The organism is Streptomyces sp. NBC_00076 (assembly GCF_045041235.1).
Taxonomy (GTDB): domain Bacteria; phylum Actinomycetota; class Actinomycetes; order Streptomycetales; family Streptomycetaceae; genus Streptomyces.
In genome coordinates, this window is the sequence record NZ_CP108242.1 from 7761303 (window position 1) to 7818973 (window position 57671).

General features: G+C 71.9%; 5 protein-coding genes (2 of these 5 cut by a window edge). All 5 read left to right on the forward strand.

Going from position 1 to position 57671, the window contains the following annotated elements:
• A protein-coding gene (locus OHA64_RS35185; protein WP_405620114.1) for a type I polyketide synthase crosses the window boundary here: on the forward strand, nt 1–2933 show its 3' portion. Its footprint begins 6622 nt before the window's first position; 2933 of the gene's 9555 nt are visible here — the last part of the coding sequence; its start codon lies beyond the left edge, outside the window; it ends in the stop codon at nt 2931–2933.
• Nucleotides 2934–3027: 94 nt separating this feature from the next.
• On the forward strand, nt 3028–17934 hold the full coding sequence (locus OHA64_RS35190) for a type I polyketide synthase (RefSeq protein ID WP_405620116.1): 14907 nt from the start codon (nt 3028–3030) through the stop codon (nt 17932–17934).
• 78 nt (nt 17935–18012) lie between these two features.
• Entirely contained in the window at nt 18013–32040 is a 14028-nt protein-coding gene (locus tag OHA64_RS35195) for a type I polyketide synthase (protein ID WP_405624245.1), read from the forward strand.
• Nucleotides 32041–32333: 293 nt separating this feature from the next.
• Nucleotides 32334–47984: a type I polyketide synthase gene (locus tag OHA64_RS35200; protein ID WP_405620118.1), complete on the forward strand. Its 15651-nt coding sequence runs from the start codon at nt 32334–32336 to the stop codon at nt 47982–47984.
• Nucleotides 47985–57671, forward strand: partial view of a type I polyketide synthase gene (locus OHA64_RS35205; protein ID WP_405620120.1) — the 5' portion only. The gene runs 594 nt beyond the window's last position; only the first 9687 of its 10281 coding nucleotides appear in the window; the start codon lies at nt 47985–47987; its stop codon lies beyond the right edge, outside the window.

A 57671-nucleotide genomic window follows, 5' to 3' on the forward strand; every position in this document is an offset into this window, starting at 1 on the left:
TGCGGCTGGTGGCGGCCCGGGGCCGGTTGATGCAGGCGTTGCCTGAGGGTGGCGCCATGCTCGCGGTGCAGGCTGCCGAGGAGGATGTAGCGCCTTTGCTGGAAGGTGCGGTGGGTGTGGCGGCGGTGAACGGGCCGTCGCAGGTGGTCCTGTCCGGTGACCGTGCCGCCCTGGAAGCTCTCGCCGAGGCATTCAAGGCTGAGGGTCGTAAGACGCGGTGGCTGCGCGTCTCGCACGCGTTCCACTCCCCGCTGATGGAACCGATGCTCGACGACTTCCGGAAGGTCGCCCAGGGCCTGACGTACGGGACGCCGAGTCTGCCGGTCGTGTCGAACCTGACCGGCCGTATGGCCACGGCGGAGGAGCTTCAGGACCCGGACTACTGGGTGCGGCACGTCCGTGAGGCGGTCCGCTTCCACGACGGCCTGACCACCCTGGCGGGAGAGAACGTCACGACCATCGTCGAGCTGGGCCCGGACGCCGTGCTGACCGCGATGGCCCACGACACCCTCACCACCCCCGAAGCCCAGGCGGGCCTGATCCCCGCCCTGCGCAAGGACCGTCCCGAGGCCGACACCTTCCTCAGGGCTCTGGCGCAGGCGTTCGTGCGAGGTTCGACCGTCGACTGGGCGCCCCTCTTCACGCCCACCGAGACCCGCCGCCGCGTCGATCTGCCCACGTACGCCTTCCAACGGCGCCGCTACTGGCTGGAGACCACGCCCCGGACCCCGGCGGCCCAGGGCGAGGCACCGGTCGACGAAGCCGAGGCAGGATTCTGGGAGATGGTGGAGCGAGCGGACCTCAAGGAGTTCGCCGGCACCTTGGACCTCGGTGAGGAGGCCACCGTCTCCTCGGTGCTGCCCGCCCTGACCGCCTGGCGGCGCCGGGCGCGCGAGTCGTCCATCCTGGACAGCTGGCGCTACCAGGTGTCCTGGCGGTCGTTGACCGACGGGCCTACCGGCAACCCCGAACTCACCGGGACCTGGGCACTGGTGATTCCCGCCGGACAGGCGGCGCATCCGTGGTGTTCGGCCGTGGAGGCGGTGCTCGATGCGCGTGCACACCGGGTCGTGCGGATCGTGGTCGGCGACGAGGCCATGGGTGGTCGTGCCGAACTGACGCGACAGCTGCAAGAGTTGAGCGGCCGGCCTGTGGGCGGCGTACTGTCCCTGCTGGCCCTGGACGAGTCCCCGTACCCCGACCATCCCGCGCTGAGCCGTGGGATCGTGGCGACGCTCGGCCTCGTACAGGCCTTCCTCGACGCGGAGATCGGCGGACGGCTCTGGGCCGCGACCAGCGGTGCCGTGTCAGTCGGGACCGTCGATGCGCTGCGCAGTGTGGCGCAGACGCAGGTGTGGGGCTTCGGGCGGGCCGCCGGGCTGGAGCACCCCGAAATCTGGGGTGGCCTGATCGACCTTCCGGAGGCCGTCGACGAGCGGACGTGTGGACGGCTGGCCGACGTGCTCGCGCTCGGCGGAGGCCCCGGCTTCACGGAGGACCAGCTCGCGCTGCGCCCGGCGGGTGTGTTCGCCCGGCGCCTCGTCCGGGCGGACGGCGATCGGCCCTCCACCCCCTGGCGCCCCCACGGCACTGTCCTCGTCACCGGCGGCACCGGCGCGCTCGGCTCCCACGTCGCACGCCGGCTCGCCGAGAATGGCGCCGAGCACCTCGTCCTGACCAGCCGCCGTGGCCCGCAGGCCCCGGGAGCCGCCGAGCTGGAGGCGGAGCTCGCCGCACTCGGCGCCAAGGTCACCGTCGTGGCCTGCGACATCGCAGACCGGTCGGCGGTGGCCGCGCTGCTGGACGCCGTACCGGCCGAGCAGCCGCTGACCGCGGTCGTTCACGCGGCGGGCGTCGGACAGGATCGCCCGCTCCGCGCGACGAGCCCGGCTGACTTCGCCGAGGTCGTCGCGGGCAAGACGGCCGGGGCGGTGCACCTCGACGAACTGCTCGCGGACACACCGCTGGACGCCTTCGTGCTCTTCTCGTCGATCGCCGGAGTGTGGGGCAGCGGGGCGCAGGCGGCGTACGCCGCCGCCAACGCCTTCCTCGACGGCCTCGCCGAGCGGCGCCGGGCCCGCGGGCTGGCGGTGACCTCCGTCGCCTGGGGCCCGTGGGCCGGATCCGGCATGGCCAGCGACGAGGAGGCCGCCGAGCACCTGCGCAGGCGAGGCCTCGAGGTCATGTCGCCGGGCCGGGCGCTCGCGGCCCTGCAGCGGGCGCTCGACCGGCGCGACGCGCTGGTCACCGTCGCCGACGTGGACTGGGAACGCTTCGCGCGCTCCTTCACCGCCCTGCGCCCGAGCCCCCTCCTCGACGACCTGCCCGAGGTACGGCGGGCCGCCGAGGCGTCGGCCGACGGCCGGGGGGCCACCGCCGACGGGGACCCGCACCAGACCGCGGCCGCCCTGCGCGAAAGGCTGGCCGCGGCCAAGCCCGTCGAACGCGAGCGGACCCTGCTCAAGCTGGTGCGGACGGAGGTCGCCGCCGTTCTCGGACACGCGGACACCAGCGAGGTCCAGGCGAACCGCGCGTTCAAGGAGCTGGGTTTCGACTCGCTGACCGCCGTCGAACTCCGTACGCGACTGAACGCGGCAACCGGCCTGAACCTGCCCAGCACCCTGGTCTTCGACCATCCCACCGCCACCGAACTCGCCCACCGGCTTCTCGCCGAACTCCTTCCGGACACCGCGGACGACGACGGTGACGGCACCTACGAGGTCGCGGAGGCCGACGTACGCAGGACGCTGGCGGCCATCCCGCTCGCCCGTCTGCGCCAGGCCGGTCTCATGGACGCCCTCCTGCGGCTGGCGGACGCCGACCCGGGCCGCCACCAGCATGTGACACCGGCCGAGGAAGACGACGCGGCCTCCATCGACGACATGGACGTGGCGAACCTGGTCCAGATGGCCTTGGACAACAGCGAGTCCTGACTCTCCCCCGTTCCCGAACGCCACGACATCACAACCCCGCACACCCCGAACTCCCTGAGTTTCCTGACGCAGCACGGAATGTGGAGCCGAAGAAATGACGAGGCCCTCGGACACGGTCGTCGAAGCGCTGCGCGCGTCTCTGAAGGAGACCGAGCGACTGCGACGGCAGAACCAGCAGCTCACGGCGGCTTCCAAGGAGCCGGTCGCGATCGTCGGCATGAGCTGCCGTTACCCCGGCGGTGTCCGCGGCCCCGAGGACCTGTGGCGCCTCGTCGCCGAGGGACGCGACGCCATCGGCGACCTCCCCGAGGACCGCGGCTGGGACGTCGACGGCCTCTACGATCCCGACCCGGAGCGCTCCGGCACCTTCTACGCCCGCCAGGGCGGTTTCCTGCACGACGCGGGCGAGTTCGACGCCGCCTTCTTCGGTATCTCCCCGCGTGAGGCGCTCGCCATGGACCCGCAGCAGCGGCTGCTGCTGGAGACGTCCTGGGAGGCCGTCGAACGAGCCGGCATCGACGCCACGGCACTGCGCGGCTCCCGCACCGGGGTGTTCGTCGGATCCGGCTACCAGGGCTACGGCGAAGGAGTCCGCCAGGCACCCGAGGGCGTCGAGGGACACCTGCTCACCGGCAACACCACCAGCGTCATGTCCGGCCGCCTCTCGTACGTCCTGGGCCTGCACGGCCCGGCCGTGACGGTGGACACGGCGTGCTCGTCCTCCCTGGTCGCCCTGCATCTGGCCGCGCAGGCGCTGCGGCAGGGCGAGTGCGACCTGGCCCTGGCCGGCGGCGTCACGGTCATGTCCTCCCCGGAGACGTTCGTGGAGTTCAGTCGTCAGCGGGGGCTGGCGGTGGACGGGCGGTGCAAGGCGTTCGCCGCGGCTGCGGACGGCACCGGGTGGGGTGAGGGTGTCGGGCTGCTGCTTTTGGAGCGGTTGTCCGACGCGCGGCGGAACGGGCATCGGGTGCTGGCGGTGGTGCGGGGTTCGGCCGTCAATCAGGACGGGGCGAGCAATGGTCTGACGGCTCCCAACGGGCCGTCGCAGCGCCGGGTGATCCGGGCGGCCTTGGCGAACGCGGGGCTGGCGTCGGGTGATGTGGACGTGGTGGAGGCGCACGGGACTGGTACGACGCTGGGTGACCCGATCGAGGCGCAGGCGTTGCTGGCGACCTACGGGAAGGAGCGGGCTGAGGGGCGTCCGCTGTGGCTGGGGTCGTTGAAGTCGAACATCGGGCACACGCAGGCCGCCGCCGGTGTCGCCGGTGTCATCAAGATGGTGATGGCGATGCGGCAGGGTGTGCTGCCGCGGACCCTGCACGTGGACGAGCCGACGCCGGAAGTCGACTGGTCGGCCGGGGCTGTCGAACTGCTGACCGAGGCCCGCGAGTGGCCGGAGGATGACCGGCCACGCCGGGCCGGCGTGTCGTCGTTCGGCATGAGCGGGACCAACGCCCATGTGGTCCTGGAGCAGGCGCCGGCCGAGGAGCCGGAGGAGGCTGAGGCACCGGCGGGGCCGGTGGTGTCCGGTGTGGTGCCGTTCGTGGTGTCCGGCAAGTCGGTTCAGGCGCTGCGCGGGCAGGCGGCGCGGCTGCGGGAGCATGTACGGTCCGATGCCGGACTTCCTGACATCGCCTGGTCGTTGGGGGCCGGGCGGTCGCGGTTCTCGCACCGGGGCGTGGTGCTCGCCACGGACCACGCCGAGCTGCTGGCGGGGCTGGAGCGGCTGGCCGAGGGTGAGGCGATCGCCGGCTCCGTGGTGCTGGGGCGGGCCGTCGAGGATGCGGTGCGGCCGGTGTTCGTGTTTCCGGGTCAGGGGTCGCAGTGGGCGGGGATGGCGGTCGAACTCCTCGGCTCCAGTCCGGTGTTCGCGGAGCGGATGCGTGAGTGTGCGGGGGCGTTGTCGGGGTTCGTCGAGTGGGATCTGTTCGAGGAGCTGGGGGGTGAGAACTTCGATCGGGTGGATGTGGTCCAGCCGGTGTTGTTCGCGGTGATGGTGTCGCTGGCCGAGGTGTGGCGGGCGGCGGGTGTTGAGCCTGCGGCTGTGGTGGGTCACAGTCAGGGTGAGATCGCCGCGGCGTGTGTGGCGGGCGCGCTCTCCCTGGAGGACGCGGCCCGCGTGGTCGCGCTGCGCAGTCAGGCGATTCGTGCGTTGTCCGGGCGGGGTGGCATGGTGTCGGTGCCGTTGCCGGTCGGGGAGGTTGGGGAGCTGATCGGCGGCTGGGAGGGCCGTATTGATGTCGCCGCGGTGAACGGTCCGGCGCAGGTGGTGGTCTGCGGTGAGCCGGAGGCCCTGCGGGAGCTGGTCGCCCACTGCGAGCGGAATGACATCCGGGCCCGCACCATCCCGGTCGACTACGCCTCCCACTCGGTACAGGTGGAGGCCATCGAGGAGCGGCTGGCCGAGGCTCTGGCGCCGGTGGCACCGGAGACCCCCGACGTCCCGGTGTTCTCCACGTTGACCGGGGCGTGGCTGGACGAGCCGATGGACGCGGGTTACTGGTACCGCAATCTCCGCCACACGGTGCTGTTCGAGGAGGCGACGCGGGGTCTGCTGGCCGAGGGGCACACGCTGTTCCTGGAGATGAGCCCGCACCCGGTGCTGACGGTTCCGGTGCAGGCGACCATCGACGACACCGGCCACCCGGCCGCCACCGCGCTGGGCTCCCTGCGCCGCGACGAGGGCGGCGCCGACCGCCTCATGGCCTCGCTCGCCGAAGCGCACGTGCACGGCGCCGAATTGCACTGGAAGGCCTTCCTCCCCGGCGCGAAGACGATCGACCTGCCCACCTACGCCTTCCAGCACGACCACTACTGGCTCCAGGCAGGCCCCGTGGCAGGCGACGTCACGGCCGCCGGTCTCGACGACGCGGGTCACCCGTTGCTCGGTGCGGCCGTGCCGCTGGCCGAAGGGGACGGGTACCTGCTCACGGGACGCCTGTCGTTGCGCACGCACCCGTGGCTGGCCGACCACGCCGTGGCGGGGCTCGTGCTGCTGCCCGCGACCGCCTTCGTGGAGCTGGCCGTGCGGGCCGGGGACCAGGTCGGCTGTGCGCTGGTCGAGGAACTCACCATGGAGACGCCGCTGCTCGTCCCGGACACGGGCGGCGTCCAGCTGCAGCTGACCGTCGGGCCCGCCGACGAGACGGGCCGCCGTCCCCTCGCCTTCCACTCCCGGCCCGACACCGGCCCGGAGCCGGCGGTGGGCGGCGGCGGCCATGTGTCGTGGACCAGGCACGCCACCGGCGTCCTCGCGACGACGGGCGTCCCCGCGGAGTTCGACCTGACGCAGTGGCCGCCCTCGCGTGCTCAGGCGGTGGACGCCGGTGAACTCGAGGGATTGTACGAGGAGTTCGCGGCGGCGGACGTACGGTACGGACCGGCCTTCCGCGGACTGCGCGGCGCCTGGCGGCGCGGTGACGAGGTGTTCGCCGAGGTCGCCGTACCCGAGACACAGCGCGACGAGGCCGGGTTGTTCGGGCTGCACCCGGTACTGCTCGACGCCGCCCTCCAGACCGCTCACTTCGGGCAGGACGACACCGGTACGCAGACCGCACCGGTGCTGCCCTTCGCGTGGAACGACGTGGCGCTGTACGCCACGGGCGCGAGGACGCTGCGGGTACGGCTGTCCCGGCACCGGAGCGGAGGCGGCGACGCGGTGTCCGTACAGCTCGCCGACGACACCGGCATGCCCGTGGCGCGGATCGGTTCGCTCGTGTCCCGCCCGGTCGACGCCCGCCGCGGCCTCGCCGCACAGCGCCCGAGCATCGACCACCTCTTCCGCGTCGACTGGTCCCGGGCCACGACCCCTGCCGCCGCCGACGCCACCCCGTCCCGGCCGACGGGACCGTGGGCCGTCATCAGCCAGGACCCGTCGCACGGCGACGAGATGTGCCACCGGCTGCGCGCGGACGGCATCGACGCCGTGTCCCGCACGAGCCTGGCCGACCTGGCCCGGGCGGTGGAGGCGGGCGAGACGGCACCGCCGCAGTACGTGGTGGCCGTGATCACGGCGGACGAGTCGGCGGCCGGTGTGCCCGCCGCCGTGCACGCGGTGACCCAGGACGCGCTGGAGCTCACCCAGCAGTGGCTGGCCGAGGAGCGGTTCGCCGACGCGCGACTCGTCGTCCTGACGCGCGGAGCCGTGGCCCTGCCGGGCGGCGAGCCGCTCGTGGGCCTGGCGCAGACCGCCGTACCGGGGCTGCTGCGCTCCGCACAGTCCGAGGAACCGGACCGCTTCCTGCTCGCCGACGTGGACGACAGCCCCGAGTCGCTGCGGGCGCTGCCGTCCGCGTGCGCGCTGGGGGAGCCGGAGTTCGCGATCCGTTCCGGGGCGGTGCACGTACCCCGGCTGGTCCGGGAGACGGTGCCGTCCGCGGACACCGACACGACCGCCGCCACGGCGCTCCCCGCCCGGCTGGACACGGACGGTACCGTCCTGCTCACCGGCGCGCCCGGTGGCCTCGGCGGCGTCGTCGCCAGGCATCTGGTCACCGCGCACGGTATACGGCGGCTGCTGTTCCTCGGCCGCCGCGGCCCCGACGCCCCGGGCGCCTCCGAACTCGCCGACGCGGTCACCGCCTCCGGCGCGCACATCGACTTCACCGCCTGCGACACCGCCGACCGCGAGGCGCTGGAGGCGGCACTGGCCCGGATACCGGACGAGCATCCGCTCACCGCCGTCCTGCACACCGCGGGCGTCTTCGACGACGGCATCACCACCTCGCTCACCGCCGCCCAACTGAACCGCGTCCTGCGACCCAAGGTCGACGCCGCGGTCCACCTCCACGAGCTGACCGCCGACCGGGACCTGGCCGCCTTCGTCCTGTTCTCCTCCGTCGCCGGCGTCCTGGGCGGAGCGGGCCAGGGCAACTACGCGGCCGGCAACACCTTCCTCGACGCCTACGCACAGCACCTGCGCGCCCGGGGCATCCCCGCCACCTCCCTCGCTTGGGGCCTTTGGGCCGAGCGCGGAGGCATGGCCGGGCAGATCACCACCGGCGACCTGGAGCGCATGACCCGCTCCGGCATCGCCCCGCTCTCGACCGAGCAGGGCCTGCGCCTCCTCGACACCGCGCTCGGCCACAGCGCCGCCGCGCTGGTGCCCGTACGCTTCGACATCGCCGCGCTGCGCACCGCCCACGGGCAGCACCTGCAACCCCTGCTCGGCGGCCTCGTCCACGGCCACGCGCAGGTCAGGCGCGCGGTGGCGCACTCCGCGGGCCAGGACGACGGCCCGGCCTTCGTGCGGCGGCTGAACTCGCTCCCGGACAGCGAACGCGACCAGGCGGTCCTGGACCTCGTCCAGAGCCACTCCGCCGCCGTGCTCGGCCACGCCTCCGGCGACGCCATCGTGGCCGACCACGCCTTCCGCGACCTAGGCTTCGACTCGCTCACCGCCGTCGACCTGCGCAACCGCCTCAACGAGGCGACCGGCCTGCGGCTCCCGGCCACCCTCGTCTTCGACTACGCGAACCCGCTCGCCCTCGCCCGGCACCTGAAGACCGAGCTGAGCACCTCGGACGCGGCGGACTCGACGTCATCCCTGACGGCGCCCGGCCGCGCCACGGCCGCCGACGACGACCCGATCGCCATCGTCGCGATGAGCTGCCGTTTCCCCGGCGGCATCGACGACCCCGAAGCCCTGTGGCACCTGGTCAGCGAGGCCGGCGACGCCATCTCCGAACTCCCCGCCGCCCGCGGCTGGGCCACTGACGCCCTTTACGACCCCGACCCCGACCACCAGGGCAGCACCTACTCCCGCGGCGGCGGTTTCCTGCAGGACGCGGGTGAGTTCGACGCGGCCTTCTTCGGCATCTCCCCGCGCGAGGCCCTGGCCATGGACCCGCAGCAGCGGCTTCTGCTCGAGACGTCCTGGGAAGCCTTCGAACACGCCGGCATTCCCCCGGCGGCCCTGCGGGGCAGCGCGGTCGGAGTCTTCGTCGGCGCCTCGTCACAGGGGTACGGCGAGAGCGTCCGCGAGATCCCCGAGGGCCTCGAGGGCCACCTCATGACCGGCAACTCCACCAGCGTGGTCTCCGGCCGTATCTCGTACACGTTCGGCCTGGAGGGTCCGGCGGTGACGGTCGACACGGCCTGCTCGTCCTCCCTGGTCGCTCTGCATCTGGCCGCGCAGGCGCTGCGGCAGGGCGAGTGCGACATGGCCCTCGCCGGCGGCGCCACCGTCATGGCCACCCCGGACACCCTCGTCGCCTTCAGCCGCCAACGCGGCCTCGCGGAGGACGGCCGTTGCAAGCCGTTCGCCGACAGCGCCGACGGGTTCGGGGCCGGTGAGGGTGTGGGGATGCTGGTCCTGGAACGCCTGTCCGACGCGCGGCGGAACGGGCATCGGGTGCTGGCGGTGGTGCGGGGTTCGGCCGTCAATCAGGACGGGGCGAGTAATGGTCTGACGGCTCCCAATGGGCCGTCGCAGCAGCGGGTGATCCGGGCTGCGCTGGCGAACGCGGGGCTGGCGTCGGGTGATGTGGACGTGGTGGAGGCGCACGGGACCGGTACGACGCTGGGTGACCCGATCGAGGCGCAGGCGCTCATCGCGACCTATGGGCGGGGTCGGTCGGAGGAGCGGCCGTTGTGGCTGGGGTCGGTGAAGTCGAACATCGGGCACGCGCAGGCCGCCGCCGGTGTCGCCGGTGTCATCAAGATGGTCCTCGCCATGCGTCACGGCGTACTTCCGCCCACGCTGCACGTGGATGCGCCGAGTTCGCACGTGGACTGGTCGTCGGGGGTTGTGCGGCTGCTGACCGAGACCCGGGAGTGGTCGGAGGGTGACGGGCCACGCCGGGCCGGTGTGTCGTCGTTCGGCATGAGCGGGACCAACGCCCATGTGCTGCTGGAGCAGGCACCCGAGGCGGAACCGGTACGGGAGATCGAGCCCGAGGTGCCGGCGGAGCCGGTGGTGTCGGGTGTGGTGCCGTTGGTGCTGTCGGCCAAGTCCGAGGACGCGCTGCGGGGGCAGGCGGCGCGGCTGCGGGAGCACATGACGTCCGGTTCCGAACTCGCGGACATCGCCTGGTCGCTGACGGCCGCGCGGTCGCGGTTCGAGTATCGGGGTGTGGTGCTGGGCCGGGACCGGGAGGAGCTGCTGGCGGGGCTGGAGCGGTTGGCCGGGACGGACGCCCCCTCTCCGGGTGTGGTCACAGGCTGGGCTGTCCAGGGCACTGTGCGGCCGGTGTTCGTGTTTCCGGGTCAGGGGTCGCAGTGGGCGGGGATGGCGGTCGAACTCCTCGGCTCCAGTCCGGTGTTCGCGGAGCGGATGCGTGAGTGTGCGGGGGCGTTGTCGGGGTTCGTCGAGTGGGATCTGTTCGAGGAGCTGGGGGGTGAGAACTTCGATCGGGTGGATGTGGTCCAGCCGGTGTTGTTCGCGGTGATGGTGTCGCTGGCCGAGGTGTGGCGGGCGGCGGGTGTTGAGCCTGCGGCTGTGGTGGGTCACAGTCAGGGTGAGATCGCCGCGGCGTGTGTGGCGGGTGCGCTCTGCCTGGAGGACGCGGCCCGCGTGGTCGCGCTGCGCAGTCAGGCCATCCGTAAGCTGTCCGGGCGGGGTGGCATGGTGTCGGTGCCGTTGCCGGTCGGGGAGGTTGGGGAGTTGATCGGCGGCTGGGAGGGCCGTATTGATGTCGCCGCGGTGAACGGTCCGGCGCAGGTGGTGGTCTGCGGTGAGCCGGAGGCTCTGCGGGAGCTGGTCGCTCACTGCGAGCGGAATGACGTCCGGGCCCGGACCATCCCGGTGGACTACGCCTCCCACTCGGTACAGGTGGAGGCCATCGAGGACCAGCTCGATCAGTCCCTGGCCCCCGTCGCACCGCGAACCCCCGACGTCCCGGTGTTCTCCACGTTGACCGGGGCGTGGCTGGACGAGCCGATGGACGCGGGTTACTGGTACCGCAATCTCCGCCACACGGTGCTGTTCGAGGAGGCGACGCGGGGTCTGCTGGCCGAGGGGCACACGCTGTTCCTGGAGATGAGCCCGCACCCGGTGCTGACGGTTCCGGTGCAGGCGACCATCGACGACACCGGCCACTCTGCCGTCACGTTGGGATCCTTGCGCCGCGACGAGGGCGGCGCCGACCGCCTCATGGCCTCGCTCGCAGAGGCGCACGTGCACGGTCTGGAGCTGGACTGGAGGGCCCTTCTTCCCGGGGCCAAGTTGGTCGAGCTGCCCACGTATGCGTTCCAGCGTGAGCACTACTGGCTGACGGAGCCGGACTCGGAGTCCGGTGATGGTGCCGGTCTGGCGGTGGATGAGGTGGAGGCTCGTTTCTGGGAGGCGGTGGAGCGGGAGGATCTGGAGGCGCTGGCTTCGACGCTGGTCGACGTCGACGAGGAGTCGTTGGGTGCTGTGCTGCCGGGGTTGTCGTCGTGGCGGCGGCAGCGGCGTGAGCGGTCGGTGGTGGACGGCTGGCGTTATCGGGTGGTGTGGAAGCCGCTGAGCGGTGGGCTGCCTGTGGCTGCTTTGTCGGGTCGCTGGCTGGTGGTTGTTCCGGAGGAGGCGGCCGGCCATCCGTGGGTGGCGGGGGTCACCGATGCCATCGCCCGGGCCGGTGCCGAGGTGGATGAACTGCGGCTGGCAGCAGGGGAGATGACGCGGGAGGGACTGGCCGAGCGACTGTCGGGCGTTGCGGACGTCGCCGGCATCGTCTCCCTGCTGGCGTTCACCGAGGAGCCGCACCCCCTGCGCAGCGCGGTCCCCGCCGGCCTGGCGGGCACGCTCGCGTTGGTGCAGGCGCTCGGTGACGCGGAAGTCGGCGCCCCGCTGTGGGCGGTGTCGTGTGGTGCGGTGTCCACGGGGCGTAGTGACCGGTTGCGTGAGCCGGTGCAGGCGCAGGTGTGGGGGCTGGGCCGGGTGGTGGCGTTGGAGCATCCTCAGCTGTGGGGTGGGCTGATCGATCTGCCGGAGACGGTCGATGAGCGTGCGGGTGCTCGTCTGGCTGGGGTTTTGGCGGGTGTGGGTGATGAGGATCAGCTCGCGGTGCGTGGTTCCGGTGTTTTCGTGCGGCGGTTTGTGCCGGCTGTGCTGGAGGGGGAGGTGGCCTCGCGGTGGTCGGCCCGTGGTACGGCGCTGGTCACGGGTGGTACCGGGGCTGTCGGTGGGCATGTGGCGCGGTGGCTGGCGGGTAGTGGTGTCGAGCATCTGGTGCTGACCAGCCGGCGGGGCCTCGATGCTCCTGGTGCGGTGGAACTGAAGGCGGAGCTGGAGGAGTTGGGGGCTCGGGTCACGGTCGCGGCTTGTGATGTGGCCGACCGGGACGCGCTCGCCGCACTGCTGGAGCGGCTGACCACGGACGGGCATGTCCTGCGCTCCGTCTTCCACGCCGCCGGGATCGGGCAGGAGCAGCCGCTGACGGAGATGTCCGTCGCCGATATCGGCGAGGTGTACGGGGCGAAGACCGCCGGGGCCGTTCATCTGGACGAGCTGCTCGACGGTGCCGAGCTGGACGCGTTCGTGCTGTTCTCCTCCAACGCCGGCGTGTGGGGCAGTGGTGGACAGGGTGCCTACGGCGCCGCCAACGCCTTCCTCGACGGCCTGGCCGAGCGGCGGCGGGCGCGCGGTCTGGTCGCGACGTCCGTGGCCTGGGGGCTGTGGGCCGGCGGCGGCATGGCCGGTGAGGACGGGCAGGAGCAGTTGCGGCGCCGGGGTGTGCGGCCGATGGCGCCGGAGCTGGCCGTGCTGGCGCTGGAGCAGGCGGTGGCGTGCGGTGAGGTGTTCCTGGCGGTGGCGGATGTGGACTGGGAGCGGTTCGCTCCGGCGTTCACGTCGGTGCGGCCCAGCCCGTTCTTCGGGGAACTCCCCGAAGTTCGCAAGGCCTTGGCGGCCGGGGAGAGCGTGGGGGAGGACGACGGTTCGCTCTCTGAGCTGCGGCGCCGGCTGCTGGGGGTGACCGGGTCCGAGCGTGAGGCGATGCTGCTGGACTTGGTGCGTGCTCATGCGGCGGCCGTGCTCGGCTACGACGGACCTGAAGCTGTGGATGCGAGGCGTGCTTTCCGGGAGCTGGGCTTCGACTCGCTGACGGCGGTGGAGGTCCGCAACCGTCTGGCCACGGCGACGGGCTTGAAGCTGCCGACGACGCTGGTCTTCGACTATCCGACCTCGGTCGCGCTGGCGGGGTATCTGCGTGCCGAACTGGTGGGGGAGCGGGACACGTCGGCGGCCGGCGGTGCCGTGCCGGTGGTGGCGGGGAGCGTGGACGACGACCCGATCGCCATCGTGTCGATGAGCTGCCGCTACCCCGGCGGAGTACGTAACCCCGAGGACCTGTGGCGCCTCGTGTTCGACGGCTCGGACGCGATCTCCGTCTTCCCCACGGACCGTGGATGGGACATCGCCGACACGGCGAAGTTCAGGGCAGAGGGCGGATTCGTGTACGACGCGGGCGAGTTCGACGCTGCCTTCTTCGGTATCTCGCCGCGAGAGGCGCTTTCGATCGACCCGCAGCAGCGGCTGCTGCTGGAATCCGCCTGGGAACTCTTCGAGCGGGCCGGCATCGCGCCCTCGTCCGTCCGTGGCCACCAGACCGGGGTCTTCATCGGGTCCGGCTATCAGGGCTACGGAGAAGGCGTCCAGGATGCGCCGGAGGGCGTTGACGGCTACCTGCTCACGGGTAGCTCCGGAGCAGTCGTGTCAGGTCGACTGTCGTATGCGTTCGGGCTTGAAGGCCCGGCGGTGACCGTGGACACGGCGTGCTCGTCGTCGCTGGTCGCCCTGCATCTGGCCGCGCAGGCGCTGCGCCAGGGCGAGTGCGACCTGGCCCTCGCCGGTGGCGTGACGGTGATGTCCACGCCCACCGCTTTCGACGAGTTCAGCAAGCAGCAAGGTCTGGCGGCGGACGGCCGTTGCAAGCCGTTCGCGGAGGCTGCGGACGGCACGGGGTGGGGTGAGGGTGTCGGTCTGCTGCTTTTGGAGCGGCTCTCGGATGCGCGGAAGAAGGGCCACACGGTCCTGGCGGTGGTGCGGGGTTCGGCCGTCAATCAGGACGGGGCGAGCAATGGTCTGACGGCTCCCAATGGGCCGTCGCAGCAGCGGGTGATCCGGGCTGCGCTGGCGAACGCGGGGCTGGCGTCGGGTGATGTGGACGTGGTGGAGGCGCACGGCACCGGGACCACGTTGGGTGACCCGATCGAGGCGCAGGCGCTCATCGCGACCTATGGGCGGGAGCGGTCGGAGGATCGGCCGTTGTGGCTGGGGTCGGTGAAGTCGAACATCGGGCATACGCAGGCTGCCGCGGGTGTGGCCGGTGTGATCAAGATGGTGATGGCGATGCGGCAGGGTGTGTTGCCGCGGACGCTGCATGTGGATGCGCCGAGTTCACATGTGGACTGGTCGGGGGGCGCTGTCGAGCTGCTGGCCGAGGCCCGCGCGTGGCCGGAGAGTGGTCAGCCGCGTCGGGCTGGTGTCTCCTCCTTCGGCGTGAGCGGCACCAACGCGCACGTCATCGTCGAGCAGGGACCCGCTGCGAAGGAGCCTGTCCCTGCCTCCGCGCCGACGGGTGTGGTGTCGTGGCCGGTCTCGGCCAAGACGCCGGGCGCACTGGGCGCGCAAGCCGATCAGCTACGTCGGCACATGATCTCCCAGAGTGACCTGGACGTTGCCGATGTGGGCTGGTCGCTGTTGTCCGGTCGGTCGGCACTGGAGCACCGGGCGGTGATCCTCGGCAGGGGCCGTGACGACTTCCTCCAGGGCCTGGAGGCGCTGGCTTCCGGTGGTCCGGGGGTGGTGTCCGGGTCGGTGGTCGAGGGTCGGCTCGGGGTGTTGTTCACCGGGCAGGGCAGTCAGCGGCCGGGCATGGGCCGGGAGCTGTACCAGACGTTTCCGGTCTTCGCGGACGCTCTCGACGAGGTCTGCGCCCATTTCGATTCGTTGCTGGAGCGGCCGTTGGCCGAGGTGTTGTTCGGCTCTGAGGCTGAGGCGTTGGAGCAGACCGGGTACGCGCAGCCGGCGTTGTTCGCGGTCGAGGTGGCGCTGTTTCGGCTTGCGGAGTCGTTCGGGTTGCGGCCGGAGGTGCTCGGTGGGCACTCGGTCGGTGAGCTGGTGGCGGCTTATGTGGCGGGGTTGTGGTCGCTTCAGGATGCGGTGCGGCTGGTGGCGGCCCGGGGCCGGTTGATGCAGGCGTTGCCTGAGGGTGGCGCCATGCTCGCGGTGCAGGCTGCCGAGGAGGATGTAGCGCCTTTGCTGGAAGGTGCGGTGGGTGTGGCGGCGGTGAACGGGCCGTCGCAGGTGGTCCTGTCCGGTGACCGCACCGCCCTGGAAGCTCTCGCGGAAACCTTCAAGGCTGAGGGCCGTAAGACGCGGTGGCTGCGGGTCTCGCACGCGTTCCACTCGCCGTTGATGGAGCCGATGCTGGATGACTTCCGGCAGGTGGCCGAGGGGCTCGCCTACGAGGCGCCGAGTCTGCCGGTCGTGTCGAACCTGACGGGTCGTATGGCCACGGCGGAGGAGCTTCAGGACCCGGACTACTGGGTGCGGCACGTCCGCGAGGCGGTCCGCTTCCACGACGGTCTGACTACCCTCGCGGCCGACGGTGTCACGACCGTCGTCGAGCTGGGTCCGGACGCGGTGCTGACTGCGATGGCTCACGACACCCTCACCGCCCCCGAAGCCCAGGCGGGTCTGATCGCCTCGCTGCGCAAGGACCGTCCGGAGGCCGACACCTTCCTGGTCGCCCTGGCCCAGGCCCACGTCCGAGGCGCGACCGTCGACTGGACCCCGCTCCTCGCCCCCACCGAGGCCCGCCGCCGCATCGATCTGCCCACCTACCCCTTCCAACGCGACCACTACTGGCTGGAGACCGCACCCTCCTCGACGACGCTCCACAACGGCATGCCGGTCGACGAGGTCGAGGCGCGGTTCTGGGAGGCGGTCGAGCAGGGTGATCTGGAGGCGCTTGCGGAGGAGTTGGACGCGGACGAGAGCGACGCGGCGCTGACCGAGCTGGTGCCGGTGCTGTCCTCATGGCGTCGGCGCCGGCTTCACACGGCCACCCTGGACAGTTGGCGTTACCGCGTCTCCTGGAAGCCGTTGGGGCACACCGCGCCTTCCGCGCGCCTCGACGGGACGTGGCTGATCCTGACCACCGAGCGGGGAGTGGACGAGGAGTGGATCACGGCCCTGGACCGCGTGCTGAGCCAGAGCGGCGCGGAGGTACGGGTGGTCCCGGTCGACGCCGGCGGGATTGACCGCGAGGACCTGGCCGAACGGCTGCGCAAGGAAACCACCGGCCGTGAACTGGCCGGCGTGCTCTCCCTGCTGGCCCTCGACGAGGAACCCCACGCCGTCCAGGGGTCGGTCAGCAGCGGCCTGGCCGGGACGCTGACCCTCGTACAGGCCCTGAACGCGACCGGCACGACGGTCCCGCTCTGGATCACCACCAGGGCCGCTGTGTCCGTCGGTGCCTCAGACCCGGCGCAGCACCACTCGCAGGGGCAGGTGTGGGGCATGGGCCGTGTCGTGGCCCTCGAGTGCCCGCAGCTGTGGGGCGGTCTCGTCGATCTTCCCGCGGTGATCGACGACGGCAGGGCGCTGGACGGCCTCGTCCAGGTCCTGGCTTCCTCCTCGGGTGAGGATCAGGTCGCGGTGCGGGGCGCGGGCGTCTTCGCACGGCGTCTGGTGCGTGCGCCGCTCGGTGCCGTGTCCGGTGATGAGGCGTGGTCGCCGCGGGGCAGTGTGCTGGTGACGGGTGGTACGGGTGCCCTGGGAGCGCATGTCGCGCGGTGGCTTGCGCGTGAGGGTGCCGAGCACGTCGTACTGACGAGTCGTCGTGGTCCGGATGCTCCTGGTGCTGCGGAACTTGTGGCGGAGTTGGAGGAGTTGGGGGCGCGGGTCACCGTGGCGGCCTGTGATGTGGCCGATCGGGAGGCGCTGGCTGAAGTCCTGGCGGTGATTGCTGAGGACGCTCCGCTGACGGGTGTGTTCCACACGGCCGGTGTTCTCGACGACGGTGTGCTGGACGGCATGAGTGCCGAGCGGTTCGCCACCGTCTTCCGGGCCAAGGTGCGGGCGGCGCTGAACCTGCACGAGCTGACGAAGGACGACGAGAACCTGTCGGCGTTCGTGCTGTTCTCGTCGTTCGCCGGTGTCGCCGGTGGTGCCGGGCAGGGCGGGTACGCGGCGGCCAACGCGTATCTGGACGGGTTGGCCGAGCGGCGGCGGGCGCAGGGGCTGCCCGCGCTGTCGGTGGCCTGGGGTGCCTGGGCCGGTGGTGGGATGGCCGCCGAGGGAGTGGCGGCGGAACGGCTGCGGCAAGGGGCGATGCCGCCGATGGACCCGGAGTCGGCCATCCAGGCCCTGACGGGCGTCCTGGGCGGTGAGCGGGCGACGACCGTGATCGCCGACATCGACTGGGAGCAGTATCTGGCGGGCGGCGGGGCAGTCGCGCCCAACCCGCTCTTCGCGGACCTGCCCGAGGCCAGGGCGCTGGCGTCGGCCCGCAGCGGGCAGGGCGAGGACGCGAACGCAGCCGGGCCGGACCTGGCGCGACAACTCGCCGCTCTCACCGGGCCGGAGCAGGACAGGCTGCTGACCGATCTGGTCCGTGCGCAGGCCGCGACCGTCCTCGGGTATCGCGGTGCGGAGCAGGTGGACCCCGCCCGGGCCTTCCGGGAGCTGGGCTTCGACTCCTTGACCGCCGTGGAGTTGAGGAACAGCCTGGGCGCGGCCACAGGTCTGCCCCTGCCGACGACCCTCGTCTTCGACTACCCGACCTCGGTCGCCCTGGCCGGCCATCTGCGGGACGCACTCCTCCCGGACGCCGCCGACCCGGCAACCTCGCTGCTGGCCCAGCTGGACGCCCTCGAGACGGGGCTCACCGAAGCCACACCCTCGGAATCCGACCTGACCACGATCGCCGAACGGCTGCGCGTGCTCCTGGCCCAGTGCACCACGGACCAGCAGCCCGGCGAGGACGGGACGGAACGGGTTGCCGACGAACTGGAAACGGCGACGGACGACGAAGTGTTCGAGTTCATCAGCAAGGAGTTCGGCATCTCATGACCTCCTGAGAAATCACGGCATTCCGTGATGTCCCGTCGTGCTGCATTCCGACTTGTTTTCTAGGAGCTGGGCCAGATGGTGAACGACGACAAAATGCGTCGCCTTCTCAAGCAGGTGACCGCGGATCTGCACACGACGCGTCGGCGGGTGCTCGAACTGGAGTCCCGGAAGGCGGAGCCCATTGCGATCGTCGCGATGAGCTGCCGGTTCCCGGGCGGCGCGATGACCCCCGAGGATCTGTGGCGCATCGTGGCCGACGGCGTGGACACGGTCTCCGCCTTTCCCACGAACCGGGGCTGGGACGTGGCCGGGCTCTACCACCCCGACCCCGACCACGTCGGTACGACATACGCCCGGGAAGGCGGGTTCTTCTACCAGGCCGGCGAATTCGATCCCGGATTCTTCGGTATTTCCCCCCGCGAAGCCCGTGCCATGGACCCGCAGCAGCGGCTGCTGCTGGAGACCGCCTGGGAAGCCATCGAGCGGGCCGGCATCGACCCCCTCGGCCTGCGGGGCAGCCGCACCGGCGTGTTCACCGGAACCAACGGGCAGGACTACACGGCTGTTGTCGCCGAGGCGGCCGACGCCACCGAGGGCTACTCCGGCACCGGCAACACGGCGGCCGTCGTCTCGGGCCGGCTGTCGTACACCCTCGGCCTCGAAGGCCCGGCGGTGACCGTGGACACGGCGTGCTCGTCGTCGCTGGTCGCCCTGCATCTGGCGGCGCAGGCGCTGCGCCAGGGCGAGTGCAACCTGGCCCTGGCCGGCGGCGTCTCGCTGATGTCGACGCCCACCGCCTTCGTCGAGTTCAGCCGTCAGCGCGGACTCGCGGCGGACGGCCGCTGCAAGCCGTTCGCTGAAGCCGCCGATGGCACGGGGTGGGGTGAGGGTGTCGGCCTGTTGCTCCTGGAGCGGCTCTCCGACGCCCGGCGCCATGGGCATCCGGTGCTGGCGGTTGTCCGCGGCTCGGCCGTGAACCAGGACGGCGCCAGCAACGGCCTCACAGCGCCCAACGGCCCCTCCCAGCAGCGGGTGATCCGGGCTGCGCTGGCGAACGCGGGGCTGGCGTCGGGTGATGTGGACGTGGTGGAGGCGCACGGGACTGGTACGACGTTGGGTGACCCGATCGAGGCGCAGGCGTTGCTGGCCACGTACGGGCAGGGGCGGTCGGAGGATCGGCCGTTGTGGCTGGGGTCGGTGAAGTCGAACATCGGGCATACGCAGGCTGCCGCGGGTGTGGCCGGTGTGATCAAGATGGTGATGGCGATGCGGCAGGGTGTGTTGCCGCGGACGCTGCATGTGGATGCGCCGAGTTCGCATGTGGACTGGTCGGCGGGTGCGGTTGAGCTGCTGACGGAGGCTCGGGAGTGGTCTGAGCGGGCGGACGTGCCGCGTCGGGCGGGTGTGTCGTCGTTCGGTGTGAGCGGGACGAACGCGCATGTGATCGTCGAGCAGGCGCCGGTCGAGGAGGAGTCTGCCACCGCGGCACCTGCGCCGTTCGGTGTGGTGCCGTGGGTGGTGTCCGCGCGTGATGCGCAGGCGTTGTCGGCTCAGGTGGAGCGGCTGCGGGACTACGTCGGCTCGCGCGGCGACCTGGATGCCGGCGATGTGGGCTGGTCGTTGCTGTCGGGCCGGGCGGTGCTGGAGCACCGGGCGGTGATGCTGGGGAAGAGCAGTGAGGACCTGCTGGGCGGTCCGGTGATCTCCGGGTCGGTGGTCGAGGGCCGGCTCGGGGTGTTGTTCACCGGGCAGGGCAGTCAGCGGCCGGGCATGGGGCGGGAGCTGTACGACGCCTTCCCGGTGTTCGCGGATGCGCTGGATGAGGTCTGCGCCCACTTCGATTCGTTGCTGGAGCGGCCGTTGGCCGAGGTGTTGTTCGGCGAGGACGCCGATGCACTGGAGCAGACCGGGTACGCGCAGCCGGCGTTGTTCGCGGTCGAGGTGGCGCTGTTTCGGCTTGCGGAGTCGTTCGGGTTGCGGCCGGAGGTGCTCGGTGGGCACTCGGTCGGTGAGCTGGTGGCGGCTTATGTGGCGGGGCTGTGGTCGCTTCAGGATGCGGTGCGGCTGGTGGCGGCCCGGGGCCGGTTGATGCAGGCGTTGCCTGAGGGTGGCGCCATGCTCGCGGTGCAGGCTGCCGAGGAGGACGTAACGTCTTTGCTGGAAGGTGCGGTGGGTGTGGCGGCGGTGAACGGGCCGTCGCAGGTGGTCCTGTCCGGTGACCGCACCGCCCTGGAGGCTCTCGCGGAAACCTTCAAGGCTGAGGGCCGTAAGACGCGGTGGCTGCGCGTCTCGCACGCGTTCCACTCCCCGCTGATGGAACCGATGCTCGAGGAGTTCCGGCAGGTCGCCCAGGGCCTGACGTACGGGACGCCGAGTCTGCCGATCGTGTCGAATCTGACGGGTCGTATGGCCACGGCGGACGAACTGCGCGACCCGGGGTACTGGGTGCGGCACGTCCGCGAGGCGGTCCGCTTCCACGACGGCATCGGGGCTTTGACCGAGTACGGCGTCACGACCGTCGTCGAGCTGGGCCCGGACGCGGTCCTGACCGCGATGGCCCACGACACCCTCACCACCCCCGAAGCCCAGGCGGGTCTGATCGCCTCGCTGCGCAAGGACCGCCCGGAACCGGACGCTTTCCTGGCCGCCCTCGCCCAGGCCCACGTCCGAGGCGCGACCGTCGACTGGACCCCGCTCCTCGCCCCCACCGAGACCCGCCGCCGCGTCGACCTGCCCACGTACGCCTTTCAACGGCGCAGCTACTGGCTGGAGACAACGGCCCAGACTCCGGCCCTGGACGCCGCGCCGGCCGACGGTGTCGAGGCCGGTTTCTGGGAAATGGTGGAGCGAGCGGACCTCGCGGAGTTCGTCGCCACCTTGGACATCGGTGAGGAAGCCACCGTCTCCTCGGTGCTGCCCGCCCTGACCGGCTGGCGACGCCGGACGCGCGAGTCGTCCATCCTGGACAGCTGGCGCTACCAGGTCTCCTGGCAGCCACTGGCCGACGGACCCACCGGAAGTCCGGAACTCACCGGCACCTGGGCACTGGTCGTTCCGGCCGAGCGCGCCGACGACCCTTGGTACTCGGCCGCCGAGCAGGCCCTCACCGCACACGGCGCCCGGACCCTGCTGGTCCCCGTACCGGAGGACGCCACCACCGACCGTCTCGCCTTCGCCGAACTCCTGCGCGCACACGCGTCCGAACTGGACGGCGGCGTACTGTCCTTCCTCGCGGCGTGTGACGACGACACGGAGGCCCTGCCCGCCACCCGCACGGTCACCCTTCTGCAGGCGCTGAACGACGCGGGCGTCACCGGCAAGGTCTGGGTGGCGACGCGTGGGGCCGTCGCTGTGGCATCGTCGGAGAGGCCCGGCACGCCCGCGCAGGCGGCTGTGTGGGGTCTGGGCCGGGTGGCGGCTCTGGAGCAGCCCCGGTCGTGGGGTGGCCTGGTCGACATCCCCGAGGCACCGGACAGCAGGGCGGCGGCCCGGCTGGTCCAGGTGTTGACCTCGTCCTCGGGTGAGGATCAGGTGGCGGTGCGTGGGTCGGGGGTGTTCGTGCGGCGTCTGGTGCGTGCGCCGCTCGGTGCCGTGTCGGGTGATGAGGTGTGGTCGCCGCGGGGCAGTGTGCTGGTGACGGGTGGTACGGGTGCTCTGGGAGCGCATGTCGCGCGGTGGCTGGTGCGTGAGGGTGCCGAGCACGTCGTACTGACGAGCCGTCGGGGTCCGGAGGCGCCCGGTGCTGGGGAACTCACCGCGGAGTTGGAGGAGTTGGGTGCCCGCGTCACTGTGGCGGCCTGTGATGTGGCCGATCGGGAGGCACTGGCCGAACTTTTGGCGGCGATCCCCGCGGACGTCCCGCTCACCGGTGTCTTCCACACGGCCGGCATCCTCGACGACGGAGTGCTTGATGGCGTCACGCCCGACTCCCTCCTGGGCGTTTTCCGTGCGAAGGCGCGGTCTGCGCGGCTTCTGGACGAGTTGACGAGGGATGACGAGAACCTGTCGGCGTTCGTGCTGTTCTCGTCGTTCGCGGGTGTGGCCGGTGGTGCCGGGCAGGGTGCGTACGCGGCGGCCAACGCGTATCTGGACGGGTTGGCCGAGGCGCGGCGGGCACGTGGCCTGCCGGCGCTGTCAGTCGCGTGGGGGCCGTGGGCGGGCAGTGGCATGGCGGCCGAGGGAGCGGCGGCCGAGCGGCTACGGCGCGGCGTGATGCCGCCTATGGACCCGGAACCGGCGATCACCGCACTCCACCAGGCGCTCACCCACGATCAGACGGCCACGGTCGTCAACGACATCGACTGGGAGCAGTACCTTCCTGGTTTCACCGCCGTACGGCCGAGTCGGCTTTTCACGGAGATCCCCGAGGCGGGGGCGCTCGTCACGCATGCCGCAACGGCCGCAGCCGACGGCACGAACCCGCTCGTGGACCGGATCGGCCGACTCGCCCCGCAGGAGCGTGAAGCGGCGCTTCTGGACGTCGTACGCGAACACGCGGCCGCCGTCCTCGGCTACCCGAACCCCGACGACATCCAGGCGGGCCGCGCCTTCCGCGAGCTGGGTTTCGACTCCCTTACCGCCGTCGAACTGCGCAACGTCCTCGGCGCCGCCACGGGCCTGCAACTGCCCACCACCCTCGTCTTCGACTACCCCACCGCGTCCCAGCTTGCCGCGCACCTGCACACCGAACTCTTCGCCGACGACTTCGCAGCGCACCTCCCCGTTCCGGCGGCAGGTACCCGGCCGGGGGCGGCAGAGGACGACGAGCCCCTCGCTGTCATCGGCATGAGCTGCCGTTTCCCCGGCGGCGTCACGACGCCGGAGGAACTGTGGAACCTGGTGGCCGGCGGCACCGACGCGATCGCCGCGTTCCCCGCCGACCGCGGCTGGGACCTCGACGCGCTCTACGACTCCGACGCCGCCCACACCGGCACCTCCTACGTCCAGGAAGGCGGATTCCTGTACGACGCGGGCCGGTTCGACGCGAAGTTCTTCGGCATCAACCCGCGTGAGGCTCTGGCCATGGACCCGCAGCAGCGGCTGCTGCTGGAGACGTCCTGGGAGGCCTTCGAACGCGCCGGCATCGACCCGGCGGGCCTGGGCGGCAGCCAGATAGGCGTGTTCGCCGGCACCAACGGCCAGGACTACACCGCCGCCGTCGACCGCGTCCCCGACGAGGTGGAGGGCTATCTGGGCATCGGCAACGCCGCCAGCGTCGCCTCGGGCCGCATCTCGTACACCTTCGGCCTGGAGGGTCCGGCGGTGACGGTCGACACGGCCTGCTCGTCCTCCCTGGTCGCCCTGCACCTGGCCGCGCAGGCGCTGCGCCAGGGCGAGTGCACCATGGCGCTCGCCGGCGGCGTGTCCGTGATGTCCACCCCCGCCACCTTCGTGGAGTTCAGCCGGCAGCGGGGGCTGGCGGCGGACGGCCGCTGCAAGGCGTTCGCGGAGGCCGCGGACGGCACCGGCTGGGGTGAGGGCGTGGGCATGCTCTTGCTGGAGAGGCTGTCCGACGCGCGGCGGAACGGGCATCGGGTGCTGGCGGTGGTGCGGGGTTCGGCCGTCAATCAGGACGGGGCGAGCAACGGGCTGACGGCGCCCAACGGCCCGTCCCAGCAGCGGGTGATCCGGGCAGCCCTGGCCAACGCCGGACTGACGCCGGGTGACGTGGACGCGGTGGAGGCGCACGGTACGGGGACCACCCTGGGTGACCCGATCGAGGCGCAGGCCCTCATGGCGACCTACGGGAAGGACCGGCCGGCGGACCGGCCCCTGTGGCTGGGGTCGGTGAAGTCGAACATCGGGCATACGCAGGCCGCCGCCGGTGTCGCCGGTGTCATCAAGATGGTCATGGCGATGCGGCACGGCACACTGCCCCAGACCCTGCACGTGGACGCGCCCACGCCCCAGGTCGACTGGTCGGCGGGTGCCGTCGAGTTGCTGACCGAGCCGCGTGAGTGGTCGGAGTACGAGAGGCCCCGCCGTGCGGGCATCTCAGCTTTCGGCGTCAGCGGTACGAATGCCCACATCATCGTGGAGCAGGCACCCGAGGCCGAGCCTGTGCGAGAGGCCGGTGTGGAGGCGGCGCCGACGGGTGTGGCGCCGTCGGGTGTGGTGCCGTTGGTGCTGTCGGCGAAGTCCGAGGACGCGCTGCGGGGGCAGGCGGCGCGGCTGCGGGACCGCCTGCGGGCCGGCTCTGATGCTGAACCGGCGGATGTGGCTTGGTCGTTGGCGGCCGCGCGGTCGCGGTTCGAGTATCGGGGTGTGGTGCTGGGCCGGGACCGGGAGGAACTGGTCACCGGGCTGGAGAGGCTGGCGGAGGCGCCCGATGCGGTTGCCTCGGGGCTGGTGATGGGCCAGGCGCTGGGGTCTGTGCGGCCGGTGTTCGTGTTTCCGGGTCAGGGGTCGCAGTGGGCGGGGATGGCGGTCGAGCTCCTCGGCTCCAGTTCGGTGTTCGCGGAGCGGATGCGTGAGTGTGCGGGGGCGTTGTCGGGGTTCGTCGAGTGGGATCTGTTCGAGGAGCTGGGTGGTGAGAACTTCGATCGGGTGGATGTGGTCCAGCCGGTGTTGTTCGCGGTGATGGTGTCGCTGGCCGAGGTGTGGCGGGCGGCGGGTGTTGAGCCTGCGGCTGTGGTGGGTCACAGTCAGGGTGAGATCGCCGCGGCGTGTGTGGCGGGCGCGCTCTGCCTGGAGGACGCGGCCAGGGTCGTGGCTCTGCGCAGTCAGGCGATTCGTGCGTTGTCCGGGCGGGGTGGCATGGTGTCGGTGCCGTTGCCGGTCGGGGAGGTTGGGGAGCTGATCGGCGGCTGGGAGGGCCGTATCGATGTCGCCGCGGTGAACGGTCCGGCGCAGGTGGTGGTCTGCGGTGAGCCGGAGGCCTTGCGGGAGCTGGTCGCCCACTGCGAGCGGAATGACATCCGGGCGCGGACCATCCCGGTCGACTACGCCTCCCACTCGGTACAGGTGGAGGCCATCGGCGAGCAGTTGGCCGAGGCTCTGGCGCCGGTGGCACCGGAAACCCCCGACACCCCGGTGTTCTCCACGCTGACCGGGGCGTGGCTGGACGAGCCGATGGACGCCGGTTACTGGTACCGCAACCTCCGCCACACGGTGCTGTTCGAGGAGGCGACGCGGGGTCTGCTGGCCGAGGGGCACACGCTGTTCCTGGAGATGAGCCCGCACCCGGTGCTGACGGTTCCGGTGCAGGCGACCATCGACGACACCGGCCACTCTGCCGTCACGTTGGGATCTTTGCGCCGCGACGAGGGCGGCGCCGACCGCCTCATGGCCTCGCTCGCAGAGGCGCACGTGCACGGTCTGGAGCTGGACTGGAGGGCCCTTCTTCCCGGGGCCAAGTTGGTCGAGCTGCCCACGTATGCGTTCCAGCGTGAGCACTACTGGCTGACGGAGCCGGACTCGGAGTCCGGTGATGGTGCCGGTCTGGCGGTGGATGAGGTGGAGGCTCGTTTCTGGGAGGCGGTGGAGCGGGAGGATCTGGAGGCGCTGGCTTCGACGCTGGTCGACGTCGACGAGGAGTCGTTGGGTGCTGTGCTGCCGGGGTTGTCGTCGTGGCGGCGGCAGCGGCGTGAGCGGTCGGTGGTGGACGGCTGGCGTTATCGGGTGGTGTGGAAGCCGCTGAGCGGTGGGCTGCCTGTGGCTGCTTTGTCGGGTCGCTGGCTGGTGGTTGTTCCGGAGGAGGAGGCCGGCCATCCGTGGGTGGCGGGGGTCACCGATGCCATCGCCCGGGCCGGTGCCGAGGTGGATGAACTGCGGCTGGCAGCAGGGGAGATGACGCGGGAGGGCCTGGCCGAGCGACTGTCGGGCGTTACGGACGCCGCCGGCATCGTCTCCCTGCTGGCGTTCACCGAGGAGCCGCACCCCCTGCGCAGCGCGGTCCCCGCCGGCCTGGCGGGCACGCTCGCGCTGGTGCAGGCGCTCGGTGACGCGGAAGTCGGCGCCCCGCTGTGGGCGGTGTCGTGCGGCGCTGTGTCCACCGGGCGCAGCGACCGGCCGGTCAGCCCGACGCAGGCCCAGACCTGGGGACTGGGCCGGGTCGTGGCCCTGGAGCACCCCGACCGCTGGGGCGGCCTCATCGACCTCCCCGCGACGCCCGACGCCCGCGCACAGGCCCGCCTGACCGGAACCCTCGCAGCGATACCCACCGGGGACGGCGGCTTCGAGGACCAAGTCGCGGTGCGGGGCTCGGCGGTCTTCGTAAGGCGGCTCGCGCACGCCGTCCCGTCGGAGCCGCGCGGAGACCGGGACGCGACGTGGACGGCGCGCGGGACCGCGCTCATCACGGGCGGTACGGGAGCGATCGGCGGGCACGTGGCACGGTGGCTGGCCCGCAACGGAGCCGAGCACCTCGTCCTGACCAGCCGTCGCGGCCTCGACGCCCCAGGTGCCGCCGAACTTCGAGCGGAACTGGAGGAGCTGGGTACCCAGGTCACGGTCGCCACCTGCGACGTGGCCGACCGGGACGCGTTCGCCTCACTGCTGGAGCGGCTGACCGAGGACGGGCACACCCTCCGTTCCGTCTTCCACACGGCGGGCGCCAGCCCCACCGTCGCGCTCGCCGACTCCTCCTCCGCCGACCTCGCCGAGGCCCTCGATGCCAAGGCCCTCGGTGCCGCGCACCTCGACGAACTGCTGGACGGGGCCGAACTGGACGCGTTCGTGCTGTTCTCGTCCATCGCCGCGGTCTGGGGCAGTGGCGGGCAGGCCGGCTACGCGGCGGCCAACGCCTTCCTGGACGGCCTCGCCGAACGGCGCCGGGCCCGCGGCCTGGCCGCGACCTCGGTGGCGTGGGGTGCCTGGGCCGGCAGCGGCATGGCGGCCTCAGCGAAGGCCGAGGAGCACCTGCGCCGCCGCGGTGTGGCGGCGATGGCACCGGAGCGCGCGGTAGCGGCGCTCGACCAGGCGATGGCGTACGACGAGACGTCGCTGACGGTCACCGACATGGACTGGGAGCGCTTCGCGCCCGCCTTCCAGAGCGTGCGGCCGAGCGCGCTGCTCAGCGACCTGCCGGAGTTGCTGCGCCGCGAACCCGAGCAGGTCGTGACCGGTCCCGACGACGAAGGCGCGTCGGCGTGGGCGCGGCGGCTGACCGGATTGCCGCCGGTCGAGCAGGAGCGACTGGTCCTGGAGCTGGTACGGACCCTGGCCGCCGCGGTGCTGGGCTACCCGGGCGCCGAGTCGATCGAACCCACCCGCGCTTTCCGCGAGCTGGGCTTCGACTCCCTCACGGCCGTGGAGGTCCGCAACCGGCTCACCGCGGCCACGGAGATGCCCCTGCCCTCGGCGGTCGTGTTCGACCACCCCTCGCCCGAGGCTCTCGCCCGCCACCTGCTGACGGAACTGTCCGGCACGACCGAACCGGCGACGGCGGCCCCGGCGATCCCGACGCCTGCCGGAGCATCGGCACCCGCCGACGATCCCATCGCGATCGTGTCGCTGAGCTGCCGCTTCCCCGGCGGTGCGCACACCCCCGAGGACCTCTGGCAGATGCTCCTCGACGGCACCGACGCCGTCTCCGTCTTCCCGACCGACCGCGGCTGGGAGACCGACGGAAACCTGCAGTACAAGCCGGAAGGCGCCTTCCTCTACGACGCCGCCGAGTTCGATGCCGGGCTGTTCGGCATCTCCCCGCGCGAGGCACTGGCGATGGACCCGCAGCAGCGCCTGCTGCTGGAATCCGCCTGGGAACTCTTCGAACGGGCCGGCATCGCCCCGAAGTCCCTGCGTAACAGCTCGACCGGCGTCTTCGTCGGGTCCGGATTCCAGGGGTACGCGACAGGACTCACCAGCGTCCCCGAAGGGGTCGAGGGCCACCTCCTGACCGGCACCTCCGGAAGCGTCATCTCCGGCCGCCTGTCGTATGCGTTCGGGCTGGAGGGGCCGGCGGTGACGGTGGACACGGCGTGCTCGTCGTCGCTGGTCGCCCTGCACCTGGCGGCGCAGGCCCTGCGGCAGGGCGAGTGCGACATGGCCCTCGCCGGCGGCGCGACCGTGATGGCGACCGCGGGCGCCTTCGACGAGTTCAGCCGCCAGGGCGGCTTGGCGGCGGACGGCCGTTGCAAGCCGTTCGCGGAGGCTGCGGACGGCACGGGGTGGGGTGAGGGTGTCGGTCTGCTGCTTTTGGAGCGGCTCTCGGATGCGCGGAAGAAGGGCCACACGGTCCTTGCGGTGGTGCGGGGTTCGGCCGTCAATCAGGACGGGGCGAGCAATGGGCTGACGGCTCCCAATGGGCCGTCGCAGCAGCGGGTGATCCGGGCTGCGCTGGCGAGTGCCGGGCTGGCGCCCGGTGACGTGGATGCCGTGGAGGCTCATGGCACCGGGACCACGTTGGGTGACCCGATCGAGGCGCAGGCGCTCATCGCGACCTATGGGCGGGGTCGGTCGGAGGATCGGCCGTTGTGGCTGGGGTCGGTGAAGTCGAACATCGGGCATACGCAGGCTGCCGCGGGTGTGGCCGGTGTGATCAAGATGGTGATGGCGATGCGGCAGGGTGTGTTGCCGCGGACGCTGCATGTGGATGCGCCGAGTTCGCATGTGGACTGGTCGGCGGGTGCTGTCGAGCTGCTGGCCGAGGCCCGCGCGTGGCCGGAGAGTGGTCAGCCGCGTCGGGCGGGTGTCTCGTCCTTCGGCGTGAGCGGGACGAACGCGCACGTCATCGTCGAGCAGGCGCCGGTTGAGGAAGAGGCGCCCGTGCAGGCTGTCTCGGCCCCGCTGCCGACGGGCGTGGTGCCGTGGCTGGTGTCCGCGCGGAGCGCGGAGGCACTGCGGGCGCAGACTGAACGCCTGCGTGCGTATGCGGGCTCCCGCGGCGACCTGGATGCCGGCGATGTGGGCTGGTCGTTGCTGTCGGGCCGGGCGGTGCTGGAGCACCGGGCGGTGATGCTGGGGAAGAGCAGTGAGGACCTGCTGGGCGGTCCGGTGATCTCCGGGTCGGTGGTCGAGGGTCGGCTCGGGGTGTTGTTCACCGGGCAGGGCAGTCAGCGGCCGGGCATGGGGCGGGAGCTGTACCAGACGTTTCCCGTCTTCGCGGACGCTCTCGACGAGGTCTGCGCCCATTTCGATTCGTTGCTGGAGCGGCCGTTGGCCGAGGTGTTGTTCGGCTCTGAGGCTGAGGCGTTGGAGCAGACGGCTTACGCGCAGCCGGCGTTGTTCGCGGTCGAGGTGGCGCTGTTTCGGCTTGCGGAGTCGTTCGGGTTGCGGCCGGAGGTGCTCGGTGGGCACTCGGTCGGTGAGCTGGTGGCGGCTTATGTGGCGGGGCTGTGGTCGCTTCAGGATGCGGTGCGGCTGGTGGCGGCCCGGGGCCGGTTGATGCAGGCGTTGCCTGAGGGTGGCGCCATGCTCGCGGTGCAGGCCGCCGAGGAGGACGTAACGCCTTTGCTGGAAGGTGCGGTGGGTGTGGCGGCGGTGAACGGGCCGTCGCAGGTGGTCCTGTCCGGTGACCGTGCCGCCCTGGAAGCTCTCGCGGAAACCTTCAAGGCTGAGGGCCGTAAGACGCGGTGGCTGCGCGTCTCGCACGCGTTCCACTCCCCCCTGATGGAACCGATGCTCGACGACTTCCGGCAGGTCGCCGAGGGGCTCGCCTACGAGGCGCCGAGTCTGCCGGTCGTGTCGAACCTGACCGGCCGCATGGCCACGGCGGAGGAGCTTCAGGACCCGGACTACTGGGTCCGCCACGTCCGTGAGGCGGTCCGCTTCCACGACGGCCTGACCACATTGGTGGGAGAGAACGTCACGACCGTCGTCGAGCTGGGCCCGGACGCGGTGCTGACTGCGATGGCTCACGACACCCTCACCACCCCCGAAGCCCAGGCGGGTCTGATCGCCTCGCTGCGCAAGGACCGCCCGGAACCGGACGCTTTCCTGGCCGCCCTGGCCCAGGCCCACGTCCGAGGCGCGACCGTCGACTGGACCCCGCTCCTCGCCCCCACCGAGGCCCGCCGCCGCATCGATCTGCCCACCTACCCCTTCCAACGCGACCACTACTGGCTGACCGCGACCCTCGATGCGCAGGCACACGCCGGAGCCGCATCGGTGGACGAGAGGGACACGGTGGAACGATGGTCGTACCGCGAGTCGTGGAAGCCGTTGGCCGACTCGATGCCGGGTGGGCCGGCCGGCACCTGGCTGGTGGTCGTCCCGGCCGGGGACGCGGAGGCACCGTGGTCCCGGGCGGTCTCCCAGCTGATGGCCGAACGCGGTGCGCAGCTGGTGACCCTGGAAGTACCCGAGGACGGCGCAGACCGGCGCAAGCTCACCGAGCTGCTCCACTCGGCGAAGTCCTCGAACTCCTCGGAGCGCGCGCTGGAGGCCGAGTTCGACGGTGTCCTTTCGCTGATGGCGACAGCCGAACGGCCCGTACCCGCCCCCGGCGACGACACCGTGCCGGGCGAGGTCGTCGCCACCATGACCCTGGTTCAGGCACTCGGTGACGCCGGGATCGGGGCGCCGCTGTGGGTGGCGACGCGTGGGGCTGTCGCTGTGGCATCGTCGGAGAGGCCCGGCACGCCCGCGCAGGCGGCTGTGTGGGGTCTGGGCCGGGTGGCGGCTCTGGAGCAGCCCCGGTCGTGGGGTGGCCTGGTCGACCTCCCCGAGGCACCGGACAGCAGGGCGACGGCCCGGCTGGTCCAGGTGTTGACCTCGTCCTCGGGTGAGGATCAGGTGGCGGTGCGTGGGTCGGGGGTGTTCGTGCGGCGTCTGGTGCGTGCGCCGCTCGGTGCCGTGTCCGGTGATGAGGTGTGGTCGCCGCGGGGCAGTGTGCTGGTGACGGGTGGTACGGGTGCCCTGGGAGCGCATGTCGCGCGGTGGCTGGTGCGTGAGGGTGCCGAGCACGTCGTACTGACGAGCCGTCGGGGTCCGGAGGCGCCCGGTGCTGGGGAACTCACCGCGGAGTTGGAGGAGTTGGGTGCCCGCGTCACTGTGGCGGCCTGTGATGTGGCCGATCGGGAGGCACTGGCCGAACTTTTGGCGGCGATCCCCGCGGACGTCCCGCTCACCGGTGTCTTCCACACGGCCGGCATCCTCGACGACGGAGTGCTTGATGGCGTCACGCCCGACTCCCTCCTGGGCGTTTTCCGTGCGAAGGCGCGGTCTGCGCGGCTTCTGGACGAGTTGACGAGGGATGACGAGAACCTGTCGGCGTTCGTGCTGTTCTCGTCGTTCGCGGGTGTGGCCGGTGGTGCCGGGCAGGGTGCGTACGCGGCGGCCAACGCGTATCTGGACGGGTTGGCCGAGGCGCGGCGGGCACGTGGCCTGCCGGCGCTGTCAGTCGCGTGGGGGCCGTGGGCGGGCAGTGGCATGGCGGCCGAGGGAGCGGCGGCCGAGCGGCTACGGCGCGGCGTGATGCCGCCTATGGACCCGGAACCGGCGATCGAGGCCCTGGCGCGTCTCCTCGGGCACGGCGAGGCGGCGACGAACGTGATCGCCGACGTCGACTGGGAGGAGTACGTTCCCGGTGTCACCGCCGTACGGCAGAACCACCTGTACGCCGAACTCCCGGAAATACGAAGGCTGTCGGCGGACAGCGGCCGGAGCGCAGCCGCGACGCCCGATCTCGCGGCGCGACTCGCCGGGCTGGCGCCGGCGGAACAGGAGCGGATGCTGCTCGATGTGGTGCGCGAGCAGGTGGCGGCCGTACTCGGGTACCGGGACGCGGAGGCCGTCGAACCCGGCCGGCCGTTCCGTGAGCTCGGCTTCGACTCCCTCACGGCGGTCGAACTGCGCAACCGCGTCAACGCCCTCACCGGCCTGACCCTGTCGGCCACGGTGGCCTTCGACCACCCGACGCCGACCGCCCTGGCCGACAGCCTGCGCAAGGAACTCGCTCTCGACGGCGCCGAGCCCACCACCCTCGTCCTCAACGACCTGGAGCGCCTGGAGAACAGCCTGTCCCTGGTCGAGTCGGCGGACGAGATCACCCGTACGAAGGTGGCGGTACGGCTGCAGGCTGCGCTCGACCGCTGGAAGGGCGACACGGCGGGTGGCGGCGCGTCCGGCGACGAGGGTGCCGCTCACGACGTCGGGGCAGGCCTCGCCGAGGCGAGCGACGACGAGATGCTCGCATTCATCAGGAACCAGCTCGGCCGTTCCTGAATTCTCGAAAAATTAGAGTAGCGACACCCCTGTCTTCCCCCAGTATTGTGTGCACCCACCTCGACCTCATTTCCAGGTATTGGGGTAGGGGTGCGTAGGGGGCGGATAGGGGTTGTTGCTGTTTTGGGGCTCTCCTAGTGTCTCCGATGGCGCGTTGGAAGCGGTGTCGGGCCGCGGAGCTTCGGAGCAAGGGCAGTTGAACAGATAACCAAGGGCCTGTTCGTAATCGGGAACCGAATGCGGACAGGTCTGTTGTATGCGGTTCGGCACACGTCCTGAACAGGTGACATTTGATGGCGAATGAAGAAACGCTGCGCGACTACCTCAAGTGGGTTTCGGCGGACCTGCACCAGACGCAGCAACGCCTGAAGGGCATGGAGGACGCCGCCCGGGAACCCTTGGCGATCACCGCCATGAGCTGCCGGTTCCCCGGCGGCGTGGCCGGTCCGGAGGATCTGTGGCGGATGTTGGCCGACGGTCGCGACGCCATTTCCGGACTGCCCGCCGACCGCAACTGGGATCTTGAGTCCCTCTACGATCCCGATGGCACCGGAACCCACGGCAAGAGCACCACAGCGCACGGCGGATTCCTGGACGGAATCGCCGATTTCGACGCGGCATTCTTCGGTATCTCGCCGCGCGAGGCCCTCGCCATGGACCCGCAGCAGCGACTGCTCCTGGAAACCGCCTGGGAAGTGTTCGAGCGCGCCGGAATCGACCCCGCTTCGGTGCGCGGCAGCCGTACCGGAGTTTTTGTCGGCACCAACGGCCAGGACTACGCCCCGCTCCTTTTCGACACCGACGAGGACGTCGAAGGGTATGTGAGTACCGGCAATGCCGCCGCCGTCAGTTCGGGCCGTATCGCCTACACGCTCGGCCTCGAAGGCCCCGCCCTCACCGTCGACACCGCCTGCTCGTCGTCCCTGGTGGCACTTCACCTGGCCGCGCAGGCCCTGCGGCAGGGCGAGTGCGGGATGGCCCTCGTCGCAGGCGTCACCGTCCTGTCCACCCCCGGTGTGTTCGTGGAGTTCAGTCGGCAGCAGGGCCTGGCGGCCGACGGCCGCTGCAAGCCCTTCGCCGCCGCGGCCGACGGCACGGGCTGGGGCGAGGGCGTCGGCATGCTCCTGGTGGAACGCCTGTCCGACGCCCGCCGCAACGGCCACCCCGTACTGGCCGTCGTGCGCGGCTCGGCCGTGAACCAGGACGGCGCCAGCAACGGTCTCACGGCCCCCAACGGCCCCTCCCAGCAGCGCGTCATCATGCAGGCGCTCGCCAACGCCCGTCTCACCGCGGCTGACATCGACGCCGTGGAGGCGCACGGCACGGGCACCACCCTGGGCGACCCCATCGAGGCGCAGGCCCTCATCGCCACCTACGGCCAGGAACGCCCCGAGGGACGTCCGCTGTGGCTGGGTTCCGTGAAGTCCAACATCGGGCACACACAGGCCGCCGCCGGTGTCGCCGGCGTGATGAAGATGGTTCTCGCCATGCGACACGGGGTGCTGCCGCAGACGTTGCACGTGGATGAGCCCACGCCGGAAGTCGACTGGTCGGCCGGGGATGTCGAACTGCTGACCGAGACCCGGGAATGGCTGGAGAGGGAGGGCGCACCCCGGCGTGCGGGCATCTCGTCCTTCGGCGTGAGCGGCACCAACGCACATGTGATCGTCGAGGAGGCGCCGGCCGAGGAGCCGGTCGAGCCCGAGGTGCCGGCGGAGCCGGTGGTGTCGGGTGTGGTGCCGTTGGTGCTGTCGGCGAAGTCCGAGGACGCGCTGCGGGGGCAGGCGGCGCGGCTGCGGGAGCACATGACGTCCGGTTCCGAACTCGCCGACGTGGCCTGGTCGCTGACGGCCGCGCGGTCGCGATTCGAGCATCGGGGTGTGGTGCTGGGCCGGGACCGGGAGGAGCTGCTGGCGGGGCTGGAGCGGTTGGCCGGGACGGACACGCCCGGGCCGGGCGTCGTCGCGGGTCGGGCCGCTCCGGGCACTGCGCGGCCGGTGTTCGTGTTTCCGGGTCAGGGGTCGCAGTGGGCGGGGATGGCGGTCGAGCTCCTCGGCTCCAGTTCGGTGTTCGCGGAGCGGATGCGTGAGTGTGCGGGGGCGTTGTCGGGGTTCGTCGAGTGGGATCTGTTCGAGGAGCTGGGGGGTGAGAACTTCGATCGGGTGGATGTGGTCCAGCCGGTGTTGTTCGCGGTGATGGTGTCGCTGGCCGAGGTGTGGCGGGCGGCCGGTGTTGAGCCTGCGGCTGTGGTGGGTCACAGTCAGGGCGAGATCGCCGCGGCGTGTGTGGCGGGCGCGCTCTCCCTGGAGGACGCCGCCAGGGTCGTGGCCCTGCGCAGCCAGGCCATCCGGGCGCTGTCCGGCAAGGGCGGCATGGTGTCCGTGCCGCTCGCGGAAGAGCTGGTCCGCAAGATGCTGCCGAAGTGGGACGGCCGTATCGACATCGCGGCCGTGAACGGGCCCGCACAGGTCGTGGTCTCCGGTGAACCGCGGGCGCTGGAGGAGCTGGTGGCCCAGTGCACCGGCCGTGACATCCGGGCGCGGACCATCCCCGTCGACTACGCCTCGCACTCGGTACAGGTGGAGGCGATCGGCGAGCAGTTGGCCGAGGCTCTGGCGCCGGTGGCACCGGAGACCCCCGAGATCCCGGTGTTCTCCACGCTGACCGGGGCGTGGCTGGACGAGCCGATGGACGCCGGCTACTGGTACCGCAACCTCCGCCACACGGTCCTGTTCGAGGAGGCGACGCGGGGTCTGCTGGCCGAGGGGCACACGCTGTTCCTGGAGATGAGCCCGCACCCGGTCCTGACGGTTCCGGTGCAGGCGACCATCGACGACACCGGTCACCCTGCCGCCACCGCGCTGGGCTCCCTGCGCCGCGACGAAGGCGGCGCCCACCGCCTCATGACATCGCTCGCAGAGGCGCACACGCATGGCGTCGAACTGGACTGGAAGGCCCTCTTCCCCGGGGCCAGGACGGTCGAGCTGCCCACGTACGCCTTCCAACGCGACCGCTACTGGCCGAAGGCCGGGCAGGCGGGCTCCGGGGACGTGGTCTTCGCGGGGCTGCGAGCCGCCGACCACCCGCTACTCGGGGCGGCCGTCGCCCTCGCGGATGCCGACGGCTACCTGTTCACCGGGCGTCTCACGGCGCAGACCCACCCGTGGCTCGCGGACCACGCGGTCGACGGGGTGATCCTGCTGCCCGGCACGGCCTACGTCGAGCTCGCCCTGCGCGCCGGCGACCAGGTCGGCTGCGGCCTCCTCGAGGAGCTGACCCTCGAAGCCCCGCTGGTCATCCCCGAGCAAGGCGCCGTACAGATACAGATAGCGGTGAGCCGGGCGGACACCGACGGCCGGCGCGAGCTGAGCCTGTTCGCACGGCCGCAGGACGACTCGGACGAGACGCCGTGGACCCGGCACTTCACCGGCAGCCTGCTGCCGGGCACCGGCGAGCCCGCCGAGGCCGATCTGGCCGCCTGGCCGCCCCCGCAGGCCGAACCCCTCGACGTGAGCGACCTGTACGAGCGGCTCATGGCCAACGGACACGGGTACGGCCCGGTGTTCCAGGGCCTGCGCGCCGCCTGGCGCCGCGGGGACGAGGTCTTCGCCGAGATCGCGCTGCCGGAGCAGGCGCACGCCGACACCGAGGCTTTCGGCCTGCACCCGGCGCTCTTCGACGCCGCCCTGCACACGATCGGCCTCGGCGCGTTCACCACCCGCACCGACCGCCCGCATCTGCCGTTCGCCTGGACCGGAGTACGGCTGCACGCCACCGGCGCCACCACGCTGCGGGTCCAGGTCACGCCCGCAGGGCCGGACACCGTGTCCCTGCTCGCCACCGACCTGGCCGGTCAGCCCGTCGTCACCGTCGATGCCCTGGCCCTGCGCGCCCTGGGCGAGGACCAGTTGACCGTGACGCCCCGGCTCGACGCGCTGTTCCAGGTCGAGTGGATGCGCCTCGAAACCCGGCCGGAGAGCCGGAGCCTCACCTCGGCGGCGCTCCTCGGCGACGAGGAGACGCCCGACGGGCTCACCTCGCCGCTGCCCACGTATCCGGACCTGGGGGCCCTGAGCGCAGCCCTGGACGAGGGCGCCGACCTGCCGGAGACCGTTCTCCTTCCCCTCGCGGGGCCGGAGCGGCAGGGCGTGGAACCCGGCGCCGTACGGCCGCTGCTGGCCCGCACCCTGGAGGCCGTACAGGAGTGGCTCGGCGAGGAGCGGTTCGAGTCGTCGCGGCTCGTCCTGCTGACACGGGGCGCCAGCGCCGCCCGCGGTGCGGCCGTGGACCCGGTGGCCGCCGCCGCGTGGGGACTGCTGCGATCGGCGCAGTCGGAGCACCCGGGACGGTTCGTTCTGTTCGACCTGGACCCCGCGGATCCCGCGCAGCACGGCACCGAGGACCTGCTCGCGCGGGCTCTCGGCACCGACGAGTGCGAGCTCGCCGTCCGGGACGGCGCGGTGTGGGTGCCGCGCCTGACCAGGGTCCCGCTGCCGGAACCGGAGGACGACCAGGGCACCTGGGGCGACGGCACGGTCCTCGTCAGCGGCGGCACCGGCACGCTCGGGAGCCTGGTCGCCCGACATCTCGTCGTGCGGCACGGAGTGCGGGACCTGCTGCTGGTGTCGCGGCGCGGTGCGGACGCGCCCGGTGCCGACGATACGCGGGCCGAGCTGGAGCAGCTGGGCGCGCGGGTCGCAGTGGCGGCGTGCGACGTGGCCGACCGGGACGCGCTGGCCGGACTGCTGGACGGCGTCACCGACCTGTCGGCGGTCGTGCACGTGGCCGGTGTCCTGGACGACGGGGTCGTGACCTCTCTGACGCCGGAACGGCTGGAGACCGTACTGCCCCCGAAGGTCGACGCGGCTGTCAACCTGCACGAACTGACCGCCGACCGGGACCTGTCGGCGTTCGTCCTGTTCTCCTCCGCGGCCGGCGTGCTGGGCAGCGCGGGTCAGGCCAACTACGCCGCCGCCAACGCCTTCCTGGACGCGCTGGCCGAGTACCGCCGCGCCCAGGGCCTGCCCGCCACCGCCCTCGCCTGGGGCCTGTGGGCCCAGGCCAGCACGATGACCGCCCACCTTGGCGCACGCGAACTCGACCGCAGGACACGTTCCGGAGCCGCTCCGCTCACCTCGGACGAGGGCCTCGCCCTGTTCGACGCCGCGTGCGCCACGGACCATGCCCTGCTCGTCCCCGTACGCCTCGACTTCCATGGCCTGCGCGCCCAAGCCGCCACCGCGGGCGTCCCCCAGCTGCTGCGCGCCCTGGTCCGCGTGCCGCAGCGGCGCACCGCCGCCGGCGACGACCCGCAGCAGGGCTCCCGGCTCGCCCAGCGCCTCGCCGCACTCCCGGCGGCCGAACGCGAAGAGGAACTGCTCACCCTGGTACGCGGCCACGCCGCTGCCGTCATCGGCTACACCTCACCGGACGCCATCGCGCCCGACCGCGCCTTCCGCGAACTCGGCTTCGACTCGCTCACCGCCGTCGAACTGCGCAACCGCCTCACCGCCGCGACCGGCGTGCGGCTCCCCGCCACCCTCGCCTTCGACTACCCGGCGGCCACCACTCTCGCGCGGCACCTCCTCGACGAAATCCTCGGTACCGCCCCGGCCACCCGGACGGCCCCCTCCACGGCCACCGCGGACGAGCCGATCGCCATCGTCGCGATGAGCTGCCGCTACCCGGGAGGCGCCGACACCCCTGAAGGCCTGTGGCGCATCGCCGCCGAGGGTGTCGACGCGATCGGCGCACTGCCCGAGGACCGCGGCTGGGACGTCGACAGCCTCTACGATCCCGACCCGGAGCGCCCCGGCACCTTCTACGCCCGTGAAGGCGGATTCCTCTACGACGCCGCCGACTTCGACCCCGCGTTCTTCGGCATCTCCCCCCGCGAGGGCCTTTCCATCGACCCGCAGCAGCGACTGCTCCTGGAGACCACGTGGGAGGCCTTCGAACGGGCCGGCATCGACCCGGCGACGGTGCGCGGCACCTCGACCGGTGTCTTCGTCGGCGTCATGTACAACGACTACGCCACCCACCTCATCAACGCCTCCGACGGGCTCGGCGACCTGGAGGGCTACGTCGGAAACGGCAGTGCCGGAAGCGTCGCCTCCGGCCGTATCTCGTACACCTTCGGCCTGGAGGGTCCGGCGGTGACGGTCGACACGGCATGCTCGTCCTCCCTGGTCGCCCTGCATCTGGCCGCGCAGGCGCTGCGCCAGGGCGAGTGCGACATGGCCCTCGCCGGCGGCGTCGCGGTGATGTCGACGCCCGGCACCTTCATCGAGTTCAGTCGTCAGCGGGGGTTGGCGGCGGACGGCCGCTGCAAGTCGTTCGCGGAGGCTGCGGACGGCACGGGGTGGGGTGAGGGTGTCGGTCTGCTGTTGCTGGAGCGGTTGTCGGATGCCCGGCGCAACGGGCATCAGGTTCTGGCGGTGGTGCGGGGTTCGGCCGTCAATCAGGACGGGGCGAGTAATGGTCTGACGGCTCCCAATGGGCCGTCGCAGCAGCGGGTGATCCGGGCTGCGCTGGCGAACGCGGGGCTGGCGTCGGGTGATGTGGACGTGGTGGAGGCGCACGGGACTGGTACGACGCTGGGTGACCCGATCGAGGCGCAGGCGCTCATCGCGACCTACGGGCAGGGGCGGGCGGAAGGGCGTCCGCTGTGGCTGGGGTCGTTGAAGTCGAACATCGGGCACACACAGGCCGCCGCCGGTGTCGCCGGTGTCATCAAGATGGTCATGGCGATGCGGCACGGCGTGCTGCCGCGGACCCTGCACGTGGACGAGCCCACGCCAGAAGTTGACTGGTCGGCCGGGGCCGTTGAGCTGCTGACCGAGGCCCGCGAGTGGTCTGAGCGGGAGGACACGCCGCGTCGGGCGGGTGTGTCGTCCTTCGGTGTGAGCGGCACGAACGCCCATGTGATCGTGGAGCAGGCGCCGGCCGAGCAGCCGGAGGAGGCAGAGGCACCGGCGGGGCCCGTGGCGTCGGGTGTGGTGCCGTTGGTGCTGTCGGCGAAGTCCGAGGACGCGCTGCGGGGGCAGGCGGCGCGGCTGCGGGACCGCCTGCGGGCCGGCTCTGATGCTGAACCGGCGGATGTGGCTTGGTCGTTGGCGGCCGCGCGGTCGCGGTTCGAGTATCGGGGTGTGGTGCTGGGCCGGGACCGGGAGGAACTGGTCACCGGGCTGGAGAGGCTGGCGGAGGCGCCCGACGCGGTTGCCTCGGGGCTGGTGGTGGGCCAGGCGCTGGGGTCTGTGCGGCCGGTGTTCGTGTTTCCGGGTCAGGGGTCGCAGTGGGCGGGGATGGCGGTCGAGCTCCTCGGCTCCAGTCCGGTGTTCGCGGAGCGGATGCGTGAGTGTGCGGGGGCGTTGTCGGGGTTCGTCGAGTGGGATCTGTTCGAGGAGCTGGGGGGTGAGAACTTCGATCGGGTGGATGTGGTCCAGCCGGTGTTGTTCGCGGTGATGGTGTCGCTGGCCGAGGTGTGGCGGGCGGCGGGTGTCGAGCCTGCGGCTGTGGTGGGTCACAGTCAGGGTGAGATCGCCGCGGCGTGTGTGGCGGGCGCGCTCTCCCTGGAGGACGCCGCCCGCGTGGTCGCGCTGCGCAGTCAGGCGATTCGTGCGTTGTCCGGGCGGGGTGGCATGGTGTCGGTGCCGTTGCCGGTCGGGGAGGTTGGGGAGCTGATCGGCGGCTGGGAGGGCCGTATCGATGTCGCCGCGGTGAACGGTCCGGCGCAGGTGGTGGTCTGCGGTGAGCCGGAGGCTCTGCGGGAGCTGGTCGCTCACTGCGAGCGGAATGACATCCGGGCCCGGACCATCCCGGTCGACTACGCCTCGCACTCGGTACAGGTGGAGGCGATCGGCGAGCAGTTGGCCGAGGCTCTGGCGCCGGTGGCACCGGTAGCGCCCGACGTCCCGGTGTTCTCCACGTTGACCGGGGCGTGGCTGGACGAGCCGATGGACGCGGGTTACTGGTACCGCAATCTCCGCCACACGGTGCTGTTCGAGGAGGCGACGCGGGGTCTGCTGGCCGAGGGGCACACGCTGTTCCTGGAGATGAGCCCGCACCCGGTGCTGACGGTTCCGGTGCAGGCGACCATCGACGACACCGGCCACCCTGCCGCCACCGCGCTGGGCTCCCTGCGCCGCGACGAGGGCGGCGCCGACCGCATGGTCACCTCGCTCGCCGAGGCGCACGTGCACGGTCTGGAGCTGGACTGGAAGGCCCTCTTCCCCGGCGCGAAGACGGTCGACCTGCCCACTTATGCCTTCCAACGCGCCCATTACTGGCCCGAGTTCTCCGACTCGACCGACAGCCTGGAATTGGCGGTGGACGAGGTGGAGGCTCGTTTCTGGGAGGCGGTGGAGCGGGAGGATCTGGAGGCGCTGGCTTCGACGCTGGTTGACGTCGACGAGGAGTCGTTGGGTGCTGTGCTGCCGGGGTTGTCGTCGTGGCGGCGGCAGCGGCGTGAGCGGTCGGTGGTGGACGGCTGGCGTTATCGGGTGGTGTGGAAGCCGCTGAGCGGTGGGCTGCCTGTGGCTGCTTTGTCGGGTCGCTGGCTGGTGGTTGTTCCGGAGGAGGAGGCCGGCCATCCGTGGGTGGCGGGGGTTACCGATGCCATCGCCCGGGCCGGTGCCGAGGTGGATGAACTGCGGCTGGCAGCAGGGGAGATGACGCGGGAGGGCCTGGCCGAGCGACTGTCGGGCGTTACGGACGTCGCCGGCATCGTCTCCCTGCTGGCATTCGCCGAGGGGCCCTACGGCGCACAGGCCGCCCTCCCGGCCGGTCTCGCGGCCGGTCTCGCGGCCACGGTGATGCTGGCCCAGGCGCTGGAAGACGCGGACATCGACGCGCGCGTGTGGGCGGTGTCCAGTGGTGCGGTGTCTACAGGGCGCAGCGATGTCGCTGTCAGCCCTGTCCAGGCGCAGGTGTGGGGGCTCGGCCGGGTCGTGGCCTTGGAGTACCCGCAGCGGTGGGGCGGGCTGATCGATCTGCCCGCGACGCCCGACACGCGGTCGGTGGCCCGGTTCGCCGGGATCCTGGCAGGAGTGGGCGACGAGGACCAGCTTGCGTTGCGCGGCTCCGGAACCTTCGTACGTCGTCTGGTCAAGGCCGAACCGTCGGAGCGCTCGGAGTGGTCGGCCCGTGGTACGGCGCTGGTCACGGGTGGTACGGGGGCTGTCGGTGGGCATGTGGCGCGGTGGCTGGCCGGTAGTGGTGTCGAGCATCTGGTGCTGACCAGTCGGCGGGGCCTCGATGCTCCTGGTGCGGTGGAACTGAAGGCGGAGCTGGAGGAGTTGGGGGCTCGGGTCACGGTCGCGGCTTGTGATGTGGCCGACCGGGACGCGCTCGCCGCACTGCTGGAGCGGCTGACCACGGACGGGCATGTCCTGCGCTCCGTCTTCCACGCCGCAGGTGTGGGGCAGGGGCAGCCGCTGGCCGACATGTCGGTGGCGGATGTGGCCGGGGTGCTGGAGGGCAAGGTCGCCGGGGCGGCTCATCTGGACGAGCTGCTCGACGGTGCCGAGCTGGACGCGTTCGTGCTGTTCTCCTCCAACGCCGGCGTGTGGGGCGGTGGCGGCCAGGGTGCCTACGGCGCCGCCAACGCGCATCTCGACGCGCTGGCCGAGTGGCGGCGGGCGCGCGGTCTGGTCGCGACGTCCGTGGCCTGGGGGCTGTGGGCCGGCGGCGGCATGGCCGGTGACGACGGAGAAGAGCATCTGCGGCGCCGGGGTGTGCGGCCGATGGCGCCGGAGCTGGCCGTGCTGGCGCTGGAGCAGGCGGTGGCGTGCGGTGAGGTGTTCCTGGCGGTGGCGGATGTGGACTGGGAGCGGTTCGCTCCGGCGTTCACGTCGGTGCGGCCCAGCGCTCTCATCGGGGAACTTCCTCAGGTGCGCAAGGTCTTGGAGGCGGCGGCCGGGGAGAGCGTGGGGGAGGACGACGGTTCGCTCTCTGAGTTGCGGCGCCGGCTGCTGGGGGTGACCGGGTCCGAGCGTGAGGCGATGCTGCTGGACTTGGTGCGTACTCATGCGGCGGCCGTGCTCGGCTACGACGGACCTGAAGCTGTGGATGCGAGGCGTGCTTTCCGGGAGCTGGGCTTCGACTCGCTGACGGCGGTGGAGGTCCGCAACCGTCTGGCCACGGCGACGGGCTTGAAGCTGCCGACGACGCTGGTCTTCGACTATCCGACCTCGGTCGCGCTGGCGGGGTATCTGCGTGCCGAACTGGTGGGGGAGCGGGACACGTCGGCGGCCGGCGGTGCCGTGCCGGTGGTGGCGGGGAGCGTGGACGACGACCCGATCGCCATCGTGTCGATGAGCTGCCGCTACCCCGGCGGTGCCACCAGCCCCGAGCAACTGTGGAAGCTGCTGCACGAAGGGCGCGAAGCGCTCTCCCAGTTCCCGGGCGGCCGTGGCTGGGACCTGGACGGCCTCTACGACGCCGACCCCGACAACCGGGGTACGAGCTACGCCCGCACCGGTGGGTTCCTTGACGAGGCCGACCAGTTCGACCCCGCCTTCTTCGGTATCTCGCCGCGCGAGGCGCTGGCTATGGACCCGCAGCAGAGGTTGCTGCTGGAGACCTCCTGGGAGCTGTTCGAGCGGGCGGGCATCGCACCGTCGACGCTGCAGGGCAGCCAGTCGGGCGTGTTCATCGGCGCGTCCTCCCAGGGGTACGGCTCGGGTCTGGAGCAGACGCCCGAGGGCGTGGAGGGGTATCTGCTCGCGGGCGGTGCCACGAGTGTCATCTCCGGACGCCTGGCGTACTCGTTCGGACTCGAAGGCCCGGCGGTGACCGTCGACACGGCGTGCTCGTCCTCGCTGGTCGCCCTGCACCTGGCGGCGCAGGCGCTGCGGCAGGGCGAGTGCAGCCTCGCCCTGGCCGGCGGCGTGACGGTGATGGCCAACCCTGGTGCCTTCGTCGAGTTCAGTCGTCAGCGGGGGCTGGCTGCGGACGGCCGTTGCAAGCCGTTCGCGGAGGCCGCGGACGGCACGGGGTGGGGTGAGGGTGTCGGTCTGCTGCTCCTGGAGCGGCTGTCGGATGCCCGGCGCAACGGACATCAGGTCCTGGCGGTGGTGCGGGGTTCGGCCGTCAATCAGGACGGGGCGAGCAATGGTCTGACGGCTCCCAATGGGCCGTCGCAGCAGCGGGTGATCCGGGCTGCGCTGGCGAACGCGGGGCTGGCGTCGGGTGATGTGGACGTGGTGGAGGCGCACGGGACTGGTACGACGTTGGGTGACCCGATCGAGGCGCAGGCGTTGCTGGCCACGTACGGGCAGGGGCGGTCGGAGGATCGGCCGCTGTGGCTGGGGTCGATCAAGTCGAACATCGGGCACACCCAGTCGGCCGCGGGTGTCGCCGGTGTCATCAAGATGATCCTCGCGATGCGGCAGGGTGTGTTGCCGCGGACGCTGCATGTGAATGCGCCGAGTTCGCATGTGGACTGGTCGGCGGGTGCGGTTGAGCTGCTGACGGAGGCTCGGGAGTGGTCTGAGCGGGAGGACGTGCCGCGTCGGGCGGGTGTGTCGTCGTTCGGTGTGAGCGGGACGAACGCGCATGTCATCGTCGAGCAGGCGCCGGCCGAGGAGGAGCCTGCTTCGGCGCCCGCTCCGACGGGCGCGGTGCCGTGGGTGGTGTCGGCGCGCAGTGCGGACGCCCTGCGGGCTCAGGCTGAGCGACTGCGGGAGCATCTGGTGTCCGACTCCGGCAGCGCGCCGGCGGATGTGGGCTGGTCGCTGTTGTCCGGTCGGTCGGCGCTGGAGCACCGGGCGGTGATCCTCGGCAGGGGCCGTGACGACTTCCTTCAGGGCCTGGAGGCGCTGGCTTCCGGCGGTCCGGTGATCTCCGGGTCGGTGGTCGAGGGTCGGCTCGGGGTGTTGTTCACCGGGCAGGGCAGTCAGCGGCCGGGGATGGGGCGGGAGTTGTACGACGCCTTCCCGGTGTTCGCGGATGCGCTGGATGAGGTCTGCGCCCACTTCGATTCGTTGCTGGAGCGGCCGTTGGCCGAGGTGTTGTTCGGCGAGGACGCCGATGCACTGGAGCAGACCGGGTACGCGCAGCCGGCGTTGTTCGCGGTCGAGGTGGCGCTGTTTCGGCTTGCGGAGTCGTTCGGGTTGCGGCCGGAGGTTCTTGGTGGGCACTCGGTCGGTGAGTTGGTGGCGGCTTATGTGGCGGGGTTGTGGTCGCTTCAGGATGCGGTGCGGCTGGTGGCGGCCCGGGGCCGGTTGATGCAGGCGTTGCCTGAGGGTGGCGCCATGCTCGCGGTGCAGGCTGCTGAGGAGGATGTAGCGCCTTTGCTGGAAGGTGCGGTGGGTGTGGCGGCGGTGAACGGGCCGTCGCAGGTGGTCCTGTCCGGTGACCGTGCCGCCCTGGAGGCTCTCGCGGAAACCTTCAAGGCTGAGGGTCGTAAGACGCGGTGGCTGCGCGTCTCGCACGCGTTCCACTCGCCGTTGATGGAACCGATGCTGGATGACTTCCGGCAGGTCGCCGAGGGGCTCGCCTACGAGGCGCCGAGTCTGCCGGTCGTGTCGAATCTGACGGGCCGCATGGCCACGGCGGACGAACTCCAGGACCCGGACTACTGGGTGCGGCACGTCCGTGAGGCGGTCCGCTTCCACGACGGTCTGACCACCCTCGCGGCCGACGGTGTCACGACCATCGTCGAGCTGGGCCCGGACGCGGTGCTGACCGCGATGGCCCACGACACCCTCACCACCCCCGAAGCCCAGGCGGGCCTGATCCCCGCCCTGCGCAAGGACCGTCCCGAGGCCGACACCTTCCTCACCGCGCTGGCCCACGTCCACGTCCGAGGCGCGACCGTCGACTGGACCCCGCTCCTCGCACCCACCGAGACCCGCCGCCGCGTCGATCTGCCCACCTACCCCTTCCAGCACCAGAGCTTCTGGCTGCACCCCACAGCCACCACACCCGCCGACGTGGCTTCCGCCGGTCTGGCTCCCGCCGGGCATCCGCTGCTCGGGGCCGGAGTGCCGCTGGCCGACGTGGACGGGTACGTGTTCACCGGGCGGCTGTCGGTGCGGACGCACCCGTGGCTGGCGGATCACGCGGTCGCCGGCCGGGTGCTGCTGCCGGGGACGGCCTTCGTCGAGCTGGCCGTGCACGCGGGTGGCCAGATCGGCTGCGGCACGCTCGAAGAGCTGACGCTGGGCGCACCGCTCGTCCTGCCGGAACAGGGCAGCGTGCAGGTGCAGCTGCGGATCGGGGCGGCAGACGACTCGGGGCGCCGGTCCACCAGCCTGCACTCGCGTCCCGAACTGCCCGACGGCGACGGGCTGTCGGCACAGGCCTGGACCCGGAACGCCACCGGAGTCCTGACCGAGTCCGCCCCGGGCCCGGCGGGCCCCGGGGAGTTCGACGCGAAGGCCTGGCCGCCCGTTGACGCGCAGCCGGTCCCGGTCGACGGGCTCTACGACGAACTGGCGGCGGCGGGCTTCGACTACGGCCCGGTGTTCCAGGGGCTGCGGTCGGTGTGGCGCCGCGGCGAGGAGATCTTCGCCGAGGTCGCCCTGGACGAGGAGGCGCGGACGGAGGCCGGCGACTTCGGCCTGCACCCGGCGATCCTCGACGCGGCCCTGCACGCCCGGGCGGTGGGCGGCGCGCCCGGTGCCGACAGCGTCGAAGGGCCGGCGGAGGGCGGGCTGCCGTTCGCCTGGACGGAGGTGACGCTGCACGCCGCCGGTGCCGGCGCGGTACGCGTCCGGCTCGTCCCGCGCGGCGCGGACGGCGTGTCACTCGATGTCGCGGATGCCACCGGCGAGCCTGTGGCGACCGTGGGCGCGCTGGTGTTCCGGCCGATGTCGAAGGACCTCATCGAGCAGATGAGCGGCCCGGACACCGACTCCCTCTACCGCGTCGTATGGCACTCCCGGCCCGAGCACACTGCCATTGCCGAGTCGGGCCGTGGAAGCTGGGGACTCATCGGCACGCACGGCCTTTCCGGCGGCCTCGCCACGTCCCGGCTGCGGGACGGTCGTACGCCACCCTCCTGGCCGGAACCCGCCGCGCTGGCCGCCGCCGTCGAGGCGGGCGAGCCGGTGCCGGAGACGGTGGTGCTGATCGTCGGCGATACGGCGGACGGCGTATCGGAGCGGGGCCTGGCACGGCCCGACGAGGTGGCCGCCACGCTGACCGAGGTGCTGGGTACGGTCCAGTCCTGGCTGGACGACGACCGGTTGGCGGCCTCGCGGCTGGCCGTGGTGACGCGGGGTGCCGCCGCTGTCGACGACGGCGTGCCGGAGCCGGTGGCCGCCGCCGTCGCGGGTCTGGTGCGGTCGGCGCAGTCGGAGCATCCGGGACGGTTTGTCCTGGTGGACCTGCCACCGTCGGACGCGGATGAGCGCGATGCCGCCCCCGAGGCGATCGCGGCGGCGCTGGACTCCGCGCTGGCGGCCGGTGAGCCGGAGGTCGCGGTGCGGGACGGCGCGGTGCACGTGCCGCGGCTGACCAAGGCCACGGCCGACGAGGCCGGTACCACCCGGACCGACGGTACGCCGGCCGGCGCGTGGGGCGTGGGCCCCGTCCTCGTGACGGGCGCGCTCGGGGGACTCGGCCGGGTCGTGGCGCGGCACCTGGCCGAGCGGCACGGCGTGCGGGACCTGCTGCTGGTGTCGCGGCGGGGCGAGGACGCCCCTGGCGCCGGTGAAGTGCGGGCGGAACTGGAGGGGCTGGGCGCCCGGGTCACCGTCGCCGCCTGTGACGTGGCCGACCGGGACGCACTGGCCGGCCTGTTGGACGGCGTCACCGACTTGTCGGCGGTCGTACACGTGGCCGGCGTCCTGGACGACGGCGTGGTGACCTCACTGACGCCGCAGCGGCTGGCGACGGTGCTGCGGCCGAAGGTCGACGCCGCGACCAACCTGCATGAGCTGACCGCCGACCGGGACCTGACCGCGTTCGTGCTGTTCTCCTCCTCCGCCGGCGTCTTCGGCAGCGCGGGCCAGGCGAACTACGCCGCCGCCAACGCCTACCTGGACGCGCTGGCGGAGCACCGCCGGGCGCAGGGCCTGCCCGCCACCTCCCTCGCCTGGGGCCTGTGGTCGCAGGACAGCGAGATGACGGGTGGGCTCGGCGACGCCGACCGCAGCCGGATGACACGTACCGGAATCCGGGCCCTGCGCACGGACGAGGCGCTCAGCCTCCTCGACCGGGCGACGACGAGTGACCGGGCCGCGCTGGTACCAGTCGGGCTCGACACCGCTGTCCTGCGCACCCAGCCCGCCGACGCGCTGCCCCCACTGCTGCGCGGTCTGGTCCGGCCTTCCCTGCGGCGAGCCCGGGACACGGGCACCGCGGCAGCCGCCCCGGCCAGGTCCCTGGCCCAGCGCCTGGCGGGCCGCTCGGCGGCCGACCGCGAGCACGCGCTCGTAGACCTGGTCCGCACGCATGTGGCCGGCGTACTCGGCTACGCGTCCCCGAACGCCGTCGAACTGGGCCGCGGCTTCCTGGAGCTCGGCTTCGACTCCCTCACCGCCGTGGAACTGCGCAACCGCCTCATCGCGGAGACCGATCTGCGCCTGCCCGCCACGCTGATCTTCGACTACCCGAACCCGGCCGCCCTCGCCGAGTACCTCGCGGAGGAACTGCCCGTCCTCACAGACCCGGACGGGCCCGTGGTCCCGTCGGACCCGGCCGAGCTGCACGCGGAGCTCGACCGGCTGGAGAAGGCCCTGACGGCCGTGGGCGGCACCACCGACGAGACCGAACGCGACCGGGTGGCGGATCGACTGCGCTCGCTGCTGTCCGCTTGGGGCGCCACCCGCGCCCCAAGCCCCGCGGCACGCGAGGGCGCCCCGGACGACGGCGCCCTCCACAACGCCACCGCCGACGAGCTGTTCGACCTGCTCGACAACGAACTCGAAACCCCTTCAGACACCCAGAACCGTCCCGACCGCCTGGGTCCGGACCGCTTCGAGGAGGCGCTGTAAATGGCGGACGAGGAGAAGTACCTCGATTACCTGAAGCGGGCCACGGCCGACCTGCGCGACGCCCGCCGCCGGGTGCGCGAGCTGGAGGAACGCGACCAGGAGCCCATCGCGATCGTCGGCATGAGCTGCCGCTACCCCGGAGGCGTGACCACGCCCGAGGAACTGTGGCGGCTCGTGGCCGACGGCACCGACGGCATCTCCGCGTTCCCCACCGACCGCGGCTGGGACACTGACGCGCTCTTCGACCCCGACCCCGACCAGCGGGGCACCAGCACCACCGCCGAAGGCGGATTCCTCCACGACGCCGCCGAGTTCGACGCCGCATTCTTCGGCATCTCCCCCCGCGAGGCCCTGGCCATGGACCCGCAGCAGCGGCTGCTCCTGGAGACCGCCTGGGAGGCCGTCGAACGCGCCGGCATCGACCCGGCCGCGCTGCGCCGCAGCCGCACCGGTGTCTTCACGGGCGTCATGTACTACGACTACGTGGCCCGCCTGCACGCCCTCCCCGAGGGCGTCGAGGGCTACGTGGGCACCGGCAACGCCGGCTCGGTGGTCTCCGGCCGCGTCGCCTACACCCTCGGCCTCGAAGGCCCGGCCGTCACGGTCGACACTGCCTGCTCGTCATCCCTCGTCGCCCTCCACCTGGCCGCGCAGGCCCTGCGGCAGGACGAGTGCGACATGGCCCTCGCCGGCGGTGTGACGGTCATGCCCACCCCCGGCACCTTCGTCGACTTCAGCCGCCAGCGCGGGCTGTCGACCGACGGCCGTTGCAAGTCGTTCGCCGCGGCGGCGGACGGCACCGGCTGGGGTGAGGGCGTCGGCATGCTCTTGCTGGAGAGGCTGTCCGATGCCCGGCGCAAGGGCCACCGGGTGCTGGCGGTCGTCCGAGGCTCGGCGGTCAACCAGGACGGCGCGAGCAGCGGCCTCACGGCGCCCAACGGCCCGTCCCAGCAGCGGGTGATCCGGGCCGCCCTGGCCGGTGCCGGCCTGGCGCCCGGCGATGTGGATGCGGTCGAGGCGCACGGGACCGGTACAACACTGGGCGACCCGATCGAGGCGCAGGCCCTCATCGCGACCTACGGGAAGGGGCGGGCGGAAGGGCGTCCGCTGTGGCTGGGGTCGTTGAAGTCGAACATCGGGCATACGCAGGCCGCCGCCGGTGTCGCCGGTGTCATCAAGATGGTCATGGCGATGCGGCACGGCACACTGCCCCAGACCCTGCACGTGGACGCGCCCACGCCCCAGGTCGACTGGTCCGACGGAACAGTCGCGCTGCTGACCGAGGCCCGTGACTGGCCCGAGACGGGCCGGCCACGCCGTGCTGGTGTGTCGTCCTTCGGTGTGAGTGGCACGAACGCGCACGTGATCGTGGAGCAGGCGCCGGCCGAGGAGCCGTCCGAGACCGAGGCGCCGGCGGGGCCGGTCGTGTCGGGCGTGCTGCCACTGGCCGTGTCGGCGAAGTCCGAGGATGCGCTGCGGGGGCAGGCGGCGCGGCTGCGGGACCGCCTGCGGGCCGGCTCTGATGCTGAACCGGCGGATGTGGCTTGGTCGTTGGCGGCCGCGCGGTCGCGGTTCGAGTATCGGGGTGTGGTGCTGGGCCGGGACCGGGAGGAACTGGTCACCGGGCTGGAGAGGCTGGCGGAGGCGCCCGACGCGGTTGCCTCGGGGCTGGTGGTGGGCCAGGCGCTGGGGTCTGTGCGGCCGGTGTTCGTGTTTCCGGGTCAGGGGTCGCAGTGGGCGGGGATGGCGGTCGAGCTCCTCGGCTCCAGTCCGGTGTTCGCGGAGCGGATGCGTGAGTGTGCGGGGGCGTTGTCGGGGTTCGTCGAGTGGGATCTGTTCGAGGAGCTGGGGGGTGAGAACTTCGATCGGGTGGATGTGGTCCAGCCGGTGTTGTTCGCGGTGATGGTGTCGCTGGCCGAGGTGTGGCGGGCGGCGGGTGTCGAGCCTGCGGCTGTGGTGGGTCACAGTCAGGGTGAGATCGCTGCGGCGTGTGTGGCGGGTGCGCTCTGCCTGGAGGACGCGGCCAGGGTCGTGGCTCTGCGCAGTCAGGCGATTCGTGCGTTGTCCGGGCGGGGTGGCATGGTGTCGGTGCCGTTGCCGGTCGGGGAGGTTGGGGAGCTGATCGGCGGCTGGGAGGGCCGTATTGATGTCGCCGCGGTGAACGGTCCGGCGCAGGTGGTGGTCTGCGGTGAGCCGGAGGCCTTGCGGGAGCTGGTCGCTCACTGCGAGCGGAATGACGTCCGGGCGCGGACCATCCCGGTGGACTACGCCTCGCACTCGGTACAGGTGGAGGCGATCGAGGACCAGCTCGATCAGTCCCTGGCCCCCGTCGCACCGCGAACCCCCGACGTCCCGGTGTTCTCCACGTTGACCGGGGCGTGGCTGGACGAGCCGATGGACGCCGGCTACTGGTACCGCAACCTCCGCCACACGGTCCTGTTCGAGGAGGCGACGCGGGGTCTGCTGGCCGAGGGACACACGCTGTTCCTGGAGATGAGCCCGCACCCGGTGCTGACGGTTCCGGTGCAGGCGACCATCGACGACACCGGCCACCCGGCCGCCACCGCGCTGGGCTCCCTGCGCCGCGACGAGGGCGGCGCCGACCGCCTCATGGCCTCGCTCGCAGAGGCGCACGTGCACGGTCTGGAGCTGGACTGGAGGGCCCTTCTTCCCGGGGCCAAGTTGGTCGAGCTGCCCACGTATGCGTTCCAGCGTGAGCACTACTGGCTGACGGAGCCGGACTCGGAGTCCGGTGATGGTGCCGGTCTGGCGGTGGATGAGGTGGAGGCTCGTTTCTGGGAGGCGGTGGAGCGGGAGGATCTGGAGGCGCTGGCTTCGACGCTGGTCGATGTCGACGAGGAGTCGTTGGGTGCTGTGCTGCCGGGGTTGTCGTCGTGGCGGCGGCAGCGGCGTGAGCGGTCGGTGGTGGACGGCTGGCGTTATCGGGTGGTGTGGAAGCCGCTGAGCGGTGGGCTGCCTGTGGCTGCTTTGTCGGGTCGCTGGCTGGTGGTTGTTCCGGAGGAGGAGGCCGGCCATCCGTGGGTGGCGGGGGTCACCGATGCCATCGCCCGGGCCGGTGCCGAGGTGCGTGAACTGCGTCTGAGTGTCGACCAGATGACGCGGGAGGGCCTGGCCGAGCGACTGTCGGGCGTTACGGACGTCGCCGGCATCATTTCCCTGCTTGCACTTGATGAGACACCTCGGGCGGATCAGCCCGGAGTGCCGGTGGGGCTGGCGGGCACGCTCGCGTTGGTGCAGGCGCTCGGTGACGCGGAAGTCGGCGCCCCGCTGTGGGCGGTGTCGTGTGGTGCGGTGTCCACGGGGCGTAGTGACCGGTTGCGTGAGCCGGTGCAGGCGCAGGTGTGGGGGCTGGGCCGGGTGGTGGCGTTGGAGCATCCTCAGCTGTGGGGTGGGCTGATCGATCTGCCGGAGACGGTCGATGAGCGTGCGGGTGCTCGTCTGGCTGGGGTTTTGGCGGGTGTGGGTGATGAGGATCAGCTCGCGGTGCGTGGTTCCGGTGTTTTCGTGCGGCGGTTTGTGCCGGCTGTGCTGGAGGGGGAGGTGGCCTCGCGGTGGTCGGCCCGTGGTACGGCGCTGGTCACGGGTGGTACCGGGGCTGTCGGTGGGCATGTGGCGCGGTGGCTGGCGGGTAGTGGTGTCGAGCATCTGGTGCTGACCAGTCGGCGGGGCCTCGATGCTCCTGGTGCGGTGGAACTGAAGGCGGAGCTGGAGGAGTTGGGGGCTCGGGTCACGGTTGCGGCTTGTGATGTGGCCGACCGGGACGCGCTCGCCGCACTGCTGGAGCGGCTGACCACGGACGGGCATGTCCTGCGCTCCGTCTTCCACGCCGCCGGTGTGAGCCCCGCGTACGTCGTGGCCGAGATGTCCGTCGCCGATGTCGGCGAGGTGTACGGGGCGAAGACCGCCGGGGCCGTTCATCTGGACGAGCTGCTCGACGGTGCCGAGCTGGACGCGTTCGTGCTGTTCTCCTCCAACGCCGGCGTGTGGGGCGGTGGCGGCCAGGGCGCCTACGCCGCCGCCAACGCCTTCCTCGACGGCCTGGCCGAGGCCCGGCGTGCCCGGGGCCAGGCGGCGACGTCAGTGGCCTGGGGCGCGTGGGGCGAGAGTGGCATGGCAGCGGCTGCGGCGGCCGAGGAACATCTGCGGCGCCGGGGTGTGCGGCCGATGGCGCCGGAGCTGGCCGTGCTGGCGCTGGAGCAGGCGGTGGCGTGCGGTGAGGTGTTCCTGGCGGTGGCGGATGTGGACTGGGAGCGGTTCGCTCCGGCGTTCACGTCGGTGCGGCCCAGCCCGTTCCTCGGGGAACTCCCCGAAGTTCGCAAGGCCTTGGCGGCCGGGGAGAGCGTGGGGGAGGACGACGGTTCGCTCTCTGAGCTGCGGCGCCGGCTGCTGGGGGTGACCGGGTCCGAGCGTGAGGCGATGCTGCTGGACTTGGTGCGTACTCATGCGGCGGCCGTGCTCGGCTACGACGGACCTGAAGCTGTGGATGCGAGGCGTGCTTTCCGGGAGCTGGGCTTCGACTCGCTGACGGCGGTGGAGGTCCGCAACCGTCTGGCCACGGCGACGGGCTTGAAGCTGCCGACGACGCTGGTCTTCGACTATCCGACCTCGGCCGCGCTGGCGGGGTATCTGCGTGCCGAACTGGTGGGGGAGCGGGACACGTCGGCGGCCGGCGGTGCCGTGCCGGTGGTCGTGGGGAGCGTGGACGACGACCCGATCGCCATCGTGTCGATGAGCTGCCGCTACCCCGGCGGTGCCACCAGCCCGGAACAGCTCTGGAAGCTGCTGTCCGAAGGCTCGGACGCGATTTCCGTCTTCCCCACGGACCGAGGCTGGGACACGGAGGCGCTGTTCGCCTCCGCGGAGAACCACTCCTCTGAGGGCGCCTTCGCCGCACAGGGCGGATTCCTCTACGACGTGGCAGATTTCGACGCGGGCCTCTTCGGTATCTCGCCGCGTGAGGCGCTGGCGATGGACCCGCAGCAGAGGTTGCTGCTGGAGACCTCCTGGGAGCTGTTCGAGCGGGCGGGCATCGCACCGTCGACGCTGCACGGCAGCAGGTCCGGGGTCTTCGTCGGCGCCTGTGCGCAGGGTTGGTCGGCCGGGCTCGCTCATGAGTCGGAGGGTGTCGAGGGGTACCTCATGACCGGCGACGCGACGAGCGTCATCTCCGGTCGCCTGTCGTACGCGTTCGGGCTGGAGGGGCCGGCGGTGACGGTGGACACGGCGTGCTCGTCCTCGCTGGTAGCCCTGCACCTGGCGGCGCAGGCCCTGCGGCAGGGCGAGTGCGACCTGGCCCTCGCCGGTGGCGTGACCGTCATGATCACACCGTCGGCCTTCGTGGAGTTCAGTCGTCAGCGGGGGCTGGCTGCGGACGGCCGTTGCAAGCCGTTCGCGGAGGCCGCGGACGGCACCGGCTGGGGTGAGGGCGTCGGCATGCTGCTCCTGGAGCGGCTGTCGGATGCCCGGCGCAACGGACATCAGGTCCTTGCGATGGTGCGGGGTTCGGCCGTCAATCAGGACGGGGCGAGCAATGGTCTGACGGCTCCCAATGGGCCGTCGCAGCAGCGGGTGATCCGGGCTGCGCTGACCAGCGCCGGTCTCGTGCCGGGTGATGTGGACGTGGTGGAGGCGCACGGCACCGGGACCACGTTGGGTGACCCGATCGAGGCGCAGGCGTTGCTGGCCACGTACGGGAAGGAGCGGGCTGAGGGGCGTCCGCTGTGGCTGGGGTCGATCAAGTCGAACATCGGGCACACCCAGTCGGCCGCGGGTGTCGCCGGTGTCATCAAGATGATCCTCGCGATGCGGCACGGCATGTTGCCGCGGACGCTGCATGTGGATGCGCCGAGTTCGCATGTGGACTGGTCGGCTGGTGCGGTTGAGCTGCTGACGGAGGCTCGGGAGTGGTCTGAGCGGGCGGACGTGCCGCGTCGGGCGGGTGTGTCGTCGTTCGGTGTGAGCGGGACGAACGCGCATGTCATCGTCGAGCAGGCGCCGGCCGTGGAGGAGCCTGCTTCGGCGCCCGCTCCGACGGGCGCGGTGCCGTGGGTGGTGTCGGCGCGCAGTGCGGACGCCCTGCGGGCTCAGGCTGAGCGACTGCGGGAGCATCTGGTGTCCGACTCCGGCAGCGCGCCGGCGGATGTGGGCTGGTCGCTGTTGTCCGGTCGGTCGGCGCTGGAGCACCGGGCGGTGATCCTCGGCAGGGGCCGTGACGACTTCCTCCAGGGCCTGGAGGCGCTGGCTTCCGGCGGTCCGGGGGTGGTGTCCGGGTCGGTGGTCGAGGGCCGGCTCGGGGTGTTGTTCACCGGGCAGGGCAGTCAGCGGCCGGGCATGGGGCGGGAGTTGTACCAGACGTTTCCCGTCTTCGCGGACGCTCTCGACGAGGTGTGTGCGCACTTCGATCCGTTGCTGGAGCGGCCGTTGGCCGAGGTGTTGTTCGGCGAGGACGCCGATGCACTGGAGCAGACCGGGTACGCGCAGCCGGCGTTGTTCGCGGTCGAGGTGGCGCTGTTTCGGCTTGCGGAGTCGTTCGGGTTGCGGCCGGAGGTGCTCGGTGGGCACTCGGTCGGTGAGCTGGTGGCGGCTTATGTGGCGGGGCTGTGGTCGCTTCAGGATGCGGTGCGGCTGGTGGCGGCCCGGGGCCGGTTGATGCAGGCGTTGCCTGAGGGTGGCGCCATGCTCGCGGTGCAGGCCGCCGAGGAGGACGTAACGCCTTTGCTGGAAGGCGCGGTTGGTGTGGCGGCGGTGAACGGGCCGTCGCAGGTGGTCCTGTCCGGTGACCGTGCCGCCCTGGAGGCCCTCGCGGAAACCTTCAAGGCTGAGGGCCGTAAGACGCGGTGGCTGCGCGTCTCCCACGCGTTCCACTCCCCCCTGATGGAACCGATGCTCGACGACTTCCGGCAGGTCGCCGAGAGGCTCACCTACGAGGCGCCGAGTCTGCCGATCGTGTCGAACCTGACCGGCCGCATGGCCACGGCGGAGGAGCTTCAGGACCCGGACTACTGGGTGCGGCACGTCCGTGAGGCGGTCCGCTTCCACGACGGTCTGACCACCCTGGCGGCCGACGGTGTCACGACCATCGTCGAGCTGGGTCCGGACGCGGTGCTGACCGCGATGGCCCACGACACCCTCACCACCCCCGAAGCCCAGGCGGGCCTGATCCCCGCCCTGCGCAAGGACCGCCCCGAGGCCGACACCTTCCTCAGGGCTCTGGCGCAGGCGTTCGTCCGAGGCGCGACCGTCGACTGGACCCCGCTCCTCGCCCCCACCGAGGCCCGCCGCCGCGTCGATCTGCCCACCTACCCCTTCCAGCACCACCGCTTCTGGCCCCGCCCCGCCCTGGCCGTCGCAGGCGACGTGACCGCGACCGGTCTGGAGGCCGCCGGGCACCCGCTGCTGGGGGCCGCTGTCGCGTTGGCCGATGCGGACGGGTTCCTGTTCACGGGGCGGCTGTCGGTGCAGACGCACCCGTGGCTTGCCGGGCATGCCCTGGGCGACACCGTGCTGCTGCCGGGAACGGCGTTCGTCGAGCTCGCGGTGCGGGCCGGGGACGAGGTCGGGTGCGGGCTGGTGGAGGAGCTGACGTTGCAGGCTCCGCTGGTACTGCCGGACCAGGGCGGGGTGCGGGTGCAGGTCACCGTCGGCGCCCGGGACGAGACCGGGCGGCGGAGCCTCGCCGTGCACTCGCGGGCGGACCACTCGGGCGACGGCGGTTGGACCGCGCACGCCACGGGTGTGCTGTCCGAGGACGAAGCGTTGCGGGAGCCTTCCCGGCTCGCCGAGTGGCCGCCGAACGACGCGGCACCCGTGGACACCGAGGGGCTGTACGAGCATCTGTCGGACCTGGGCTTCTCGTACGGGGAGGCGTTCCGGGGGCTGCGGGCGGCATGGCGGCGCGGTGAAGAACTGTTCGCCGAGGTCGTACTGCCCGAGGAGCAGCGGGAGACCGCGGACGCCTTCCGGATGCACCCCGCGCTGCTGGACGCGGCCCTGCACGTGCTCGGGCTCGGCGGCCGGTGGGCCGATGACGGTGACGCCGGAACGGCGAGGCTGCCGTTCAGCTGGCGCGGTGTGTCGCTGCGGGCGACCGGCGCCTCGGCACTGCGGGTACGGCTGGCGCCTGAAGGCGACGACGGCGTGACGCTCGCGGTCGCGGACGGGGTGGGCGATCCGGTCGCCACGGTGGACGCGCTGGTGTTCCGGCCGGTCTCCGCCGCACAACTCGACACGCCCGCCGGGCAGGGACTGGGCGACTCGCTCTTCCAGGTCGAATGGACCGAGACCGGCGAGTACGGCGGCGCGGACGACCAGCGCGGCGAACCCACCTGTGCCCTGATCGGCGCCGACGACGCCGGTCTCGTGGCAGCGTTCGAGGCGGCCGGGGTGCCCCTGGACATCCGGGCCGACCTCGGCTCGGTGGATGGTCCCGACGTACCGGACATCGTCCTGACGACCTGCGCGTCCGGCGGCACGGCGACCGCCGACGACGCCGACCCCGACGGACTCCGGGCCGCCCTCGCCAGGGTCCTCGGTGTCGTACAGGAGTGGCTCGCCGACGAGCGGTTCCAGGCATCGAAGCTGGTCGTGGTGACGACGGGTGCGACGGCGGCCGGCGGGGCCGTACCGGATCCGGTGGGCGCGGCGGTGCGGGGGCTGGTGCGATCGGCACAGAGCGAGCATCCGGACCGGATCACGCTGGTGGACCTGGAGGCGTCGCCCTACGGCCCGGCTACGGCGGTGCGGCCGCTGCTCGCCGCCGTGTCGGCCGGCGACGAACCGGAACTCGCGGTGCGCGGCGGTGCGGTGTGGATGCCACGCCTGACCCGCGTCGCCGTACCGGAGACCACCGCACCACAGGAGTCGACCCCCTGGGGCACCGGCACCGTCCTGGTGACTGGCGCCTTCGGCGGGCTGGGACCGGCCGTCGTCAGGCACCTGGCCGAACGGCACGGCGTGCGGAACCTGCTGCTGGTGTCACGGCGCGGCGCGGACGCGCCCGGGGCCGTCGAACTGGGCGCCGAGCTGGAGGAACTGGGTGCTCGGGTCACCACGGCCGCCTGCGACGTGGCCGACCGGGCGGCGCTGTCCGGCCTGCTCGACGGCGTCGGCGACCTGTCGGCGGTCGTCCATGTCGCCGGCGTCCTCGACGACGGCGTGGTCACCTCGCTCACCCCCGAACGGCTGGACACCGTCCTACGGGCGAAGGCCGACGCGGCGCTCAATCTCCATGAGCTGACGGCCGACCGCGACCTGTCCGCGTTCGTGCTCTTCTCCTCCGCCGCCGGCGTGTTCGGCGGCGCGGGACAGGCGAACTACGCCGCCGCCAACGCGTTCCTGGACGCACTCGCCCGGCAACGCCGCGGCCGGGGACTGCCGGCCGTCTCGCTCGCCTGGGGCCTGTGGGCGCACAGCAGCGAGATGACGGGCAAGCTGGGCTCCGGCGACCTGAGCAGGATGGCCCGCGGCGGCGTGGCGCCACTCGCCACAGCCGAGGGCCTGGCCCTGCTCGACGCGGCGACCGCCCTGCCGGACGCCCCGCCGGCCCTTGTACCCCTGCGGCTGGACACCGCGTCCCTGCGCCCGCAACCGGGCACCACGACCGGCACCAGCCCGACGACCGTCCCGGCGCTGCTGCGCCGCCTCGTCCGCACCCCGTTGCGGCGGACG

Excerpts from the sequence above, each read along its gene's own strand:
- OHA64_RS35190 (WP_405620116.1), top strand. The coding sequence starts at position 3,028 with ATGACGAGGCCCTCGGACACGGTCGTCGAAGCGCTGCGCGCGTCTCTG.
- OHA64_RS35200 (WP_405620118.1), top strand. The coding sequence starts at position 32,334 with ATGGCGAATGAAGAAACGCTGCGCGACTACCTCAAGTGGGTTTCGGCG.